The 57,433-nt window shown below is 64.0% G+C and carries 50 protein-coding genes, 5 tRNA genes and 1 riboswitch (2 of these 56 cut by a window edge); of the genes, 41 read left to right on the top strand and 14 right to left on the bottom strand.

Annotation, left to right across the window (positions count from 1 at the left end; genetic code table 11):
• The 4 genes from QMG52_RS09810 to QMG52_RS09795 form a co-directional block, all read right to left on the bottom strand.
• Positions 1-99 carry the 5' end (the start) of an antitoxin gene (locus QMG52_RS09810; RefSeq protein WP_283560221.1) on the bottom strand. It extends 135 nt beyond the left edge of the window, so the window shows 99 of its 234 coding nt (coding positions 1-99); its start codon is at positions 97-99; its stop codon lies off the left edge, out of view.
• 207 nt (positions 100-306) lie between these two features.
• A tRNA-Val gene (locus tag QMG52_RS09805) sits at positions 307-378 on the bottom strand.
• A 48-nt stretch (positions 379-426) separates the two neighbouring features.
• Positions 427-500, bottom strand: a tRNA-Cys gene (locus QMG52_RS09800).
• A 75-nt stretch (positions 501-575) separates the two neighbouring features.
• Positions 576-647: transfer RNA gene (locus QMG52_RS09795), tRNA-Gly, on the bottom strand.
• A gap of 457 nt (positions 648-1,104) precedes the next feature.
• Here QMG52_RS09795 and QMG52_RS09790 point away from each other — a divergent pair.
• Positions 1,105-1,179: transfer RNA gene (locus tag QMG52_RS09790), tRNA-Val, on the top strand.
• Positions 1,180-1,243: 64 nt separating this feature from the next.
• Here QMG52_RS09790 and QMG52_RS09785 read toward each other — a convergent pair.
• From QMG52_RS09785 to QMG52_RS09775, 3 genes are read right to left on the bottom strand one after another with little or no spacing between them, the layout of a single operon-like run.
• Entirely contained in the window at positions 1,244-1,810 is a 567-nt protein-coding gene (locus QMG52_RS09785; RefSeq protein ID WP_283560220.1) for a phosphatase PAP2 family protein, read from the bottom strand.
• A gap of 55 nt (positions 1,811-1,865) precedes the next feature.
• Positions 1,866-3,893 carry an acetate--CoA ligase gene (gene acs / locus QMG52_RS09780; protein ID WP_283560219.1) on the bottom strand — a complete coding sequence of 676 codons (2,028 nt, stop codon included), beginning with the start codon at positions 3,891-3,893 and terminating at the stop codon, positions 1,866-1,868.
• Between the two features lie 5 nt (positions 3,894-3,898).
• Positions 3,899-4,537, bottom strand: coding sequence for an acetate uptake transporter (locus tag QMG52_RS09775; protein WP_283560218.1), 639 nt, complete (start codon positions 4,535-4,537; stop codon positions 3,899-3,901).
• A gap of 239 nt (positions 4,538-4,776) precedes the next feature.
• Between QMG52_RS09775 and QMG52_RS09770 the strand changes: the two genes are divergently transcribed.
• The 14 genes from QMG52_RS09770 to hisF all read left to right on the top strand — a co-directional run bounded on the left by QMG52_RS09770 (position 4,777) and on the right by hisF (position 16,784).
• Positions 4,777-5,670 (top strand): cytochrome, encoded by an 894-nt coding sequence (locus QMG52_RS09770; RefSeq protein ID WP_283560217.1) that lies wholly within the window; start codon positions 4,777-4,779, stop codon positions 5,668-5,670.
• A gap of 167 nt (positions 5,671-5,837) precedes the next feature.
• Positions 5,838-6,470, top strand: a complete 633-nt coding sequence (gene def / locus QMG52_RS09765) for a peptide deformylase (protein ID WP_283560216.1) — start codon at positions 5,838-5,840, stop codon at positions 6,468-6,470.
• The gene (fmt, locus tag QMG52_RS09760) at positions 6,467-7,387 is read left to right on the top strand and encodes a methionyl-tRNA formyltransferase (protein WP_283560215.1); all 921 of its coding nucleotides are present in this window, start codon (positions 6,467-6,469) and stop codon (positions 7,385-7,387) included. Before def ends, fmt begins: the two co-directional genes overlap by 4 nt.
• On the top strand, positions 7,384-8,949 hold the full coding sequence (locus QMG52_RS09755) for an RsmB/NOP family class I SAM-dependent RNA methyltransferase (RefSeq protein ID WP_283560214.1): 1,566 nt from the start codon (positions 7,384-7,386) through the stop codon (positions 8,947-8,949). The genes fmt and QMG52_RS09755 overlap by 4 nt, the downstream gene beginning before the upstream one ends.
• A gap of 19 nt (positions 8,950-8,968) precedes the next feature.
• Entirely contained in the window at positions 8,969-9,664 is a 696-nt protein-coding gene (rpe, locus tag QMG52_RS09750) for a ribulose-phosphate 3-epimerase (RefSeq protein WP_283560213.1), read from the top strand.
• A 148-nt stretch (positions 9,665-9,812) separates the two neighbouring features.
• Positions 9,813-9,957: riboswitch (FMN riboswitch) on the top strand.
• 101 nt (positions 9,958-10,058) lie between these two features.
• A complete protein-coding gene (pnuC, locus tag QMG52_RS09745; protein ID WP_283560212.1) occupies positions 10,059-10,757 on the top strand; it encodes a nicotinamide riboside transporter PnuC in 699 nt (232 codons plus the stop codon).
• Positions 10,754-11,920 (top strand): bifunctional diaminohydroxyphosphoribosylaminopyrimidine deaminase/5-amino-6-(5-phosphoribosylamino)uracil reductase RibD, encoded by a 1,167-nt coding sequence (gene ribD, locus QMG52_RS09740; protein ID WP_502920487.1) that lies wholly within the window; start codon positions 10,754-10,756, stop codon positions 11,918-11,920. Before pnuC ends, ribD begins: the two co-directional genes overlap by 4 nt.
• Before the next feature lies 1 nt (position 11,921).
• Positions 11,922-12,557 (top strand): riboflavin synthase, encoded by a 636-nt coding sequence (locus QMG52_RS09735; RefSeq protein WP_283560211.1) that lies wholly within the window; start codon positions 11,922-11,924, stop codon positions 12,555-12,557.
• Positions 12,554-13,216, top strand: coding sequence for a 3,4-dihydroxy-2-butanone-4-phosphate synthase (gene ribB, locus QMG52_RS09730; protein WP_283560210.1), 663 nt, complete (start codon positions 12,554-12,556; stop codon positions 13,214-13,216). Before QMG52_RS09735 ends, ribB begins: the two co-directional genes overlap by 4 nt.
• The gene (locus tag QMG52_RS09725; protein ID WP_283560209.1) at positions 13,213-14,091 is read left to right on the top strand and encodes a GTP cyclohydrolase II; all 879 of its coding nucleotides are present in this window, start codon (positions 13,213-13,215) and stop codon (positions 14,089-14,091) included. Before ribB ends, QMG52_RS09725 begins: the two co-directional genes overlap by 4 nt.
• Positions 14,088-14,570: a 6,7-dimethyl-8-ribityllumazine synthase gene (gene ribH, locus QMG52_RS09720; protein ID WP_283560208.1), complete on the top strand. Its 483-nt coding sequence runs from the start codon at positions 14,088-14,090 to the stop codon at positions 14,568-14,570. Before QMG52_RS09725 ends, ribH begins: the two co-directional genes overlap by 4 nt.
• A 110-nt stretch (positions 14,571-14,680) precedes the next feature.
• Complete coding sequence (locus tag QMG52_RS09715) at positions 14,681-14,944, top strand: phosphoribosyl-ATP diphosphatase (RefSeq protein WP_283560207.1); 264 nt, start codon at positions 14,681-14,683, stop codon at positions 14,942-14,944.
• 145 nt (positions 14,945-15,089) lie between these two features.
• Positions 15,090-15,935, top strand: a complete 846-nt coding sequence (gene hisG / locus QMG52_RS09710) for an ATP phosphoribosyltransferase (protein ID WP_283560206.1) — start codon at positions 15,090-15,092, stop codon at positions 15,933-15,935.
• Positions 15,936-16,013: 78 nt separating this feature from the next.
• Entirely contained in the window at positions 16,014-16,784 is a 771-nt protein-coding gene (gene hisF / locus QMG52_RS09705; RefSeq protein ID WP_283560205.1) for an imidazole glycerol phosphate synthase subunit HisF, read from the top strand.
• A 112-nt stretch (positions 16,785-16,896) separates the two neighbouring features.
• On the opposite strand, the gene QMG52_RS09700 is transcribed toward hisF, so the two are convergent.
• Complete coding sequence (locus tag QMG52_RS09700) at positions 16,897-17,541, bottom strand: TIGR03085 family metal-binding protein (protein WP_283560237.1); 645 nt, start codon at positions 17,539-17,541, stop codon at positions 16,897-16,899.
• Between the two features lie 121 nt (positions 17,542-17,662).
• On the opposite strand from QMG52_RS09700, the gene hisI reads away from it, so the two are divergent.
• From hisI to pyk, 11 genes are all read left to right on the top strand, one after another.
• Positions 17,663-18,070, top strand: coding sequence for a phosphoribosyl-AMP cyclohydrolase (hisI, locus tag QMG52_RS09695; RefSeq protein ID WP_283560204.1), 408 nt, complete (start codon positions 17,663-17,665; stop codon positions 18,068-18,070).
• Positions 18,071-18,203: 133 nt separating this feature from the next.
• Complete coding sequence (locus tag QMG52_RS09690; RefSeq protein WP_283560236.1) at positions 18,204-19,787, top strand: anthranilate synthase component I; 1,584 nt, start codon at positions 18,204-18,206, stop codon at positions 19,785-19,787.
• On the top strand, positions 19,784-20,581 hold the full coding sequence (locus tag QMG52_RS09685; protein ID WP_283560203.1) for a Trp biosynthesis-associated membrane protein: 798 nt from the start codon (positions 19,784-19,786) through the stop codon (positions 20,579-20,581). Before QMG52_RS09690 ends, QMG52_RS09685 begins: the two co-directional genes overlap by 4 nt.
• Before the next feature lie 100 nt (positions 20,582-20,681).
• Positions 20,682-20,966, top strand: a complete 285-nt coding sequence (locus tag QMG52_RS09680; RefSeq protein WP_283560202.1) for an HGxxPAAW family protein — start codon at positions 20,682-20,684, stop codon at positions 20,964-20,966.
• A gap of 2 nt (positions 20,967-20,968) precedes the next feature.
• A complete protein-coding gene (gene trpC, locus QMG52_RS09675; RefSeq protein ID WP_283560201.1) occupies positions 20,969-21,814 on the top strand; it encodes an indole-3-glycerol phosphate synthase TrpC in 846 nt (281 codons plus the stop codon).
• 91 nt (positions 21,815-21,905) lie between these two features.
• Positions 21,906-23,321: a tryptophan synthase subunit beta gene (gene trpB / locus QMG52_RS09670; protein WP_283560200.1), complete on the top strand. Its 1,416-nt coding sequence runs from the start codon at positions 21,906-21,908 to the stop codon at positions 23,319-23,321.
• 2 nt (positions 23,322-23,323) lie between these two features.
• Positions 23,324-24,139 carry a tryptophan synthase subunit alpha gene (gene trpA / locus QMG52_RS09665; protein ID WP_283560235.1) on the top strand — a complete coding sequence of 272 codons (816 nt, stop codon included), beginning with the start codon at positions 23,324-23,326 and terminating at the stop codon, positions 24,137-24,139.
• A gap of 4 nt (positions 24,140-24,143) precedes the next feature.
• Entirely contained in the window at positions 24,144-25,355 is a 1,212-nt protein-coding gene (lgt, locus tag QMG52_RS09660) for a prolipoprotein diacylglyceryl transferase (protein WP_283560199.1), read from the top strand.
• Positions 25,356-25,702: 347 nt separating this feature from the next.
• Positions 25,703-30,310: a glutamate synthase large subunit gene (gene gltB, locus QMG52_RS09655; protein ID WP_283560234.1), complete on the top strand. Its 4,608-nt coding sequence runs from the start codon at positions 25,703-25,705 to the stop codon at positions 30,308-30,310.
• Entirely contained in the window at positions 30,303-31,760 is a 1,458-nt protein-coding gene (locus tag QMG52_RS09650) for a glutamate synthase subunit beta (protein WP_283560198.1), read from the top strand. Before gltB ends, QMG52_RS09650 begins: the two co-directional genes overlap by 8 nt.
• Before the next feature lie 106 nt (positions 31,761-31,866).
• A complete protein-coding gene (pyk, locus tag QMG52_RS09645) occupies positions 31,867-33,339 on the top strand; it encodes a pyruvate kinase (protein WP_283560197.1) in 1,473 nt (490 codons plus the stop codon).
• Positions 33,340-33,437: 98 nt separating this feature from the next.
• Here the strand turns inward: pyk and QMG52_RS09640 are convergent, their stop codons facing one another.
• Entirely contained in the window at positions 33,438-34,055 is a 618-nt protein-coding gene (locus tag QMG52_RS09640) for an ANTAR domain-containing response regulator (protein ID WP_283560196.1), read from the bottom strand.
• Positions 34,056-34,216: 161 nt separating this feature from the next.
• Here QMG52_RS09640 and QMG52_RS09635 point away from each other — a divergent pair.
• Together QMG52_RS09635 and QMG52_RS09630 are read left to right on the top strand one after the other, a co-directional pair.
• Positions 34,217-34,297, top strand: a tRNA-Leu gene (locus QMG52_RS09635).
• 88 nt (positions 34,298-34,385) lie between these two features.
• Positions 34,386-35,516 (top strand): tyrosine-type recombinase/integrase, encoded by a 1,131-nt coding sequence (locus QMG52_RS09630; protein ID WP_283560195.1) that lies wholly within the window; start codon positions 34,386-34,388, stop codon positions 35,514-35,516.
• Between the two features lie 19 nt (positions 35,517-35,535).
• Here the strand turns inward: QMG52_RS09630 and QMG52_RS09625 are convergent, their stop codons facing one another.
• Entirely contained in the window at positions 35,536-35,775 is a 240-nt protein-coding gene (locus tag QMG52_RS09625) for a hypothetical protein (protein ID WP_283560194.1), read from the bottom strand.
• Positions 35,776-35,779: 4 nt separating this feature from the next.
• Positions 35,780-36,034 carry a helix-turn-helix domain-containing protein gene (locus tag QMG52_RS09620; RefSeq protein WP_283560193.1) on the bottom strand — a complete coding sequence of 85 codons (255 nt, stop codon included), beginning with the start codon at positions 36,032-36,034 and terminating at the stop codon, positions 35,780-35,782.
• A 352-nt stretch (positions 36,035-36,386) separates the two neighbouring features.
• On the opposite strand from QMG52_RS09620, the gene QMG52_RS09615 reads away from it, so the two are divergent.
• The 5 genes from QMG52_RS09615 (at position 36,387) to QMG52_RS09595 (ending at position 40,445) form a co-directional block, all read left to right on the top strand.
• A complete protein-coding gene (locus QMG52_RS09615; RefSeq protein ID WP_283560192.1) occupies positions 36,387-36,725 on the top strand; it encodes a hypothetical protein in 339 nt (112 codons plus the stop codon).
• Positions 36,726-36,765: 40 nt separating this feature from the next.
• Positions 36,766-37,272, top strand: coding sequence for a helix-turn-helix domain-containing protein (locus tag QMG52_RS09610; protein WP_283560191.1), 507 nt, complete (start codon positions 36,766-36,768; stop codon positions 37,270-37,272).
• Positions 37,273-37,631: 359 nt separating this feature from the next.
• Positions 37,632-38,567: an RNA polymerase sigma factor gene (locus tag QMG52_RS09605; protein ID WP_283560190.1), complete on the top strand. Its 936-nt coding sequence runs from the start codon at positions 37,632-37,634 to the stop codon at positions 38,565-38,567.
• Positions 38,568-38,607: 40 nt separating this feature from the next.
• The gene (locus QMG52_RS09600; protein WP_283560189.1) at positions 38,608-39,327 is read left to right on the top strand and encodes a hypothetical protein; all 720 of its coding nucleotides are present in this window, start codon (positions 38,608-38,610) and stop codon (positions 39,325-39,327) included.
• Positions 39,327-40,445 carry a C40 family peptidase gene (locus tag QMG52_RS09595; protein ID WP_283560188.1) on the top strand — a complete coding sequence of 373 codons (1,119 nt, stop codon included), beginning with the start codon at positions 39,327-39,329 and terminating at the stop codon, positions 40,443-40,445. The genes QMG52_RS09600 and QMG52_RS09595 overlap by 1 nt, the downstream gene beginning before the upstream one ends.
• Positions 40,446-40,550: 105 nt before the next feature.
• Here the strand turns inward: QMG52_RS09595 and QMG52_RS09590 are convergent, their stop codons facing one another.
• Positions 40,551-41,789 carry an IS110 family RNA-guided transposase gene (locus QMG52_RS09590; RefSeq protein ID WP_283560187.1) on the bottom strand — a complete coding sequence of 413 codons (1,239 nt, stop codon included), beginning with the start codon at positions 41,787-41,789 and terminating at the stop codon, positions 40,551-40,553.
• A 737-nt stretch (positions 41,790-42,526) separates the two neighbouring features.
• Here QMG52_RS09590 and QMG52_RS09585 point away from each other — a divergent pair.
• Positions 42,527-43,360, top strand: coding sequence for a Hachiman antiphage defense system protein HamA (locus tag QMG52_RS09585; protein ID WP_283560186.1), 834 nt, complete (start codon positions 42,527-42,529; stop codon positions 43,358-43,360).
• On the top strand, positions 43,350-46,190 hold the full coding sequence (locus tag QMG52_RS09580; RefSeq protein ID WP_283560185.1) for a DEAD/DEAH box helicase: 2,841 nt from the start codon (positions 43,350-43,352) through the stop codon (positions 46,188-46,190). Before QMG52_RS09585 ends, QMG52_RS09580 begins: the two co-directional genes overlap by 11 nt.
• 1,387 nt (positions 46,191-47,577) lie before the next feature.
• Here the strand turns inward: QMG52_RS09580 and QMG52_RS09575 are convergent.
• Positions 47,578-47,877, bottom strand: a complete 300-nt coding sequence (locus QMG52_RS09575) for a hypothetical protein (RefSeq protein ID WP_283560184.1) — start codon at positions 47,875-47,877, stop codon at positions 47,578-47,580.
• A 427-nt stretch (positions 47,878-48,304) separates the two neighbouring features.
• Between QMG52_RS09575 and QMG52_RS09570 the strand changes: the two genes are divergently transcribed.
• Positions 48,305-49,689, top strand: a protein-coding gene (locus QMG52_RS09570) for an IS3 family transposase (protein ID WP_283560183.1) whose coding sequence is annotated in 2 segments (ribosomal slippage) — positions 48,305-48,623 and positions 48,623-49,689 — 1,386 coding nt in all. Because the reading frame shifts where the segments join, the coding sequence is not laid out codon by codon here.
• On the opposite strand, the gene QMG52_RS22225 is transcribed toward QMG52_RS09570, so the two are convergent.
• Positions 49,649-50,245, bottom strand: coding sequence for a DUF4062 domain-containing protein (locus QMG52_RS22225; RefSeq protein ID WP_502920485.1), 597 nt, complete (start codon positions 50,243-50,245; stop codon positions 49,649-49,651). The two genes, QMG52_RS09570 and QMG52_RS22225, sit on opposite strands and share 41 nt — an antisense overlap.
• Before the next feature lie 1,459 nt (positions 50,246-51,704).
• On the opposite strand from QMG52_RS22225, the gene QMG52_RS09565 reads away from it, so the two are divergent.
• The 5 genes from QMG52_RS09565 to QMG52_RS09545 all read left to right on the top strand — a co-directional run.
• Positions 51,705-51,995 (top strand): hypothetical protein, encoded by a 291-nt coding sequence (locus QMG52_RS09565; RefSeq protein ID WP_110502186.1) that lies wholly within the window; start codon positions 51,705-51,707, stop codon positions 51,993-51,995.
• 10 nt (positions 51,996-52,005) lie between these two features.
• Complete coding sequence (locus QMG52_RS09560; protein ID WP_283560182.1) at positions 52,006-53,487, top strand: type IV secretion system protein; 1,482 nt, start codon at positions 52,006-52,008, stop codon at positions 53,485-53,487.
• Positions 53,480-54,949, top strand: a complete 1,470-nt coding sequence (locus tag QMG52_RS09555) for an SCO6880 family protein (RefSeq protein WP_283560181.1) — start codon at positions 53,480-53,482, stop codon at positions 54,947-54,949. The genes QMG52_RS09560 and QMG52_RS09555 overlap by 8 nt, the downstream gene beginning before the upstream one ends.
• A 239-nt stretch (positions 54,950-55,188) precedes the next feature.
• Entirely contained in the window at positions 55,189-56,403 is a 1,215-nt protein-coding gene (locus QMG52_RS09550; RefSeq protein ID WP_283560180.1) for a putative type IV secretion/conjugal transfer ATPase, read from the top strand.
• On the top strand, positions 56,403-57,433 hold the 5' portion of the coding sequence (locus QMG52_RS09545) for a type IV secretory system conjugative DNA transfer family protein (RefSeq protein ID WP_283560179.1). The gene runs 781 nt beyond the window's last position; only the first 1,031 of its 1,812 coding nucleotides appear in the window; it begins with the start codon at positions 56,403-56,405; its stop codon lies off the right edge, out of view. The genes QMG52_RS09550 and QMG52_RS09545 overlap by 1 nt, the downstream gene beginning before the upstream one ends.

Raw genomic sequence — 57,433 nt, 5'->3', positions numbered from 1 at the left:
GATGAAGTTCGCGGCCTTTTCGATTCCGCCTCTGAGCGCTCCTTCGTTACCGTTAACCAGTCCCGCGGCCTTGCCCTTGATATCGTCAAATACTGACAACGGGCACCTCCCTTCACTCCTTGGAGCCATTTTGCTCCACTAAATCAATCCTAATCGCAGATTCTGACGCTGCCAAGGAGCAGCGGCCAAGGAGCTCTGGTCCTTGAACTCAATCCAGCGCTGGCAAGGGTGGCGGGAGTCCGTGCCCCGGCCAGGAATCCGGGCAACAAAAAAGCAGCTTCCTGAAGAAGCTGCTGACTGTTTGGGTGGGCGATACTGGGATCGAACCAGTGACCTCTTCCGTGTCAGGGAAGCGCGCTACCGCTGCGCCAATCGCCCAGATGAACACCAGAACATCTGCTGAAATCTGCTTATCTGCCGTCAAAGTGGAGGTGGGAACGGGATTCGAACCCGTGTACGCGGCTTTGCAGGCCGCTGCCTCGCCTCTCGGCCACCCCACCGTGTACCAGTTCGGAAACCAGCAACTCGACTAACTGATTCGAAATGCTCCGAACACTATCCGACAGTGTCCTGCGAGCGGATGACGAGATTCGAACTCGCGACCCTCACCTTGGCAAGGTGATGCTCTACCACTGAGCCACATCCGCATAAGGAACAACATCGATTTCTCAATATCTGAGGTCTCTTTGTTTCCGTCCCGCTTCGTTCCTTCTGAAGCGTTCGTGGCGTTCCTTGCTAGAAAAACTTTACAGAAGGTTCGCGGAATCGCCAAATTGAGGCACCGAAGGCTGCTTAGGACCGGGCCGCGCGCGGACGAGTGGCCCGGAAAGACGCGGAATTTCGGGATTACACCGCTGTAATTTACCGCTGTAATTTTCAGGCGCCGCACCACCTACGGACCAGTGCCACGGCCGAAGGCGGGGCTCACTCGCGAGGACGGTGCTGCGCAACAGCGTTATCACGGGGGAGCCCCTGCTTCGTTATCACGGGGGAGCCCCTGCTTCCTGGGCCGATGTGCGGCGTGATTATGAGCCAACGCCGGTATCCGTTAGGATTTTGAAGCAACGCAGTGCTTGAGCGGCCTTCCGGGTCGGCGGGCCATGCGGGCGATTGGCGCAGTGGTAGCGCGCTTCGTTCACACCGAAGAGGTCACTGGTTCGAACCCAGTATCGCCCACCAAAGAAAAGCTCCTCTGACCAGCACAAACGCCGGTCAGAGGGGCTTTTCCCTGTCCGGAAGGGCACTAAAGGAACCCGGCATATGCCATGGCGACTATGCACCCCGCCGGAATGCCCGCGAGGACTTGGGCCGTGGTGTGGTCGCCGAGTTTCACCCGGGACCAGCCGACCGCCGCCGGAATCACCAACGCGGGCAGGAAACCGGGTCCCAGGGTGAGAACCGAAGCGACGGCCGCGAACGTGACGACGGAGACGTGGACGGACAATTTCCAGAAGGTGTTCACCGCGCCGACAAGGACCATTCCGAAGATAACGCTCAGCAGGCCGACAATGCAGACGCGCGGGGCGCCGAGCAGGAGCAGGATGACCAGTCCCAGGACACCCGAGACCATGGCAGCCAAAAGTACTGGCAGCCGTTGCCGCCGGTTCCCGATGTGATGATCGGAGACCTTGCCCAGGCGGGTCGCGAGGAGAATGCCGGCAAAGGGTCCGACAGCGGTGAAGAGCGCTGCCAGCATGGCAAACCCGAAGCCGCGCCAACCATCGGACACCGCCCCGGTGGTCAGTAAAAATACGGACACCACCACTGTGGGAGAGAAGACTTCGGTCAGGGCCCTGGCTAGTCGTTGCATCCGTCAAGCTTAGGGAATCCCGCCGCCGCTGCAGACAACAGGCTCAGCCCGGCCGTTACTCGGACTCCGTTCGCGGCATGCTGGATCGGATCAGTTCCATGACGGTGGAATCCGCCAGTGTGGTCACGTCACCGATCTCGCGGTTCTCCGCCACGTCCTTCAATAGCCGCCGCATTATTTTCCCCGAGCGGGTTTTCGGCAGCTCGGCCACCACCATGATCTGCCGCGGTCGGGCCATTTTTCCAATTTCCTTGGTCACGTGCGCACGGAGCTGCTGCACGATGTCCGGGCCACCGTCGCCGGCTTCGCTGCGCAGGATGACGAAGGCGACTACGGCCTGCCCCGTCATGTCGTCGGTGGCACCTACGACGGCGGCTTCGGCCACCATCGGATGGGAGACCAGGGCGGACTCGATCTCGGTGGTGGAGAGCCGGTGGCCGGAGACGTTCATCACATCGTCCACCCGCCCCAATACCCAGATGTCGCCGTCGTCGTCCTTCTTGGCACCATCGCCGGCAAAGTAGAGCCCGGGGAAACGGGACCAGTAGGTCTTCACGTACCGATCGTCGTCGCCCCAGATGGTGCGCAGCATGGCAGGCCACGGCCGGGTAAGCACCAGGTACCCGCCGGAGCCGTTTGGCACCGGCTGCCCCTCGTCATCCACCACGTCGACCTGGAAACCCGGCAGCGCCTTCATGGCCGCCCCGGGCTTGCCGGCGGTGATTCCGGGCAGCGGGCTGACCACAATGCAGCCGGTCTCCGTCTGCCACCACGTGTCCACCACGGGAGTGCGGCCATGCCCTATCGTGTCGCGGTACCAGATGTAGGCGGCCGGATTGATCGGCTCGCCCACGGAACCGATCAGCCGCAGGCTCGCCAAGCTGTACTTGTCCGGGATCTGTGCTCCCCATTTCATGAAGGTCCGGATGGCGGTCGGGGCGCAGTACAGCAGCGAGACCTTGTATTTGTCGATGATTTCCCACCAGCGGCCCTGATGCGGGGTGTCCGGTGTGCCCTCGTACAGGACCGAGGTTGCGCCGTTGGCCAGCGGTCCGTAGACGATGTAGCTGTGCCCGGTGACCCAGCCAATATCCGCAGCCGTCCAGAAAACGTCCGTCTCCGCCTTGAGATCGAAGACCGCCCAGTGAGTGTACGCGGCGCCGGTCAGGTAGCCGCCGGTGGTGTGCAGGATGCCCTTGGGCTTTCCCGTGGTGCCGGAGGTGTACATGACGTAGAGCGGATGTTCGGCGTCGAAGGGCTCGGCGTCGTGGTGCGTGCTGGCCTGCTCCACCGAGTCGTGCCACCAGATGTCGCGCCCGTCCTGCCATGCGACGTCCTGGCCGGTGCGCCGGACCACCAGCACGCTGCGCACGTCGGGGCAGTCCAGCAGCGCTTCGTCGACGGCGGACTTCAGGCCCGCCGGCTGCCCGCGCCGGTAGCCGCCGTCGGCGGTAATCACAACGCGTGCGTCGCAGTCGTGGATGCGGGTGCGCAGGGCGTCCGCGGAGAATCCGCCGAAGACGACGGTGTGCGGCGCGCCGATCCGGGCACAGGCCAGCATCGCCACGACAGTCTCCGGGATCATCGGCATGTAGATGGCCACCCGGTCACCGGCTGTGACGCCGAGGCCGGTCAGGGTGTTCGCGGCCTGGCAGACCATGTCCGTCAGCTGCGCATAGGTGATGGTCCGGGTGTCCCCGCCTTCGCCCTCGAAGTAGTAGGCGACCTTGTCCCCGCGGCCGGCCTCGACATGCCGGTCCAAGCAGTTGTACGCGGCGTTGAGCTTGCCGCCGACAAACCATTTGGCAAACGGCGGGTTGGACCAGTCCAGTACGTTCGTCCATTCCTCCGCCCACGCCAGGCGTCCGGCCTGGCGTCCCCAGAACGCCTGATAATCGGCGTCCGCTTGGGCGTACGCCTCCGCTGTGACGTTGGCCTGCGCGGTGAAGTCCGACGACGGCGGGAACCGCCGCTGCTCGTGCAGCAGGTTCGCGAGAGTCTCGGTCCTGGAAGAGGTGTTTCCCGGCGTTGCGTCGCCGCCGCGATCCGGGTTATTCGGGGCCTTTCCTGAGGCGTCGGGCATCGGAATCACCGGGTCCCTACCGGTATTACTGACCGCTTAAACGTGGAGTTTGTCACCACGGCCAGTGAGGCGTACCAGGCGAGGAGGGCCGTGACGATGCCGAGCCATCCGCCCACAACGGTCAGCGAGTCGGAGCCGGTGAAGGCGCCAATGGCCAGGGCGATGAAGGTCAGAGTCAGGAAAATGAAGACGGCGAAGACCGCTGTGCTGACCCGGGAAGCGGCGACGGACATATAGGCGGTGAAAATGGCCCAGGCCAGTAGATACAGGCCAATGCCTTTGCCTGCATCCGCAGGCGGCAGCGCGGCGGCCCGGAACTGGACCAGGAACCAGAAGGAGAGCCAGAAGGCCCCGTACGAGCAAAACGCGGTTGCTCCGAAGGTATTCCGGTTCGCGAATTCCCAAATACCGGCCGCGAACTGGGCTGCCCCGCCATAAAACAGGGCCAAACCCAGCACCACGGGCTCGTCGAGTTTGGGGATTATGCCGGCGTTGACCACGCTGAGCACAAAAGTGGTCAGAGCGAAGGCACCCAGTCCCAGCGCGGCCGGATCGGCGAAGGGGAGGGTCGCAGCGGGCGCCCCTGCAGGCACTACCTGCGCAGGAGCAGCGTGGGAGGGGATGGGGCTGGGCACGGTGCTCATGGCTTGTTTCTCATGACATGACTCCTCGTTCCACACCAGCGCCATCGCTGGCTACTGCCTCACAGGCTACGCCCGAAAAGGCAAGGGTACTGCCGAATACTCTGTGGTTAACATCACACCAATGGCCGGGATCGTTTTGGCGGGTCTCTGTCGGTCGGCTGCCGGCTACCGGTGCCGGTGCACCTACCGGTGACTCTGCCGTCCGGGTTCGTGTCGGTGGCGGATGCAATAGTGGAAGTATGACTCAGCCAGCCTTAGCCCACGCCACCGAATTCGGCCGGATGTACGCCCGGTCCCTAGCGGAACCGCCCATCATGCCGTCCATCACTACGGTGATTTCCCAGCAGTCGGGGACGCTGGACGGTTGGTTCGGGTACATGGCTGCGAATTCACTGGCCCAGCATCCGGCCCTCCCGGGAGCGTTGACCAACCCCTCCCAACTGCGCGGGATGGTCAACGATGCTTCCAAGGCGGCGGAGAGATTTCGGGATGCGGCCGCAGCTCGGGGAGACCGTGTTCACTCATACTGCGAACAGGTGTCGCTGCGGGCGCTGGGCCGGGTGCATCGGATGCCGGAGGCGAGGGCCGCGCTGGCGGAAAACGGCGAGGAACAGTTTGCGGCGCGCTTTGATGAATGGTGGGACCTGTACAAGGTAGAACCTGTCGCGCCCGAGGTGACGGTCTGGAACCATTCCGTGGGCTACGCAGGGACGCTGGACCTGGTGGCGCGGATCGGCGGGAGGTTGTGTCTGATCGATTACAAGACCAAGGGAACGGACCGTAACGGCGGGGTGAAGCCGCTGGACGAGAAGGTGGTTATGCAACTGGTGGCAGGGATGAAGGCCGAAGAAGGCCTGGTCGACGCCGGTGCCGGGAGCTGGGAGCCATGGCTCTACGGTGAGGATCCCATCCTGCTGGGGGTGGCCATCGGGGAGACGGAGGTCCGTGCGCTGCGGGCCAACCCGGAGGTGCTCAAATATCATTGGTACAAGTTCGCCGCGCTGCGAACCGTGTGGAAAACGGCAGCGGACGCGCGGGCCGCCGGTGCGGCGCTGCTGCCGATTTCTCCGCCCCAGCCGGCTCCGGTCCAGTCCACTCCGCCGTCCGGGCCAGTGTCGGTGCCGGCCGGCTGAACAGACCAGCTATGGCGCTCGGGTTGGGCCGGCCGCCGCAGGCCAGTCGAAACTGCAGCCCGGCGAAACTGCAGCCCAACAAAACCGCAGCCCAACTAGACTGAGGAGGCAAAGCACTAAGAATTTCGTTCAACCACCGTCCCGCACTGAAGTGAGGCTCCTTCCGCATGGCCATCCTGAGTATCCGCATCATTGGCGACCCGGTGCTACGGACCGTGGCGGATCCGGTCACTGAGTTCGGCCCGGAGCTGGCGAAGCTGGTGCAGGACATGATGGACACCATGGACGACGTCGACGGCGCAGGGCTGGCGGCTCCCCAAGTGGGTGTGAGCAAACGCGTTTTCACCTACCGGATCGGTGCGGAACACGGCCATGTGATCAACCCGGTCCTGGAGAGCAGCATGGAGCTTCAGCCGGCGGGGCTGGAGGGATGTCTGTCCGTTCCGGGCCTGGGATTCGCCGCACCCCGTGCGCTGCGGACCCGTGTCACGGGGGTGGATTGCCACGGGGGCCACATCGAGATCGAGGGTGAGGGTCTGCTGGCGCGTTGTTTTCAGCATGAATCCGACCATTTAAACGGGACTCTGTTTGTCGACCGGCTGGACGGCGAGGACCGTAAAACGGCCCTGCGCGCCATCCGCGACGCGAGCTATGAGCAGGTGGCGGAAAAGACGACGGCGAAACGGGCCCGCAGCGTGGGGTCAAGTTTTGGCGGCTCGGGTTTCGGTGCTGGCATCCCGGGTCGTTCCGTGGACGCAGGCTCCTCCTCCTCCTCCTCCTCCTTTAGCGCCGGCGAATGAGGGTCCTATTTGCCGGTACCCCCGACGTCGCCATCCCTTCGCTGGAGGCCCTGCTGACTGCCGGGTTCGACGTCGTTGGGGTCCTGACTCGACCGGATGCCCCGATTGGACGCAAACGCGTGCTCACGCCGTCGCCTGTTGCACGACGGGCCGAGGAACTGGGCCTTCCGGTGATCCGGGCCGCGCGGATCGACGAGGCAGCCTCCGCCGCGATCGCCAGGCTGGCTCCGGACGTGGCGGCGATTGTAGCCTACGGTGCCTTGATCCCGGCCGACGCGCTATCGATTCCGCCGCTGGGCTGGATCAACCTGCATTTCTCGCTGCTGCCCGCCTGGCGCGGCGCCGCACCCGTTCAGCACGCCATCCTGCATGGCGACGACGTAAGCGGTGCGTCCACTTTCCAGCTGGAGGCGGGTCTGGACACCGGGCCGGTCTTCGGTACCCTGACGGAAACCATTAAGCCCGCAGACACCAGTTCCGAGCTGCTGGTACGGCTTTCGCGCAGCGGCGCTGTGCTGCTCGTCCAAACGCTCAGTGCCCTGAATTTTGGGCACGCCGGGGCACAACCGCAGCTCGGGGACATCACATTGGCACCGAAACTGACCATCGACGACGGTCGAATCGACTGGGCGCAGCCGGCACTGGCCATCGGACGGCGCATCCGCGCCGTGACCGACGAGCCCGGCGGCTGGACCACACTGGAGGGCGCGCGGTTCAAAATCGGGCCGGTGGAGCTGTGCGTCGGAACGCATGATCTGGCGCCGGGCCGGGTTGCCTTCGGGCCAACATCGATCCAGGTCGGGACGGGGTCGCACGCAGTGAAGCTGGTCCGCGTGCAGCCGGCGGGCAAAAAAACCATGCAGGCAATCGATTGGGCGCGAGGCCTGACGAATAAGGAAGACGTGGTGTTTGAGTGACGAACGACAATGCGGGGCGTCCGCGCGGCGGCGGGCATGGAAGCCGGGAGAACGATGGCCGCGGGAGCCAGGGCGCCGGCAGCCGGCGGAACGCGCAGGGGCGCGAACGCAACCGCAGCTCCACACCGTCTTTCACCGCCTCGACCCCATCGGAACGAACGCGCAAGGCTGATCCCGCCCGCCTGGTGGCCTTCGAAGTCCTCCGTGCTGTGTCCGGCGAGGACGCCTACGCCAACCTGGTCCTCCCGTCCCGGATCCGGCACCACCGGCTGGACAAGCGCGACGCGGGTTTTGCCACCGAACTCAGTTACGGCGCCCTGCGCGGGCAGGGCACGTACGACGCGATCCTGGCGCGCTGCGTTGACCGGCCGCTGGAGCAGCTGGATCCGGCCGTGCTCGACGCCCTGCGATTGGGGGTGCACCAGCTCCTCGCCATGCGGGTCCCGGCGCACGCCGCGCTGGACCAGACCGTGGGGCTGGCCCGGGCCGTCATCGGCGCCGGACCGTCCACGCTAATCAACGCGGTGCTCCGCCGGGTGTCCGCGAAGGACCTGGACGAGTGGATTGCGGCACTGACCGAGGGGGAGACCGAGTCGTCCGCGATCGCCGCGCTGACCTATTCGCACCCGGAATGGATTGTCCGGGCGCTGCGCCAGTCACTGGTGGCGCACGGTCGGGATGTCAGCGAAATCACCGCGCTGCTGGCGGCCGACAATGCCGCGCCCGTGGTGAACCTGGTGGCGCTGCCCGGGCTGGGGGACCTTTCCGAGGCTATGGAAGAGGGCTTTACCCCCGGTGGGCTGGCACCCGATTCGGCATTGTCGTCCGGCGGCGATCCGGGCCGGCTCTCCAGCGTCCGGGACGGCTCCAACCGCGTGCAGGATGTCGGCTCGCAGCTGGTGGCCCGGGCGCTGGCGGAAGCCGAGCTGCTCCCGCGTCAGGGCTCGGCTCTGGAGCCGGACGGCGAACGCTGGCTGGACCTGTGCGCCGGCCCGGGCGGCAAGGCCGCGTTGCTGGCAGCCATGGCGGGCCAGCGCGGGGCGACCCTGCTGGCTAACGAACCCGCCCCGCACCGGGCCAAGCTCGTGAAGCAGGCGCTGGCCGCGGTGCCGCGTGACGTTTGGACTGTGCGGATCGGTGACGGCCGCGAGGTGGGGGAGCAACGCCCCGAGGGCTTTGACCGCATTCTGGTGGATGCTCCCTGCACCGGTCTGGGTGCGCTGCGCCGGCGGCCGGAATCCCGCTGGCGCCGCAAACCCTCCGACGTCGGCGAGCTCGGGCCCTTACAGCGCGAACTGTTGGCTTCGGCCCTTAAAGCGGTGCGTCCCGGCGGCGTGGTGGCCTACGCAACCTGCTCCCCGCACCCGGCGGAGACCAATGCCGTCGTCGTCGATGCATTGCGCAAGCGTGAGGACCTGGAGCTGCTCGACGCCGGCGCCGTCCTGGACGGCGTCAGCCTCACCGGAAACCTGGGCTCTGGACACGAGAAAACGGCCCAGCTCTGGCCGCACATCCATGCCACGGATGCCATGTTCCTGGCCTTGATCCGCAAAAAGGCTTGATCCGCACGAAAGGCACCTCATGACCGCTAACCGTTCTGTTGCGCGCTGTTGTATCAGCCCCAGCATCCTTTCCGCCGATTTTGTGAATCTTCAGGCGGAGCTGGGCAGGATTGCCAACGCCGACGCTGTGCACGTTGATGTTATGGACAATCACTTTGTGCCGAATCTGACCATCGGGCTGCCCGTGGTTCAACGGATCCAGCAGATCAGCCCGGTGCCGCTGGACGCGCACCTGATGATTGCCGAGGTGGACCGCTGGGCGCCGGCGTACGCCGATGCGGGTCTGGCCTCCGTGACTTTCCACATAGAGGCGTCCAACGCACCGATCAAGCTGGCGCGGGAGCTGCGCGCCCGCGGAGCCAAGGCGGGCATGGCCTTGCGGCCGGCGACCCCGGTGGAGCCCTACCTGGACATGCTGGCGGAGCTGGACATGCTGCTCATCATGACGGTGGAGCCCGGCTTCGGCGGGCAGTCCTTTTTGGACGTGACCCTGCCGAAGATCCGTCGCGCGCAGCAGGCCATCGAGGGAGCCGGGGTGGACGTGGCGATCCAGGTGGATGGCGGGATCACCGAGGAGACCATCACCCGGGCCGCCGAGGCGGGGGCCACCATGTTCGTGGCAGGATCCGCCGTCTACGGCACCCCCGATCCCGCCAAAGCGATCGAGACGCTCAGGGCCAAAGGCCAGCTGGCCCTGGACGGAACACCGGGCTGAACGCCGGGTTGGGCGCCCGCGATCAGGGAACGGTGCAGCACGTGACCGCGCAGCCGGGAAGCGTCATCCGGGGCAGCAATCGGCCTGGGCGGACCAGTTGTCCCGAGCATGGCGTTGTCAGTGTCATAATGAAGATGTAGTAAGTATTTACGTGCTCCGGGGTCGGTGTAAGTCCGAACCGGCGGTTATAGTCCGCGACCCGCACGCTTTCGGCTGGCAGCAGCAGGAAGCAAACGGTTGAACCGGTGAAATTCCGGTACCGACAGTTAAAGTCTGGATGGGAGAAGCACGAACAGTTTTGGCCTGCCATAGCTGCACCACCACCGGTGCAGCTCGCGCTTAGGTCTTCTGTCGTTACCCCCGGAGCCATCGTGGTTTCGGAAAGGCAGTAACGATGGACATCCTCCGGTGGCTCTTTGAAGCGAAACTGGATTTTCCGCGCGGCGGCTTCCTGCTGTGGCGCGAGGTGTTGGGCAATCTCTTCGGTCTTGCCAGCGCGCTGGGTGGAATGCGCCGCAAGGTCTGGGCCTGGCCCGTCGGCATCGTCGGTAATCTGCTGCTTTTCACCGTCTTCATGGGTTCCGTCTTCGGCTCGCCCGTCTACGCCAACCTGCTGGGCCAGGCCGGCCGGCAGCTGATGTTCATCGCCGTCTCCATTTTTGGCTGGTACCGCTGGAAGCAAAGCCAGCGCGACCCCAACGGAGCCGCCGTCGAACCCAAATGGGCATCCAGCAGAGTCCGGCTGGCATTGGTCATTGCCATGATCGGCGGCACGGCGGTGCTGACGCCGATCTTCAGCACGTTGGGTTCCTACGCTCCCGTTTGGGCGGACGCCTGGATCTTCATGGGTTCCCTGCTGGCGACCTTCGGAATGGCCAAGGGCTGGGTCGAGTTCTGGCTGGTCTGGGTCGCGGTCGACGTTGTTGGCGTACCACTTCTGTTTGGTGCCGGCTACTACGCCTCCGCCTTCATGTACATCTTCTACGGAGCATTCACCCTCACCGGGTTCTTCATCTGGTGGCGGGTCCGCAACCGGAACGCCGAACGCGTCACGGTGGAAACGGCATTTCCTGACCCGAAGGTGTACCGATGAGCGATTCCCCCGATTCCCAGGTCAGCGGCGGCACGGTCGACAGGGGTGCGGGCAATGGCTGGACGCAGTCGGAATCGCTGGCGATGGACACCGCACTGGCCGGCGCTGCCCTGGGTGTTCGGGGTGCCAACCCGCTGGTGGGCGCGGTAGTGCTCGACGCCGCGGGCAAGATCCTCTCCGTGGGGCACCACCGCGGCGCCGGGACAGCCCATGCGGAGGTGGATGCGCTGGCGCGGGTTCCAGCGGAGCTGACCGGCAAACTGGCAGCTGCCACCATGGTCGTGACGCTGGAACCGTGTAACCACGTTGGTCGGACCGGGCCCTGCGCGCAGGCCATTATCGATGCGGGAATAGGCCGGGTGAGCTACGCCGTCGACGATCCGCACCAGCCCGCGGCGGGGGGAGCGCGCCGGCTGCGCGAGGCGGGAGTTAACGTCCACGGCGGGCTGCGGGCGGATGAAGCCTTCGCGCTTAACCGCCGCTGGTTCGCCTCCGTCCGGGACAGCAGGCCGTTTATCACCCTCCATCTGGCTCAGACGCTGGATGGCCGGATTGCGGCCGCCGATGGGACCAGCCAGTGGATCACCTCGACCGCCGCGCGAGCCGACAACCATGGGATCCGCCGCCTGATTGATGCGATTCTGGTCGGCACCGAAACGATCCTGGTGGACAACCCGCGGCTGACGGCCCGCGAACCGGACGGATCGGAGTCCATGCGGCAGCCGCTGCGGGTCGTGATGGGGCTGCGGGACATCCCGGCGGATGCCGCTGTCCGCGGGACGAATGGGGTGCATGGCTCGGATGCCGGCGACATCGCATCTAATGCCGGTTACCTGCAGCTGCGCACCCGTGATCCGCTGGCCGCTGCCGGCACCTTGTTCGCCGGCAATGTCCGGCACCTCATGGTGGAAGGCGGGTCGCGGATCAGCGGCGCCTTTCTCGCTGCCGGGCTGGTGGATGAGCTCATTATCTACCTGGCACCCACCCTGCTGGGCTCCGGCGTCCCCGCGCTCGGGGATCTGGGCATCGGCACCCTGGCGGACGCCCAGCAGTGGGCCTGGGACCCGGCAGGCGGAGGTCCCGTCACCGTGCTGGGACCGGATCTGAAACTTCGACTAACACCCGCGGCACCATTTGCCGCCGGAACCACAGGAGGAAACTGAAATGTTCACCGGAATCATCGCCGAGCAGGGCCGCGTCGAGTCGCTGGTCCATGCGCCTGACGGTGCCAGCGCCACCCTGGTCCTGAGCGCGGATTCATCCCTCGAGGGCCTCGGGCTGGGCGGTTCGATCGCGGTCAACGGGGTCTGTCTGACCGCAACGGCCATCGGCAGCGGGGAGATCAGTGTCGATGTAATGGGCGAGACGCTGGAGCGGACCACCACCGGACTGCTGGCGCCCGGGGACGGAGTCAATCTGGAACGCTGTGTGCCGGCGGGCGGCCGGCTTGACGGCCACGTTGTCCAAGGACATGTGGACGGCGTCGGCGAACTGCTCGAACGCGAAAACCTCGGCAACTGGGAGCGCCTGCGCTTTGCTGTTCCCGAGCCGCTGGCTCGGTACATCGCGGAAAAGGGTTCCATCGCCGTCGACGGCGTTTCCCTCACCGTGACGGCGGTCAGCGACGCTGCGCAGGCCAGCCCATGGTTCGAGGTGGGGCTGATCCCCACCACACTGACCGAAACGGGGCTGGGCGCCAAACGGCGGGGGTCCGCCGTCAATCTGGAGGTCGATGTGCTGGCGAAATACACCGCGCGGCTGCTCGCTTTTGCCCCCGTCACCGCGGAGCAGGGCAAATGACCGGGCAGGGCCAGGCCACTGTCCTGGACACGGTGCAGGACGCCGTCGCTGCCATCGCCGCGGGCAGGCCCGTGCTGGTGGTGGATGACGAGGACCGCGAGAACGAGGGTGACATCATTTTCGCCGCCCAGCACAGCACCCCCGCGCTGATGGGCTGGACCATCCGGCACAGCTCCGGCGTGATCTGCGTGCCGCTGGGCCACGACCGTGCGGACGCGCTGGCGCTCCCGCCGATGGTGGCGGTCAATCAGGACGCCAAGGGTACCGCCTATACGGTTTCCTGCGACGCCGCGGTGGGGATCACGACGGGCATCAGTGCCACCGACCGTTCGCGCACGGCTCGCGTGCTGTCCGACCCGGCCGCCGTCCCGGTCCAGTTGACCCGGCCCGGGCACATGTTTCCGCTGCGGGCGGTGGCCGGTGGTGTCCGGCAGCGTCCCGGGCATACGGAAGCCGCCGTCGAGCTGTGCCGTCTGGCCGGCTGCGAGCCCGTGGGGATCATTGCGGAGGTCGTGAACGACGACGGCGAAATGCTGCGGTTGGGCGGTCTGCGAACGTTCGCGGATGAACACGGTCTGCTGCTCATTTCCATCGAGGATCTGGTGACCTATCTGGGCCCACCGGCGGCCGATGCCCCCGCATCCCCGGGGGCGTCATGATGCCCGGTGCCGGGACCGGAATCGGACCGGAGTCCGGGACGGGAGCCGTGCCAGAGTCCGGGACGGGAGCCGTGCCGGAGCCCGGTACGGGCACGCGCCCGGTGAGTGCGGGGCCGTTGGTTCAGCTGCCGACCGTCTTCGGCGAATTCCTGGCACAGGCGTGGATCGATGGCACCACGGGCGCCGAACATCTCACCGTCAGCGCTGCCGCGCCGGGCGCTACACAACAGGCGGCCCGGACACCGCAGCCGGACGGGACACCGCAATCCGCTGTCAGGGCCGGGGCGGCACCGCTGGTCCGGCTCCACTCGGAATGCCTGACCGGGGATGTTTTTGGCTCCTACCGCTGTGACTGCGGGGAGCAGCTGGCCTACGCGCTGCAGATGATCCATGCCGGCGGCGGGACGTTGATCTACCTGCGCGGCCACGAGGGCCGCGGGATCGGTCTGGCCAACAAGCTTCGTGCCTACGCACTGCAGGAAGCCGGCGCCGACACCGTCGAGGCGAATGAACAGCTAGGATTGCCGGTCGATTCGCGGGACTATGCGGCCGCGGCGGCGATTCTGGCGGAACTGGGGCTGCATCGCATCCGGCTGATGAGCAACAACCCGCTCAAACAGAGCCAGCTGGCCGCCCTCGGCATCGAGGTCACGGAAATGGTGCCCACCGAGGTTCCGTCCCGGGAGCAGAATGTCCGCTATCTGGAAACGAAGCGGGACCGCATGAACCACATCCTCATTCTGCCGGACCACGCGGGTGCAGCCAGCACCGGCACGGCAGCAAAAACACCCACCATCACGGCAGCCAGCACGGCGGGACCAACATCGGCGAAGACCCCAACGACCACGCCGGCAACGAAAGGTAAACGACAATGAGCGGCCACGGAGCACCCACGATCGGGTTCAGCAAGCAGGACAAAGAGAGGGCCTCTGCATTGCGGCTTGCCATTGTGGCGGCCAGCTGGCATACGGAGGTCATGGACGGGCTGCTGGCGGGCGCGCTCCGGGCCGCGGCGGAGGCGGGCATCGACGCACCCACCGTGCTGCGTGTCCCCGGGAGCTTTGAACTGCCCGTCGCCGCCGCCCGGCTGGCAGCGGAGCATGACGCCGTCGTCGCCCTTGGTGTCGTGATCCGCGGCGGCACACCGCACTTTGACTACGTCTGTCAGGCCGCGACCCTTGGCCTGACAGACGTCAGTGTCCGCACGGGCGTCCCGATCGGCTTTGGCGTGCTCACTTGTGACAACGAGGAGCAGGCCCGGGCGCGCGCTGGTCTGCCCGGCTCCAGCGAGGATAAAGGACATGAGGCGACGACGGCGGCGTTAACCACGGCGCTGCTGTTTGCCGGACGCTGATGAGCGCGGCGGCCCGGTAGCGGAGCCGGCAAGGAATGCGGAGCGGTGACTTTGTTCATACTCCGGCGCCGAATCAGGGGCAGCCCGGCAAGACAAGTAGTCTAGAGGGTGTGAAGACTTTCGAAACGCTCTTTGTTGAGCTCAGCGACAAGGCGCTCCAGCGGCCGGCCGGCTCCCGCACCGTCACCGAACTCGAATCGGGTGTGCACGGCATCGGCAAGAAGGTTGTGGAAGAAGCTGCCGAGGTCTGGATGGCCGCCGAATACGAATCGGACAGTAATACTGCCCAGGAAATTTCCCAGCTGCTGTACCACCTGCAGGTGCTGATGATCGCCAAGGGTCTGACTCTGGACGACGTCTACAAGCATCTCTAGCCACCCGCCGCGCTCACGGGTTGCCGCCTCCGAACGACCGGAGCAGCCCATGCTGAGACAGCAGGCGCCGTGGCCGGACCGCTAGACCTCCCTGACCACCACACGTGCGCAGATCACGTGAACCAGATGCGAAAGATCTCTTGCCATGCTTAGAGTTGCCGTCCCCAATAAAGGCTCCCTGTCCGAAGCCGCCTCCGCCATGCTGGCCGAGGCCGGCTACCTACAGCGCCGTGACCCGCGGGAGCTGGTCATGGTTGACCCGGAAAACGACGTCGAATTCTTCTTCCTGCGTCCCCGGGACATTGCCGTCTACGTAGGCGCCGGAACACTCGACGTCGGAATTACCGGGCGCGATCTGCTGCTGGACGCGGAGGTGGATGCGGAGGAGCTGCTGCCGCTTGGTTTCGCGGTTTCCACCTTTCGCTTCGCGGGACCGGCGGGACAGTTTTCCCAGCTGGCCCAGCTGCAGGGCAAGCGGTTGGCCACCAGCTACGATGCATTGCTGCGCCGCTACCTTTCCGGGGAGGGCATCGCCGCCACGGTGGTCCGGCTCGATGGTGCGGTCGAATCATCCGTACGGCTGGGCGTGGCCGATGCCATTGCCGACGTCGTGGAAACCGGAAGCACGCTCAAGGCTGCGGGGATGGAAGTGTTCGGCGATCCCATCATGAAGTCCGAAGCCCTGCTGATCGGACGCGCCGACGTCCAGGCCCCGCCCGGGCTCGATGTCCTCATCCGCAGGCTGCAGGGCGTGCTGGTGGCCCGCCGCTACGTGCTGATGGACTATGACATCCGCAAGGATCTGGTGGAAACGTCAGCCGCGCTGACGCCGGGACTGGAATCCCCGACGATCTCCCCACTGCGTGACTCCGAATGGGTTGCGGTGCGTTCGATGGTGCCCAAGAAGGACACCAACCGGATCATGGACGAGCTGTACGAACTCGGTGCCAGAGCAATTCTGGTCAGCAGCATCCACGCTTGCCGAATCTGAGGTGCCTCTCGTGGGAGCTATTGGTGGGCGTTACTTGTGGGCGTTGAGGGCCAGTTTCATCAGCGTTAGGGATCAGTCATGAGTGTTGCAATCCGCGTTATCCCCTGTCTGGACGTCGATGCCGGACGCGTCGTCAAGGGCGTCAGATTTGAGGGCCTGCGCGATGCCGGCGATCCGGTGGAGCTGGCGCACCGTTACGACCGGGCAGGGGCCGACGAACTGACGTTCCTCGATGTGACCGCTTCCTCGGGCAACCGCGAGACGACCTATGACGTCGTTGCCCGGACTGCGGAGGAAGTCTTTATCCCGCTGACCGTGGGCGGGGGTGTCCGCGGCGTCGCCGAGGTGGACAAGCTGCTGCGCTTCGGTGCGGACAAAGCATCCATCAATACCGCAGCGGTTGCCCGGCCTGACGTCATCGATGAGATCACCCGGCAGTTTGGTTCGCAGGTGCTGGTGCTCTCGGTCGACGCCCGGCGCACCCGCGGAGCGTCGACGCCGTCGGGCTTTGAAGTGACCACCCATGGCGGCCGGCAGGGAACCGGCATCGATGCGGTGGCTTGGGCGCGGGAGGCGGCCGACCGGGGAGTCGGGGAAATTCTGCTCAATTCCATTGATGCCGACGGCACCAAGGAAGGCTTCGACTTGGAGCTCATCCGGCTGGTCCGGGCCGCGGTACGGGTCCCGATCATCGCTTCGGGCGGGGCCGGCAAACCGGAGCATTTCCCGCCGGCGGTCGCCGCAGGAGCGGACGCCGTGCTGGCGGCCTCGATTTTCCATTTCGGTCCCGACGACGCCATCGCCCAGGTAAAAACCGCCATCCGTGCCGCGGGCTACGAGGTCCGCTAGCCCCGCCGGCCCGCTGTTGCCCTCCCAACTGGGTAGCATTTATGGCACTCAAAACGCGATTTGAGTGCCATAAATGCTACCCAGTTGGGAGGGGCGGGGCGAGGCGTGTGGGTTAGAGACCGACTTCGGCCGTCTGCAGCAGGGCGACGGCGTCGGGCTGTCCTTCGAAGGTGACCAAGGCATGCCCGGTCCGGCCGTGGGCGTGCATCAGCAGCTCACCGGGCTCGCCCAGGATCGCAACCGACACCGGAGCCCGCTTGGCCACGTGCCGCGGTCCGGACGGCCGTACCAGCACAATGCCCAGGTCCACGCCGCGGTATAGGATGGCCGCGCGCTTGATCAGATCGTCCCAAAGCGCATCCGAATATTCGTCATCCAGAGCGCGCGGGGCCCAGCGGTCTGTGGCCCGCCGGACGTCCTCGGTGTGGACGAAGTACTCGATCAGGTTGGAGCTTTCATCCAGGGCCTTGATCCTGAGCGGGGAGAGCGGAGGAGGTCCGGCGCGGAAATCAGCCACCAGTTTGGCGTACGCCTCCGGCGTGCCGGATTTCCCGGCAAGGGCAGCCGTCGCCTTGTCTGAGGCCTTGCTGAAGGCCTTAATCAGCAATCCCAGCCCCACCCTGGCGTTGCGTTCGCGCAGGTACAGGTGCGCGGCCAGGTCTTGGGTGCGCCAGCCCGCGCACAGTGTGGCGGCGTCGGGCCCGGCTGCGAGCAGGGTTTCGGCCAGGACTTCGCGGGAAGGATCTACAAAATGCATCACTTGTGAAATTAGCACGCAATCCCTCCCAGATGGACTTTGAACCGCCGGATTTCGTCATCGAATCGACGGCACCTGCCTCGTGACGCCAGCTTACGCCAGCGGCACTAGAATTGGGGTGATGTCTGAGCAGCCGAACCCCCCGTCCTCTTCCACCACTATTACCGGGTCAGCCCGGGAATCCGCCCTCCCCGCCCCTATCGCATCCCGGCTTAAGCGTGACCCGGCCGGCCTGGTGGCCGCTGTCATCCAGCAGTTCGACACCCGTGAGGTCCTGATGTTGGGCTGGATGGACGACGAGGCCCTGCACCGGACCCTGACGTCCGGTCGGGTGACGTTCTACTCCCGGTCCCGGCAGGAGTACTGGCGCAAGGGCGATACGTCCGGCCACCTGCAGCAGGTCAAGTCGGTCGCGCTCGACTGCGACGGCGACGCACTGCTGATCGCTGTGGATCAGGTCGGTGCGGCCTGCCACACCGGAACCCGGAGCTGCTTCGACGGCCGGGACCTGGGCGCCGTCACCGGCTGACCCGGCGGACGCGCACCAGCGTGCGCCCGCCGTCAAACGCTTCCGGTGTGCGGCAGCTCCGGCCGGCACCTCTGAGCCGGCGTCAGGTCCTTTTTTTAGCGTCAACCCTACTCACGGAAAGTCAATGAACTCCATGCAGGATCTAGGCGTGATCAGCCCGACCCTTGACGAATTCCGCCTGCTGGCGCAGACGCGGCGGGTGATCCCGGTGCGGCTGAAGGTCCTGGCCGACGCCGAGACGCCCATCGGGCTGTACCGCAAGCTGGCGGACGGGGAGCCCGGCACCTTCCTGATGGAGTCGGCAGCCGCGGGCGGTGTCTGGTCGCGCTATTCGTTTATCGGCGTCCGCTCGCGCGCAACCTTGACGACGGACGACGGCGCCGCCTGCTGGCTGGGGGACGCTCCCGTGGGCGTCCCGCTGGATGGCAACCCGGTGGAAGCCGTGCGGGCGACCATCGAGGAATTGCGCACCGAGCGGTTTGAGGGGCTGCCGCCGTTCACCTCCGGGCTGGTGGGGTTTGTGGGCTGGGAATCCGTCCGGCACTGGGAGAAACTGGTCTCGCCGCCGGACGATGACCTTCACCTGCCCGAGCTGGCCCTGAATCTGGTCGCGGACATGGCGGTGCACGACAACGCCGAGGGCACCGTGATGCTGATTGCGAATGCGATCAACTACGACGGCACCACCGACCGGGTGGACGAGGCCTGGCACGACGCCGTGGCCCGGGTGAACGTGTTGCTCCAGCGGATCAGCACCCCGGTGCTGCAGCCCGTCTCGGTGATGAACACGCAGGATGCGGTCCCGTTCGCGGACGGGGTCCAGCAGAGCTGGGCCGAGACGGACTACCTGGCCGCCATTGACCGCGGCAAGGAGGCCATCGTGGAGGGCGAGGTCTTCCAGGTGGTCATCTCGCGCCGCTTCGAGATGGCATGCGGCGCCTCCGCGCTGGATGTGTACCGGGTGCTGCGCAACACCAATCCGAGCCCGTATATGTACCTCTTCAGCTTCGAGGATGCCAAGGGCCGGGCCTTCTCCATCGTCGGCTCGTCGCCGGAATCACTGGTCACGGTGACCGGGGACGAGGTCATTACGCACCCGATCGCCGGTTCACGGCCGCGTGGCAGGACGGTCGAGGCGGACAAGGTTATGGCCGAAGAACTTCTGGCGGATGCCAAGGAGCGTGCCGAGCATCTGATGCTGGTGGATCTGGCCCGGAACGACATTTCCAAGGTCTGCGTGCCCGGCACCGTGGACGTCACGCAGTTCATGGAGGTGGAGAAATTCAGCCACATCATGCACCTGGTCTCCACCGTCGTCGGCCGTCTCGACCCGGAACGGACGGCCTACGACGTGCTGGCCGCGACCTTCCCGGCCGGAACGCTCTCCGGGGCGCCCAAGCCGCGGGCGCTGCGGTTGCTCGATGAACTGGAGCCGCACCGCCGCGGCATTTACGGCGGAGTGGTGGGGTACTTGGACTTCGCCGGCGACATGGACATGGCGATCGCCATCCGTTCCGCCCTGCTGCGTGACGGACGGGCGTATGTCCAATCCGGTGGCGGAATCGTGGCGGATTCGGACAATGCCACCGAGGCGCAGGAATCGGTGAACAAGGCCGCGGCGCCGCTGCGCGCAGTGCACGCCGCCTCCTCGCTGCAGACCATCGCCGCGGACTTCAGCCACGCCGCGTTCAACACCGCGCACGGACTCCGCTCATGAGTGAAACAGCTGGGAATAACCCCGTCCACTTCGGGCCCGAAAGCGGCATGCGGCCCAACCGTAGGCCGCCCAACCGCAAGCGGCCCGGAAACCAAGGCAGCGGGCGGTTCAGACGCAAGTCCACCCTGATTATGCTCGCAGTGGTCGGCGCGCTGGTGGTGTTTGGCAGCACGACGCAGACCTGGGTGCAGGTGAAACTTGGCGAAGGCGTGGTGCAGCAGGCAGACCTGAACGTTCCCGGCAGTAAGGCGGCGACGGCGGTGACCGCCTTGGCGCTTGTGGCCTTGGCAGGTGCACTGGCGGCATCCATCGCCGGGCGGATTTCCCGGGTGGTGGCCGCCATCATCATCTTCCTTGGTGCCGCCGGCATCGTGGTCTCCGCGCTCGCCGTCGTGCTCAACCCGCAGGCAGCGGCGGCCGGCCCGGTCGGCACGGCCACCGGCGTTACCGGCCAAAATTCCGACGTCACGACGACGGTGTTCCCGCTGATAGCCGTCGCGGCCGCCGTCGTTCTCGGTTTTGCCGCCGTGCTGATCGCCTGGCTGGGCCGGTCCTGGAACCAGCGGACCAAATACGACGCCGCCGCCGGCCGGGCAGCAGCGGGAACCGGAACCGGCGCAGCCGCAGCGAATACCGCCGGCGGAACGGCAGGTGGCCTGGAAACGTCCCACGGGACGGCAGGGGGCAGCCTGGAAACGGACGGCAGGACAGCTGCCGGCCCGGAGCATGCCGAGCCGCTGGATGACATCGACAGCTGGGATCAGCTCAGCCGCGGCGACGACCCCACATCCTGAGATGACGCGGGGGCCGCGGCCTGGGAACCGGGCGGGGGAACTAATGGCAGAATGTAGGCAGTATCCATTTCGGGGAGATTCAGCGTGAGGGAGATTTAGCATGAGCAACAACAGCGCCAGCACGGGCGAGACCGCCGCAGCGACGCAGGACGTGGATCATTCCATTGAAGTGGGCCACGGCAACAGCCCCGCAGCGTGGACCACGGTTGCCGTCATGCTGGTGGGCGCCGCCATCAGCTGTGTTGGCTTCGTCCTGGGCAAGGAAGCCACCGTGCTGTTCATTGTCGGCGTTGTGATCATGGTGCTCGGACTGGGCGTCGGATACGGCATGCGTGCTGCCGGCTATGGTGTCGGAGGCAGCAAGCTCAAGAACGACGGCCACTAGGCATGAGCGTTCTCGACGACATCATCGCCGGAGTCCGGGAGGATCTCCAGGCGCGCCGGCAGGTGGTCGGTCTGGGACGGCTGCAGGAGCTGATTGCGTCCCGGCCGCCGGCGCTGGACGCGTGGGCCGCACTGGGCGGAGACGATTCCCCGCGCGCCGCCCTGAAAATCATCGCCGAGGTCAAGCGCCGCAGCCCGTCCAAGGGGGCGCTGGCCGAGATTGCGGATCCGGCGTCCTTGGCGCGCAGCTATGCCGACGGCGGCGCCGCGGTGATCAGCGTGCTCACCGAACAGCGCCGGTTCGGTGGCTCGCTGGCGGATCTCGATGCGGTGCGTGCCGCCGTCAACATCCCACTGCTGCGCAAGGATTTCACCTGCGACCCGTACCAGATCTGGGAAGCGCGGGCGCACGGGGCGGATCTGATCCTGCTGATCGTCGCTGCCCTGACCGACGGTGAACTGAGCGAATTCCTGGCGCTGGGCCATGAGCTGGGCATGAACGTGCTGGTGGAAACCCATACCAGCGAGGAAGTCCGGCGCGCCGTGGCCGCCGGGGCGCGGATCATCGGCGTGAATGTCCGCAACCTCAAAACGCTGGACGTGGACCGCTCCGTGTTCGGCGCGCTGGCCGGGCTCATTCCGGCCGGCGCCATCATCGTGGCGGAATCGGGTGTCCGTAATACCGACGACGTCCGCCACTATGCGTCGCATGGGGCCAACGCCGTGCTGGTCGGCGAGGCGCTGGTCAGCGATGCCGCCCCGCGGGAACGGATCGGCGCGTTCACCGCGGCCGGTGCCGCGGCCGTCAGCGCCGCGGGCCTGGCCAGCGCCGACGAGGCCGTCCGCTAGCCGGCCGGTACCCCCCCATGCCCGGCCTCCTCGCACCTCCGGACCGATGACATTCACACGCACTTACTTTTAGAACAGGATGGTGGGAACGATGGCCACTACGCCGGCAGCTTCGGCCCAGGACGGGCCAGCCGATGCGTTTCTCAGCGGAGCAAAGGGAACGGGTCCCGGACACGAGAGCCTGCGCCATGCGCCCGGGCCTTACTTCGGCAGCTACGGCGGCCGCTGGATGCCCGAATCCCTGATCGCCGCCCTCGATGAGCTGGAAGACACCTTCGAGAAGGCCAAGATCGACCCCGATTTTCTGGCCCGGATCGCGGACCTGAACAAGAACTATTCCGGCCGGCCCTCGCTGCTGACCGAGGCGAAGCGCTTCGCCGCCCATGCCGGCGGGGCCCGGGTCTTCCTCAAGCGTGAAGACCTGAACCACACCGGCTCGCACAAGATCAACAATGTGATCGGGCAGGCGCTGTTGGCCCAGCGGATGGGCAAGACGCGGGTGATCGCGGAAACCGGCGCCGGCCAGCACGGCGTGGCCAGTGCGACGGCGGCGGCCCTGTTGGGGCTCGAATGCGTCGTCTACATGGGGGCGGAGGACTGCCGCCGGCAGGCGCTGAACGTGGCGAGGATGCGATTGCTCGGAGCCACCGTCGTCCCGGTGACCAACGGTTCCCAGACTTTGAAGGACGCCATCAACGATGCGCTCCGCGACTGGGTTGCCAACGTCGACACCACGCACTACCTGCTCGGCACGGCAGCCGGTGCGCACCCGTTCCCCGCCATGGTCAGGTTCTTCCACGAGGTGATCGGCGAGGAGGCCCGCGGGCAGATCCTGGAGCAGACCGGCCGGTTGCCCGACGCCGTCTGCGCCTGCATCGGCGGCGGCTCCAACGCGATCGGCATATTCCACGGCTTCCTCGACGACCCTGACGTGAAGATCTACGGCTTTGAGGCCGGCGGCGAGGGCGTTGAATCGGGACGCCACGCCGCCACCATTACCCTCGGCCGGCCCGGCGTGCTGCACGGCGCGCGCTCGTACCTGATGCAGGACGACGACGGTCAGACCATCGAATCGCACTCCATCTCCGCCGGCCTGGACTATCCGGGCGTGGGTCCCGAACATGCCTATCTCGCCGACATCGGCCGGGTCAGCTACGAACCGATCACCGACGCCGAGGCGATGGAGGCCTTCCGGCTGCTGTGCCGCACCGAGGGGATCATTCCCGCGATCGAATCCGCCCATGCCCTGGCTGGGGCCATGAAGGTCGGCCAGCGGCTGACGGCCGGCACAAATAATGCGGAGGAGACCATCATCGTGGTCAACCTGTCCGGGCGGGGGGACAAGGACGTGGAGACAGCTGCGGCCTGGTTCGACCTGCTGGATGCCTCCACCGCGGCGGAGGCCGCGGTGGAAGCGGTCAACCGGGCAACCGATGCCGGGCCCGACGCCGGATCGCCCCGTAATGACGCCGGCGAGGACGAAGCCCACGGATGGACTGGAGAATGAGCATGGATCTGAGGGCCGGAAGCAAGAGCGCCGCCGCCATTGACCGCGCCAGGGCACAGGGCCGCGCCGCGCTGATCTGCTACATCCCCGCAGGCTACCCGGACGTGCAGAGCACCATCGATGCCGGCATCGCGCTGGCACGCAACGGTGCGGACCTTATCGAAATCGGCATCCCGTACTCCGATCCGGTGATGGACGGTGCCGTGATCCAGGCGGCGACCACCGAGGCCATCGCCAACGGTTTCCGCGTTTCCAGTGTCTTTGACATCGTCGCGGCCATTACGGCGGCCACCGACGCCGCCGTGCTGGTGATGACCTACTGGAACCCCGTCCTGCGCCTGGGCGTGGACGAGTTTGCCCGCCGGCTGGCCGATGCCGGGGGAGCGGGTCTGATTACGCCCGACCTCATACCGGACGAGGCCGCCGAATGGCTGGCCGCCTCGGACAAGTACGGGCTGGACCGCGTCTTCCTGGTGGCACCGTCCTCCACACCCGAACGGCTAACCCGCACCGTCGCGGCAAGCCGCGGCTTTGTCTACGCCGTCTCAATCATGGGCGTCACCGGCACCCGGACGGCCGTGAGCAGCAGCGCGGAGAAACTGGTGGCGAACACCCTCGCGGCGGGAGCGGACCGGGTCTGCGTCGGCCTGGGCGTGAGCACCGCGGACCAGGTCCGTGAAATCGCAGCCTATGCCGACGGTGTCATCGTCGGCACCGCACTCGTGGCCGCCCTGCGTGACGGCGGCGTTCCCGCCCTGGCTGACCTGACCAAAGAACTGAGTTCCGGGCTGCGGCCCGCCGGCACGGAAGCTGACTGACCCGATGAGAAATGCGTTTGAGACCGCTCTGACGGCGCTGCCGGCCAGCATTCCGGCCCCGGGCTGGTCCGGATTCGATATTCCGCTCCCGATGGGAACCCTCCGGATCCACGCCTACGCGCTGTGCATCCTGGTCGGCATCATCGCGGCGACGGTCCTGACGCACATCCGCTGGACCCGACGGCACGCGCCGGTAGGGTCCATTTGGGACATCGCCATCTGGGCCATCCCCTTCGGCATCATCGGCGGCCGGCTCTATCACGTCTTTTCCTCCCCGGACGCATACTTCGGCCCGCACTTCGACGGCACAGGAAACCTCTGGCTGATTCCGCAGATCTGGCTCGGCGGCCTCGGAATCTGGGGCGCCGTCGTCCTCGGTGTACTGGGCGCCTGGATCGGTTGCCGGCGCTCCGGGGTCAAGCTGACCGCGTTCGTCGACGCCGCGGCACCAGGCCTGCTGCTGGCGCAGGCACTGGGACGCTGGGGAAACTACTTCAACCAGGAACTCTTCGGCGCCCCCACCACGTTGCCCTGGGGGTTGCAGGTCGACCCGTCCAACGCTAACTTCCCGGCCGGATATGCCGCCGATACGCTGTTCCACCCGACATTTCTGTATGAGTCCATCTGGAACCTGGTCGGGGTGGCGCTCCTGCTCCTGCTGGACCGCCGCTTCCATTTCCGCCGCGGACGGCTGTTCTGGCTTTATGCGATGTACTACACCCTGGGCCGGGTCTGGATCGAGCTGCTGCGCATCGACGACGCGGAGCAGATCACTTTCTTCGGGATCACCACACGGCTGAATGTGTGGACCAGCATCCTGGTCCTCGTGGTATCCACGGTGATCTTCCTGGCCCTGACATTTGCCAAGGCCAAGCCGGATAATGACTCGGTGCTGCTCGCGGGCAGTAAACGCTCCAGGACCGGGGAAGACGGCGGCGGGCCCGGTACCGAGGACGACGGCGGCGGGCCCGGTACCGAGGACGACGGCAGGTCCGGTACAGCGGACGACGACGCCGGGACCGGGGCCGCCGCCGGCAGGGCCGGTACCGACGGTGCCGCACCTGTCCAGAATGCGGACAACTTGTCCAGCAGCGGCGAAGAGACCCCAGCGCGTGATAATCTCGCGGGTACCGGCGGGGAGAAAATCGCCGGTACCAAAGTGCCGGGACAGGGCGGATCATCCAGCTGGCCTGCCGGTACTGAGGGAAAGCGCTGACAGCACCGGGTTATCGCCCGGAATGGTCCGTACCACGATGACGTGGGAACAACTGGCGCGGCCGATGGAATCAAGAGCATCCGCCGTCGCTCCAGCGGTGTCAGCTGGCACTTGGTGTCCGTTAGAACATCTGTGAATGCTGTCATATAATTTCCACAAGTAAATCTGCGGGCGGTTCTGTGCCGTCCGTTGCTCAGGGCCAATGTTGTCCCCTCCGTACGCTCAATCAGGGGGAAGGACAGATCGCAATGATTCGTATCCCAAACGGAACCGATCCGGCAGCGGCAACCGAACCGGCGTCCGCGCCGCTGGCAGCTGTGCAGTCACCTTTCCGGCGTTTCGCCACCATGCCGCCCGCTCAGGGCCTTTACCATCCGGAGCAGGAAAAGGACGCCTGCGGACTGGCCATCGTGGCCACGCTGCGCGGCGAACCGGACCACGACATCGTGGACGCCGCCCTGACCGCCCTGCGCAACCTGGAACACCGTGGGGCCGTCGGGGCCGACGAAGGCACCGGCGACGGTGCGGGACTGCTGACGCAGATCCCGGACGAGTTCTTCCGCGCCGTCACCACCTTCACCCTCCCGCCCGCCGGACATTACGCCGTCGGCATCGCGTTTCTGCCGCCGGAAGCGGCCGAAGCCAGACTCGCCCGGAGTGGCCTCGAAGCGCTGGCTACCGACGAGGGGCTGACCGTGCTCGGCTGGCGCGACGTGCCCATTGTGGAGGGTCTGGTCGGTTCCATGGCCAAGGCCTGCATGCCCCGGTTTGTCCAGCTTTTCCTGGCGCTGCCGGAGCATGCCGCCGCCCCGGCGGATCACCAAGAGCATAATTCCCCGAAGCCGAGTCACCATGAGCCGAGTCACCCGGAGCCCAGGCACCCGGACGACAGGACGCTGGACGCCAAGGCGTTCCGGCTGCGCAAGCGCGCGCAGAACAAATTCGGTGTATACTTCCCGTCGCTGTCCTCGCGCACCATTGTTTACAAGGGCATGCTGACCACCGCGCAGCTCGAGCCGTTTTACCCGGACCTCTCGGACAGCCGGTTTAAGACCAGGCTCGGGATTGTGCACTCGCGCTTTTCCACCAACACCTTCCCGTCCTGGCCGCTGGCGCAGCCGTTCCGCACCATCGCGCACAATGGCGAGATCAACACCGTCAAGGGCAACCGGAACTGGATGCGCGCGCGCCAGTCCACGCTGAGCCACCCGCTGCTGGGTGACAATCCCGAAGACCTGTTCCCTATCTGCACGCCGGGCGCTTCGGACTCGGCATCCTTCGACGAGGTCGCGGAGCTGCTTTGGCTGGCCGGGCGTCCCATCACTCAGGCCATCATGATGATGCTTCCGGAGGCCTGGGAAAACCACGCCACCATGGATCCCGCGCGCCGGGCTTTCTACGAATACCACTCGATGCTGATGGAGCCGTGGGACGGGCCGGCCGCAGTGTCCTTCACGGACGGAACCGTGGTCGGGGCCACGCTGGACCGCAACGGTCTGCGCCCGGGCCGGTACTGGATCACCGAGGACGGGTTGGTCATTTTTGCCTCCGAGGTGGGTGTGATCGACATCGAGCCCGCCAAGGTGGTCAAGAAGGGCCGCGTCTCACCCGGGAAGATGTTCCTGGTGGACACGGATGCCGGGCGCGTCATCTCTGATTCGGAAATCAAGAGCGAACTCGCCGCCGCCAACCCGTGGGGTGACTGGGTGCGGGAGAACGTCATCAAGCTGGCGGACCTGCCGGAGCGTGAGCACGTGGTCCACACGCCTGCCTCGGTCAACCACCGCCAGCGCACCTTCGGCTACACGCAGGAGGAACTGCGCATCCTGATCGGCCCGATGGCCCGCACCGGCGCCGAACCGCTGGGCGCGATGGGGTCCGATACCCCGATCGCCGTGCTGTCCAAGCGGCCCCGGCTGCTCTTCGATTACTTTGTCCAGTCCTTTGCCCAGGTCACCAACCCGCCGCTGGACGCGATCCGCGAAGAGCTGGTCACCTCGCTGAATTCGACGATTGGTCCGCAGGGCAACCTGCTCTCGCTTGCCGAGGTGCGCCAGCCGCAGCTGGCCCTGCCGTTCCCGGTGATCAACAACGACGAGCTGGCCAAGATCGCCAATATTGAAAACGCCGCAGGGGACCGGGTGGCCGTGAAGGTCCGCGGTCTGTACAAGCCCGACGGCGGCGAGGCCGCGCTGCGTGCCCGGCTGGCGGAAATCTGTGAGCAGGTCTCCGGCGCGATCAACCGCGGCGTGCAGTACGTCGTGCTCTCGGACCGCGATTCCAGCGCGCAGTGGGCTCCCATCCCGTCGCTGCTGCTGCTCAGCGCGGTGCACCATCACCTGCTGCGCAGTGCCAACCGCACCAAAACCGCTCTGGTGGTGGAGGCCGGTGACGTCCGCGAGGTGCATCACGTGGCGGTCCTGGTCGGCTACGGCGCCGCCGCGGTGAACCCGTACCTGGCGATGGAAAGCGTCGAGGAGCTGATCCGCAACGGCGACATCACCGGGGTGAGCGCCGAGGCGGGCGTCTACAACCTGATCAAGGGTCTCGGCAAGGGCGTGCTGAAGATCATGTCAAAGATGGGCATCTCCACGGTGGCCTCCTACTGCGGGGCGCAGACCTTCGAGGCGCTCGGCGTATCCCAGGACCTCGTGGACGAGTTCTTCGCCGGCACAACCTCCCAGCTTGGCGGGATCGGGCTGGGTGTGATCGCCGCGGAGGTGGCCGCACGCCATGCCATGGCCTACCCGGCGGACGGCGTCGAAGACCCGCACCGCCCCCTGCTCAACGGCGGCGAATACCAGTGGCGCCGCGAGGGCGAGCCGCACCTGTTCAACCCCGACACCGTGTTCCGGCTGCAGCACGCCACCCGCGAACGCCGCTACGACATTTTCAAGCAGTACACCGCCGGCATCGACGACCAGTCCAAGAACCTGATGACCCTGCGCGGACTGCTGAAGTTCAAGGAAGGAGTGCGCCCGGCGGTCCCGATCGACGAGGTGGAATCCGTCGCCAGCATCGTCAAGCGCTTCTCCACCGGAGCGATGAGCTACGGCTCCATTTCGCAGGAGGCGCACGAGACGCTGGCCATCGCGATGAACCGGCTCGGCGCCAAGTCCAACACCGGCGAGGGCGGCGAGGACGTTGACCGGCTGCTGGATCCGGAACGCCGCTCGGCCATCAAGCAGGTTGCCTCGGGGCGCTTCGGCGTCACCAGCCTGTACCTGACCAACGCCACGGACATCCAGATCAAAATGGCGCAGGGAGCCAAGCCCGGTGAGGGCGGCCAGCTGATGGCGCAAAAGGTCTACCCGTGGGTGGCCAGCACCCGGCACTCCACGCCCGGCGTCGGGCTGATTTCGCCGCCGCCGCACCACGACATTTACTCGATCGAAGACCTGGCGCAGCTGATCTACGACTGCAAACGCGCCAACCCCGCCGCCCGCGTGCACGTCAAGCTGGTCTCCGAGATCGGGATCGGCACGGTGGCCGCCGGTGTGACCAAGGCCAAGGCCGACGTCGTCCTGGTTTCCGGGCATGACGGCGGCACCGGCGCCAGCCCGCTGAACTCGCTCAAGCACGCCGGGGTTCCGTGGGAACTGGGCCTGGCGGAGACGCAGCAGACGCTGATGCTCAATGGGCTGCGCGACCGCGTGGTGGTGCAGGTGGACGGCCAGCTCAAGACCGGCCGGGATGTGGTGATCGCGGCGCTGCTCGGTGCCGAGGAATACGGTTTCGCCACCGCTCCGCTGGTGGTCTCCGGCTGCGTCATGATGCGCGTCTGCCATCTGGATACCTGTCCGGTGGGCGTGGCCACGCAAAATCCTGAGCTGCGCCGCCGGTTCACCGGCAAGCCAGAATTTGTGGTCAACTTCTTCGAGTTCCTGGCCCAGGAGGTCCGCGAAATCCTCGCCGGACTGGGCTTCCGCAGCCTGCAGGAGGCGATCGGCCACGCCGACACGCTGAACGCCCAGGAAGCCATCAGCCACTGGAAGGCGTCGGGGCTGGACTTGGATCCGATCCTGGCGGGCATGGACTTCGACTCCGACGCGCCGCTGCGCAATCTGGTGCCGCAGAACCACGAACTGGACAAGCACTTTGACCAGCAGCTGATCACCATGAGCGCCGAGGCGCTCAGCGACCGGATCCCGGTGAAAATCTCAGTCAAGGTGGTCAACACGGACCGCTCCGTAGGCACCATGCTCGGTCATGAGGTGACGAAAAGATTCGGCATCGACGTGCTGGGCCAGGACACCATTGACGTCACATTGACCGGCCAGGCCGGCCAGTCGCTGGGCGCCTTCCTGCCCGCCGGCGTCACCCTGCGGCTCTTTGGCGACTCCAACGACTACGTCGGCAAGGGGCTATCCGGTGGCCGGATCACGGTTCGACCGGACCGCACGAACGTCTTCCCCGCCGAGGACAACGTCATTGCCGGCAACGTGATCGGCTACGGCGCCACCAGCGGGGAAATGTTCCTGCGCGGCCAGGTCGGGGAGCGGTTCCTGGTGCGCAACTCCGGTGCCACCGCCGTCGTCGAAGGCGTGGGCGATCACGGCTGTGAATACATGACCGGCGGCCAGGCCCTGATCCTGGGACGGACCGGACGCAATTTTGGCGCCGGCATGTCCGGGGGGACGGCGTACGTGCTGGATCTGCAGCCGGCCAAGGTGAACAAACAAAGCCTGGACTCGGGGGAGCTGACGCTGCTTGAACTGGACGCCGAGGACCGCACCCTGGTCCATGCCCTGCTGGTGCGGCACCGCGAAGAAACGGATTCCGCCGTCGCGGCGCGGCTGCTGGAGGATTTTGCCGCCACCGCCGCCCGGATCACCAAGGTACTTCCGCGGGACTACGCCGCCGTACTGCAAACGCGCCTGGACGCCGCCAACGAGGGTCTTGACCCCGACGGGGACGCCGTCTGGCAGAGAATTCTGGAGGTTACCGGTGGCTGATCCACGGGGATTTTTGAAGGTCCGCGAACGCGTCACACAACCGCGCCGGCCGGTGCCGGTGCGCATCATGGACTGGAAGGAAGTCTATGAGGCACAGGAGAAGGGCGTGCTGCGCAGCCAGGCCGGCCGCTGCATGGACTGCGGCGTGCCGTTCTGCCATCAGGGCTGCCCGCTGGGCAACCTGATTCCGGAATGGAACGACCTGATCCGGCGGGACAAGGGCGAGGAGGCCGTCGAGCGGCTGCACGCGACCAACAACTTCCCGGAGTTCACCGGCCGGCTCTGCCCCGCGCCGTGCGAGTCCTCCTGCGTGCTGGGCATCAATCAGCCCGCCGTGACCATCAAGCAGGTCGAAGTATCGATCATCGAGCAGGCCTTTGACCACGACTGGGTCAAGCCGCTGCCGCCGGCACGGCTGACCGGCAAAACCGTGGCCGTGATCGGCTCCGGGCCGGCCGGGCTGGCCGCGGCACAGCAGTTGACCCGCGCCGGGCACACCGTGGCGGTCTACGAACGCGACGACCGGATCGGCGGCCTGCTGCGCTATGGCATTCCCGATTTCAAGATGGAAAAGCACTATCTGGACCGCCGGATCGAGCAGATGACGGCAGAGGGCACGCGCTTCCGTCCCGGCGTCGAGGTGGGCACTGACGTTTCCTGGGAACAGCTGCGCCGCCGTTACGACGCCGTCGTCATCGCCACCGGCTCCACCGTGCCGCGGGACCTGGACATCCCGGGCCGGGAGCTGACCGGCGTGCACTTCGCGATGGACTACCTGGTCCAGGCAAACCGCGTGGTGGCCGGGGACGCCGTGGCGGACCAGATCGACGCCGTCGGCAAACACGTGGTGATTCTGGGCGGCGGCGATACCGGCGCAGACTGCCTCGGGACCGCGCACCGCCAGCAGGCGGCCTCCATCACCACCTTGGCCATCGGGCAGCAGCCTCCGCTGGAGCGCGCCGCGCACCAGCCCTGGCCCACCTTTCCCACCCTGTTCGAGGTGGCCGCCGCGCACGAGGAAGGCGGCGAGCGGACCTACCTTGCCTCCACGGTGGAATTTGAGGGCACGGACGGCGTGCTGACGGCCATCAAGATCGCGGAGACCGAGTTCGTCAACGGCCGCCGAGTACCCAAGGCCGGCACCGAGCGCGAAATTCCCGCCGACCTGGTCTTCCTCTCGCTCGGTTACACCGGTCCGGAACCGGCAGGCATCACCGAGCAGATCAAGGCCGAATTTGACCGCCGCGGCAACGTGGTCCGCGACGGGTACTACATGACCGGTACCGAGGGAGTCTTCGTCGCCGGCGACGCCGGACGCGGACAGTCCCTGATTGTCTGGGCGATCGCCGAAGGCAGATCCTGTGCGGCCGCGGTGGATCAGTTCCTGTGCGGCCAGACACTGCTCCCCGCGCCGGTCGCGCCGACCGACGTCGCGGTCAGCGTCCTGTAGCGGGGCCGGCGCCGCCGCCACGAGGTGGCTGCTGCAATGGGGGCGAATTCACCAACTGTTAATTTTGACAAGATTGTTAGCCGAAGAACTCCATTAGGGTAGGTACATGAGACGCGCGAAAATTGTTGCAACGTTCGGACCGGCGATCGCCAGTTATGAAAACACGCTGGCCGTGCTGGAGGCGGGGGTGGACGTGGCACGGATGAACATGAGCCACGGCGACTACGGAGTGCACGACACGACTTACGAAAACGTCCGCAAGGCCGCGGCCTCCCTCGGCAAACCGGTGGGCATCATGGCCGACCTGCAGGGCCCGAAAATCCGGCTGGGCCGCTTCCTGGACGGACCCCATGCGCTGGCCGTCGGCGATATCTTCACCATCACCACCGAAGACGTCCCGGGCACCCAGGACATCTGCTCCACCACGCTCAAGAGCCTGCCCGAAGACGTCAATGTCGGGGACACCCTGCTCATTGACGACGGCAAGGTCTCGCTGGTCGCCACCGCGGTCGACGACGTCAAGGTCACCACCGTGGTCACCGTTCCCGGCGTCGTCTCCAACAACAAGGGCATCAACCTGCCCGGCGTAGCCGTCAACGTCCCCGCGCTGAGCGAAAAGGACGAGGACGATCTTCGCTGGGCGCTGGCGCGCGGCGTGGATCTGGTTGCGCTCTCCTTCGTCCGCGACGCCGCCGACATCGACCGCGTGCACCAGATCATGGACGAAGAAGGCCGCCGCGTACCGGTGATCGCCAAGATCGAAAAGCCGCAGGCCGTGGAACACCTGCCGGCCATCATCGACGCATTCGACGCCATCATGGTGGCCCGCGGAGACCTCGGCGTGGAACTGCCGCTCGAAGAGGTTCCGATCGTGCAAAAACGCGCCATCGAACTGGCCCGCCGCTGGGCCAAGCCCGTCATCGTCGCCACCCAGGTGCTCGAATCCATGATCGAAAGCCCGCGCCCCACCCGCGCCGAGGCCTCCGACTGTGCCAACGCCGTCCTGGACGGCGCGGACGCCGTCATGCTCTCCGGCGAAACAAGCGTCGGCAAGTTCCCCATCGAAACCGTCAAGGTGATGGCCCGGATCATTGAATCCACCGAGGTCCACGGACTGGAACGTGTCCCGCCACTGGGCACCCAGCCGAGGACCCGCGGCGGCGCCATCACCCGTGCAGCTGTCACCATCGCCGATCAGCTGGACGCGAAGTACATCTGTACCTTCACCCAGTCCGGCGACTCCGCGCGCAGGCTGTCGCGGCTGCGCCCGGTCAAGCCCGTCTTCGCGTTCACCCCGGATCAGCACGTCTGGAACCAGCTGGCGATGGCCTGGGGCATCCGGCCCATCCTGGTACCGATGGTGCACCACACGGACGAAATGACCGAACAGGTGGACAAGATCCTGCTGGAGAAAAAACTGGTCGACGACGGCGACCTGGTGGTCATCGCGGCCGGCTCCCCTCCCGGCCAGGCCGGTTCCACGAACTCGCTGAAGGTCCACAAGGTGGGCGACCTGGCCGACTTCAGCGCGACCGGAACCTCGAACCGGGAAAAGGTCGGCCCCTGGCCCACCCACTAAAGTTCCGGCAGCGCTGCTGTCCCAACCGGCAGCGCTGCTCTCCCAACTGAGTCGCACTTATGGCACCCAAACGACCGTTTGAGTGCCATAAGTGCGACTTAGTTGACCTGATTGATGATCGTCTCCGCGACCTCGCGCATGCCGAGCCGCCGGTCCATCGATGTCTTCTGGATCCAGCGGAACGCCTCCGGCTCTGAAAGCCCCATCTTCGTCGTCAGCAGACTCTTGGCTCGCTCCACCAGCTTCCGCGTCGCGAACTGCTCCTGCAGATCGCTGACCTCCGCCTCCAGCGCCTTGATCTCCTCATGGCGGGACAACGCGATCTCGATGGCAGGGATCAGATCCGCCGGCGTGAACGGCTTGACCACATACGCCATCGCGCCCGCGTCCCGCGCCCGCTCCACCAGCTCCCGCTGGCTGAACGCCGTCAACAGCACCACCGGGGCAATCCGGGCCTTCACAATCTTCTCCGCGGCCGTAATGCCGTCCATCACCGGCATCTTCACGTCCATCAGCACCAGATCCGGCCGCAGCTCCTCGGCCAGCTGCACCGCCTTCTCACCGTTGTCCGCCTCGCCGACCACGTCGTAGCCCTCGCCGCGGAGAATCTCCATAATGTCCAGGCGGATCAGCGTTTCATCTTCGGCGACCACCACGCGGCGAGCCGGAACGGGCGTGGACGGAGTGGTCGGCGCGGGTTCCGTTTGTTCTAACACGAGGGCTCCTTGAAAGCGGTATTGTTGGGCAACGGGACTCCGGGGGCGTTCAACAGTCCACGCCTCTGGCTGGAGGTTGCAGTTCTACGATTTAGCCTATCGGCATGTAGAGTAGTTTCTCGCATGGGTGAGGGTTTTTTGCTCTTTATCTCACGTTGAAGGCCCGAGTGGCGGAATGGCAGACGCGCTGCACTCAAAATGCAGTATCGAGAGGTGTGTGGGTTCGAGTCCCACCTCGGGCACCGTAAAACCGCAGGTCAGAGGCGCATTGAACGGCGTAGTGTTCCCAAAACCTTATAAAGTGTTCCCAAACGGCGTAGCATTGAGGCTATGGCCAGCATCGTAGTGCGCCCATCTCGAACCGGACCCAAGGCCTACCAAGTCCGGTGGAGAGACCCGGAGGTAGGGTCCCAGCAGAGCATCACCTTTGCTTCCGAGACGGAAGCAGTCACACTGAAGAAGCTCCTTGACGCCAACGGTCAGTCGTTCAAGGTTGCGCAAGGCGCCATCCTCGACGCCCGGCGGAACGTTCCTTCCGTCGCCGAAGTCGTCCAGGAGCACATCGACTTGCTGGTACGGCCGTCGGTCGGCACCGTCCGGACGTATCAAACCATGCTGGACCTGCACATCGTTCCCGGCCTTGGTTCTATTGCCGTGGACAGAGTCGACATCCGGCACCTGACGGCGTGGATTAAGTCCATGCAGAAAAAGGGTCGAAGTGCCAAGACGATCAAGAACGTGCATGCCCTTCTTTACTCGGCTATGGAAACGGCTATCGCGCTGAAGTACCGCAGCGACAATCCCTGCCGGCGGGTCCAGCTGCCCACGGGGGAGAAGCCCGAAGACGAGGCCAGATTCCTGACGCACCGCGAATTCGGACTGATCATGGACGGAATGAAGCAGGCATATAAGGTCTTCACCGAGTTCCTCGTCATGACAGGGACGCGCTTCGGGGAAGCGACAGCTGTTACCGTCGCCGACGTGGACCTGTTGGCCAAGCCCGCGACGGTGCGGATCAACAAGGCATGGAAGCGCGGCGCTAACAGCGAGTTCTACCTCGGCGCAACGAAGACCGGCGCCGGCAAGCGTACAGTCGCACTGAACCCGCAGCTGGTGGAAAGATTGATTCCGCTGGTGGCGAGTCGGGCAGGAAAAGAGCTGTTGTTCCCTGCGCCTCGTGGCGGGCAGTTGCGGCACCGGGTGTTTTGGGCAATTTATTGGCTCCCCGCCGTAAAGGCGGCGCAGGCGAAGGGATTGATGAAGGAGCCGCGCATCCACGATCTTCGGCATACTCATGCTTCGTGGCTTATCCAGGATGGCGTCTCGCTGTTCACGATTTCGCGGCGCCTTGGCCATGCTTCCACGTCGACAACAGAGCAAATCTACGGACACCTCATGCCGCAGGCACTTCAAGACGCAGCAGACGCGGTCGAGCGATCGTCGAGGGCCTGGCAGGAGTAGGGCGCTTCTCGCGGCTCGCTTATTTGAGCCTGCGTTCGGCTCGTGTGCCGATGACGCGGCGGGCGTCCGCATCGAGAATGTGGGGTTTGACTTCACGGAGGTGGGCGATCTCCTCGAGATGTTCGTCAGTGAAAATGATCTTGCCCTTGCCCCAGGTGAGGTGGGGGAATTCGCAGTTCGCAGCTCCGGCCCGCAGCCAGGCTTCAGAGCAGCGGAGCAGTGCAGCGGCCTCATCGGGCTCATAGAATTCGAGGCGCATGTTGCTACCGTCCGTTTTCCGCGACTTCACTCGATGTCGAGGTGCTTGGTTCGGCATGCCCGGCGAGCCAAGCACTGAAGTCGTCGCGGTCAATCCGGATCAGCTTGCCGAAGCGGTAAGCGGGCGGCCCCATGTGCTTGGCTCGCCATTGGTAGAAGGTTTGCCGGGGAATCTGCAGTTGGTCGCAGACGTCTTGGGGCGACATCCACTGTCCCGCCTGGGTCGAGGCATGAGCGGCCGGGTCCTGATTGATCCTCATTGCAAGTCCCTTTCGGTGCGGACAGTGGCGAACTGTGGCCCGAGATTGTGAAATTTGAGCCTTGCACTGTTCATAGTGGTAAGTGCGGCAAGCGACGTGACCTCCCTGCACTCCTCTGGCCAGCTCCGAATCCATCAGGGCGGCAGTAATACTTTCTTTCAGATCCGTGATCTCGCGTGTATCCGCCAGGCTGCCCGTCCGGCCAGGAACTTGCAGGAGGGTGGCTGAGACACCCAGGGCCCGAGTTTTGTACCGGTTTGGTCATGTCGAAAGAGTCTCGGGAAACGATGAACAGGCAACGGACTAGGGCGTCCGGATCCGGTTGGTTCGCCATTGTCAGAAGGAGGATGCCATGGCTGAGCATCCGCAAGCCAACGCATTCCATCAAGCCGCGGAGCTCATGAGAAACGAACGGTATTGGCATCGGAACGGTGATGAAGACGCGGAGTTTCTTCGTGCGCTGATGGATGTCCTGAAGGAGGTTTCGTACCATCTCGATGCCATCCAGGTCTTGGATCCCGCAGGACTCTCCGCCTACGGTGCCGCAGCGGGGATTACCACGTATCCCGTCGCCGGCAAGGTAGACGCCGAACTGATCCTGATGACCGCAGCCGACAACGTGCTCGAGCGGCTTATTGCGACGGGAACAACCGCACGGAATACTGGGCTCAGTAAGGGCGCACCGGGCTAAAAGCCCTTGGCGCCGCGATGTCCAGCACCGGGAGCGCGAAGTGGCAGCCGAGGAAAGCGAGGCAGACGTCACTCCGTCAGCCCAACTTATCCTCGCGCGCCGCCTGAACTTGCTGCTCGACGTCGTTATGGCGGAAAGGGGAAGTCCACTGACGTTCCCCGAGTTGCAGAAGGAGCTGGCCGACCGCGGTGTGAGCCTTTCTCGCGCTCGCTGGTCATACATGAAAGACGGCACTAGCCGCCTGGTATCGGACCCCCAACTGTTGACGGCCATCAGCGACGTTTTCGACGTAGATCCGGCTTACTTGCTAGGGGACGACGAATCGGAGTTGCCGGAGCGTATAGATTCCCGGCTTGAGTTTGTAAGGTCCTTGAGGGCCGCGAGGGTGAAAACATTTGCCGCCCGAGCGTTGGGCGATGTATCCCCTGAAACCCTCAAGGCGATCACCGATTACCTCAACAAAGACATCAAACGTCACTCAACCGGTGAGCGCCTAGCCGCGAATTATCCAGAAGATACCGCCGATGGGCAGCCGTCCGCTCCCTAATACGGGCCTTGTTTGTCGAGTACCGCGGCGCCCTTCGCTGCCTGTGAACAAGTTCGACGCCAACCCTCCGGACGACCACTCTCCGTCCGTCGGTAGCGTCCTGTAGGGCATGGGGGTCACTCCGCCCCAGGGCTGTCCACAAGCGGGCAGAACGCTCTTGACAATGTTTTAGACATGTCTAACACTGAAATGGTAACTTCATGCGGAGGCGCCCACGGGAACCACGAGGGCTCGCTTCACAGCTGGGAAATCCAGCGTGCTTTCGTCAACACACCTATCTGCGCGGACGTGAGCCATAGCGGTGGCGCCAGTCGCGACGCCGCTCGTCGATAGTCACCATACGCACGAAAACGGTGAAGATGATGGGCCTCAACTCCAGAGAATCAAGTACCGCCTTCCTCCACAGCAGCATCGACCCGTCGTTGGTACGCCCGCCGGAGTTGGACATTCCCATCGATCAGTTGATGATCGCCGTCGAAAGTGTTCGTCCGTACGTGCGCGCCAGACTGCTTCGCATTGGCCGCGTCGACGACCTCGACGATGTCATGCAGGAGGTCCGCGTTGCTGCGTGGGATGGACTGGTCAAGCGGCGCTATCGCCAATTGCCCGACGCTTCGTTTGGGGGATGGGTTCAAGGGATAGCGGTCCACTTGTGCGCCGATCATGTCAGGCGGACTCTGGCCCATCCGTGGATGTCACTTACCGCTGACCCGGAGGTATCGCAGGCATCACCGGTCGACTTTGCAACCACGGAGAGCGTCGAGCAGATTGCCGAACGCGAATGGGTGGCCGAGGTCCTGACCGAAGTGCGCCAGCACGTCCCAGCCGAAACGTGGGAGAGGGCGGTGAAGTGCCTGACTACGCCCCGGCAACGGCATGAAGCACACACGCCCGAATGGGAAGAACGCAAGCGCTGGCATGCGGTTACCGTGGTCCGCCAAACAGCCGTGACCGTGAAGGCAGCGCTGGAAGTCGATGCACGAACGCTCGACGATTCACCGACGATCATCGCGACGGCGGTGTGCTGCATACCAACGGTGCTCCTCCAAGTTGTTGCCGAACGTTTGGTCTTGACGGGCATTCGCGGCGCCGAGAGAACGGCGGGTATCGCCGATTTATCGGCTGAGACCGGCGTCAGTAAAAAGTACCTTGAGGGCAGGATTGGTTACGCGCGCAACCTGTATCTCGCTGCACTCGACGTTCTCGAGCGTGCTGTAGCGGCGCGCCAACGTTCCGAGGCTGCCTTCAATGACGCCAACGACTTCACGCACGACGTTCGCGTGGTCATGTCGTAAACCGCCACAGCGACCATGAGCCCAGTGAAAGGGGTCCACCATGCATGCCATTGCCGAATTGATGCCCTACGTAGCCAGGCGCCGGCGGTTGTGGCTGTCGTTGCTGGTGACCGTGGTTCTGGTTGCTGCCATCGCGGTCGTCTTCGCCGCACGGACTCCCTCACCGGCTAAGTCCGCGCTGCCCGCCCCAACGGCAACCACAGCGAGCCCGAAGATGCCCGCAAGCGGGCCTTCCTTCGTCGCCGTCGTTCCGTCCCAAAAACCGGAACTCCCACTCGCAACTAACGAGCCAAACACGACGAATTACCGAATGTTGGCTCAGGCCGCAGCGGAGGCGATCTATACGTGGGACGCCCGATCTTCGACGTATTCGGAAGTCTATGAACGACTGCGCTCATGGTGGGACGTGCTGCCCGACGGGTCGAACCCATTGACAGTCATGGCTCAGGAATTCCAAGCCACGGGAGTCACGCCGGCGTCATTCGCCGCTTTGTCAGGCATGCACGCGTACCGAACGGCCTCGGTATCAACCTCCTCCTGCGACGAGCAACTCACCCAGGTGCAGCAACAGCCGGCACCATGGGCGGGCCTACACGCGTGTACTTTTACGCTCAAAGTCGAGGAGCACCAAACTGGTGGGAAAAATGCTTACACCGTGCCAGTGAGCGTCATGGTCAACTGCCCGCCGGCGTCGACGGCGCCCGCCGACCGCTGTGCCATGGTCGCCTTCTACGCATCGGCTGACAGGATCGTCTACTGATGGCTGTGCCGGCGCTGGTGCTGGCAGCGATCAAGCGCCGTGCACTACTTCGCCTTGTCGCCTATGTTGCCGGCGTTATGGTTCCGGTGCTTGCCGTGGCGATGTGCGGCGGGCTGGCGCTAGTGGCCTCCGCGGCACAAGGAAGTACGACGGCGTGCCTCACCACCGCGTCAACCGCGGCGAAACCCGGGACCGGTTCCGGGCTGTCGATCCCGACGACTTCTGGCCCACCCACTGTCCTCAGTACTGCCCAGGTGACGGTGGCGCGGGACTACATCGGTGTCGGCAATTCCCTAGGCGTCCCGGATGCGGGGCAGGAGATCGCCATCATGATGTCGCTGCAGGAATCAGGGCTCCGGATACTTGCCAACACGTCCGTCCCAGACTCGATGGCCTATCCGCACGATGGGGTTGGGACGGATCATGATTCGCTAGGCACCGCCCAGCAACGTCCATCAACCGGTTGGGGGAGTGAGGCCGAGCTGATGAACCCCGTCTACGACGCGCAGGCGTTCTTCGACGGTCCAAACGGACCAAATCACGGCTCACCACGCGGACTGCTCGACATCCCCGGCTGGGAATCAATGTCCAAGGGCAGCGCCGCTCAAGCCATTCAGGCTTCTGCCTTTCCCGAGTTGTACGCCCAATGGGAAGGCGAGGCGCACGCAATTGTGGCTGCGCTCAAGTCAGGCGCCGACGTAAAGAACTGTGACGCCGACAAAGGTAATGCCAGCATTCCGCCTCTACCCGGCAACCTGAGCAAGCTGCGCCGGGACGTCATCCAATATGCACAAGAAGGCGTCGGCGGTACATATGTATGGGGCGGGACGGCATTCAAAGCCTGGGACTGCTCCGGGTACGTCCAATGGGTCTACAGCCAGGCCGGCATCCAGCTCCCGCGAACGGAACAGTGGCTCACAGGAACTCCGACGACAACGCCCCAGCCAGGCGACCTCGTGGTGCAAAATCCTGACGGGCCAAACCATTGGGGACACGTGGGGATCTACGCCGGCAACGGCATGATGTTCAGCGCGCTCAACCCCGCGGTGGGAACACTGCTGCATCCAGTGGCGTGGAACTCTGGCACGCAGTATTTTGTCCTGATCACGAAAATATAGTCGACACATCGGACCTTGGTTGTGCGTCCTTGTTTTATCTCGGAGCCTGCAAGATCGTCGACGGTCCGTGGGCATCCATGTGTCTACCAAGAAAACGAAGGTGACCTATCCTGCGGAAAGTGGGATGAGGTTGGGTTCGAAGCCGAGGGAGACCATTCGGCGTTGGAGCCGTTTCCTGGCTCGTTCGGGGTTGGTTTTATCGTAGTGATCGATGCCGAGTTCTTCATATGCGACCCCGTCATGGAGCATGTTCCAGACGATGACGAGCAGCGTATGTTGCAGAGCGACGACGGCACGCAGGGCGCCGGCATGCGATTGGATACGCCGATACTTCACTGCAAGATAGGTCGTTTTTGATCGTGACACGGAAAGTGCTGCAATTCCCAGTGCGGCCTTCAGATAGTGATCGCCGGGACGGGTTTGCGTGGACTTGACTCTCCCGGCGGATTCGTTCTGGCTCGGACACACTCCCGCCCACGATGCTAAATGTCCGGCGGTTTCGAAAACGGTCATGTCGACACCGGCCTCGGCGATGACGACGTTAGCGACATTCTTCGAGATCCCCGGGATTGTCATCAGCAGCTCCCGGGCGAGGGAAAAAGGCTTCATCACCGTATCGATGCGGGCGTCGAGCGCTGTGAGGGTCGCCTCGATTTGATCAATGCGGTCCAGGTGCAGCTTGACCATGAAGGCGTGGTGGTCGGTGAAGCGGCCCGTGAGGGCTTCGACCAGCGCAGCGGATTTGTGGACCATCGAGGCATGCGCCAACGAAGCCAAGGCCTGCGGGTCGCGTTCCCCGGACACGAGGCCGTCCAGGATGCGACGGGCCGACTGGGTGCCCAGTCTGCTGGCGACCGAGGATAATTTGATGTTGGAGTCCTCCAACCCTTTCTCCAGACGCGCGTATTCGCGGGTGCGCTCATGAGTCAGATTCGACCGGGTGCGCGTCAAATCCCGCAGCTGACGAATCGGCTCTGGGGGAACGAAACTGGCCCGCAACAGGTTGTGGGCGGCGAGTTCCGCTAACCATGTCGCGTCGGAAACATCGGTTTTGCGTCCTGGGATATTACGGGCCGCTTTCGCATTGACCAATTCCACGTTCAGCGACTCCGCCAGCAGGAAATAGAACGGTTTCCAGTAGTCGCCGGTGGCCTCCATCACGACCACCGTCACCGCAGCCGCCTCCAGATCACGGCGCAACCGTACGACTGCATTCGTCGTCGCTCCGTACGTGGTCACGGTCTTGCTGAATGTTCCAAGTCGCGCCCCTGGTATCCGGATACAGACCTTTGCGTCGCGTTTGGAGATATCCATTCCCGCAGCGCGTTCGTGCACGATGTCCATCATCGTCTCCTGCCCTTGATTCCGACGGCACCACCAGCTGGTGGTGCCGGGTGCCGCGGGAAGGGCGGGGAAAATGATTCAGGAATCTACTAAACGGGCTCATCACGCCTGATGACGCTGGGCATGCGGCACCAATCCACGGTTCCCGTGGAAGCCCTCCACACCACGCTCGTAAACAGGCTCAAAGCACTAAGACACACCGGCGTCGACCGCGGCACCACCATCATCCACCGCTGCCCAACCCAGCCACAAGCCCGTTTCCTCACACCACAACGCCGCGAAGCGGCTCCACCGCTCGTAACTAACGGTGATTACACCGATCCAGTCAGAAGGTTGCGAGACATAGTTACGGAAATCGCCGGCCGTGGACGAAACTCCACCATTCCGCGAAAATTTGAACAGTGCCGCCGCAGCGGTCGCGGGGTCGACCGGACGCCTCTTATCCCTAGGGTTCCCAGACGCCTACTATGTCGCCAATAAAGGTGAACCCGGGGACAAGTCTAACGGGCACCTTATACGAGCGGCAGGATGCTGACACATCGTGCCACGCCTTGATCAGGAGACCGGTAGCGCGATGATCGACCGACTTACGTACTTCCTCCAGTAACCGGCATGCGACCTATTCGCTGACACACCTCAGGAACGCGGCCCAGCGGCCGGTTTTGGAAGAGAATAGGATACCTATAGATTGACGGAGCCCAGTATGGGCGCCCGTCCCTGAGACGGATCATGTATCAATGAAGAGGTTGTTGAGTGCGGTCTTCGAGCCTGCGCGGTTTTGGGGGATAAGCGTCGTGACCATGTTTGATAGTTGGTGCTCGAGCAGCGCGCTGACCTTAATTGCCTGCCAAGCAGTTGCCAAAGTTGTTGGAAACATCGACTCTCACGACGACGCCGCAGGAGTTGAGCTCCTGGCTGTCAAGCTTCCCGACGCCTACGCCGACACGACGGCTCTTACGTTGATTGCGGCGCGGTATGGAAAGCCAGGGTTGGCGGCTTTTCTCCGCGACCGGTTGCCAACAAAGAGAAGCGCTCGATCCGGCGACATGGGTGAGATCCTGGCGACGACATACCTCGCTGATGAGCTTGGTTATGTCGTCGGACCTAGTCGGCTCATCGACCGTGACCACCAAGAGTGGGCGATGAGGGGTGACGACGTGCTCGCTGCCAGGATTGGTGGCGGATCAGAGTTGTATTTAGTCAAAGGCGAAGCCAAGAGTCGCGTCAGCATCGGTGGGGCAACAGTCCGGGAAGCCAGAGAGGGGCTCTCCCGAAACGACGAAATGCCCTCCCCACAGTCACTGTCCCAGTTTGCTTCGCGCCTTCTAAAGACATCTGATAGCGAGGTTGGCGAGGCGGTGATCGATGTGCAGTTGACCAAGGGGGTGAGGTCGGATCACGTAAGTCATTTGATGTTTCTGCTGACGGGAAGCGACCCAAGCTCCCACGTCAGCGCGGACCTCCAGGCGTACGCTGGCACGATCCCCCAGCTGACCGTTACGCTGCGAGTCCAGCATCACCAGAAGTTCATTAACGACCCCTATGACGAGGTAGTCACCAATGTCCCGTGACGCACGAGCGCTGCTGAATGACCTCGACGCCGCCACAGACGCGGGCTTCCGTAGTCGCCTACTGGCCCGCGGGCAGGCCCAGTCGATGATTCGCCGGGAGGGCGTGCTTCCGCACGGCTCGCCGGAGTTCAGCCCCTTTCTCGACGCCGACCTCCTCAACTATGGCTACGCGCTTCTCGCCGACGGACTGGACCTACTGGAGCAGCTAGAAGTAGACGGCAATGACGAAACGACCAGCCAAATCGAGGTCGCCCGGCTAGCGTTCATTCAGGGCTCATACGCCTTAGAAGCGGCCACTCGCAACGCTGCGGATGCTCCCGACAAAATGTTTCATCGACTCATCGCGGGCGCGGCCAGCCATCTCGGTGGTTACGCCGCCCGCGCCTTCTCGCTGATGGAAGGGAGTCGAGAATCCAGCCAGATGACGCCAATGGAGCTCACCCTGGCTGACCTGATACTGCGTAATCTCGATGCTATCGAGGAACGAACACGACTACTGCGCTCTTCTGTAGAAGTATCGGACGGCTCCCTGCTCACTTCCCTCTCCGATGACGACCCCCATGAGGATGACGCACTCGGACCGATCGCCTTGTTGCTCAGCGAGAACTACCTCTCCTCCGTGTCCTCAGGTCTCTTTGCAATTGAGGTCGGTGACCGCGAACTACTAGCTAGCGCGATGGAGAATGTGGCCCTAGGGGAGCGTGCCTCAATGGACGTGAGTGCTCCCGGGCCTTGGTGGGTTTACCGGCTCACCCGTCGGATGCTCGGTGACTTGTTCGATACCAGCATCAACTCAAACGTTCCGGTCGACCCGCCAATCGGCGGCGAGGGTGAAGTCACCCGTTGGCGTTACCTACGCCGCACTTTCATAGAAAATCTCCTTGCACGAGGGCGGTCCGAGATCGACTTGTGGCCGTCACAGATCCATGTCGTGGGCCGAGTTTTTGCCGACGCGCGCGACCTAGTCGTCGCCCTTCCAACCAGCGCTGGTAAGACTCGCATTGCCGAACTAGCCATACTGGCGTGCTTGGCACAGGGGCGGCGTACCGTCTACGTCACCCCACTTAGGGCCCTCTCTGCCCAAACCGAGCAGGTCCTGACAAAAACGTTCAGCCCTCTCGGAGTACGAGTGTCCTCCCTTTACGGTAGCGCGGGGATCAGCGACGTAGACGACGACGCGTTGCGCTCGAGCGAGATCGTCGTCGCCACCCCGGAAAAGCTTGACTTCGCGCTTCGGTCCGACCCCTCTGTATTGGACGACGTCGGGCTGGTTGTTCTCGATGAGGGGCACATGATCGGCGCGTCAGAGCGCGAGGTGCGTTATGAGGCCCAAATTCAGAGGCTCTTACGCCGTCCCGACGCTTCAACACGTCGAATCGTCTGCCTGTCCGCCGTGTTCCCTTCCGGTACAGACTTAGAGGACTTCGTTGCTTGGATCACCGACGACGATCCCCAGGGCCTGCATCAGGAGACTTGGCGTCCCACCCTGCAGCGGTTCGGCCTCGTTGAGTGGATTGGTGACCACGCGCGACTGGCAATTACCCTCGGGTCTGACCAGCCATTTATCCCCCGCTACCTCGAGGCGATCCGGCCGGCGGGAAGGCGCAGAAGGCAGTTCCCCGCGGACCAGCGTGAGTTGGTGATCGCTACAGCGTGGCGCTTGGTCGAGGAGGGCCAAACCGTTCTCGTCTTTTGTCCGCAGCGCAACTCGGTTGAGCCTTATGCGCGCGAAATCATCGGATTACACAGGCAAGGCCTCATCGCCACTGTCTTACCTGATCTTGTCGATCTGAGTGGGGCGCTCGTTGTGGGAGCCGAGTGGTTCGGTGCCGATCATCCGATTCTAAAGTGCCTCGAGCTCGGCGTCGCCATCCACCACGGAGCCCTTCCGGGACCGTTCCGCAGGGAAGTGGAGAAGCTCCTCCACGATGGCAAGTTGAAGGTCACTATTGCGTCGCCTACCCTTGCCCAAGGGCTCAATCTGTCGGCGTCGGCAGTGCTGTTCCACGGTCTCAAACGTGGCCGCGAACTGCTGAAGGGATCCGACTTCTCCAACGTTATCGGTCGTGCCGGGCGCGCGTTCGTCGATACCGAAGGGCTGGTGCTATACCCGATTTTCGAGCCACGGCCGTATCAGCGTGAGCAGTTACGACGGGACTGGCTGCAGTTAACCCAAGGTGACGGAGGCAAGGCGCTCGACTCCGGACTCATCCAGGTCGGCCTTTCGCTGCTCGCGCGCATGCACACCTCCCGCGGGTCCGGGCCCATCGAGCCCTTCCTGAATTACCTGACGGGTGGGCCGGATTGGAACCTTCCAGTCCTGCAGCAAGAGTCGGCTGCAGACCATGCGACCGCCGCGGCCAGGTGGAAATCCGACCTCTCTTTGCTCGATATCGGCATTCTCAGCATCATTGGAGATGGCGCTTACGACGCCGACCCGGACGCTGCCACGCAGGTACTTTCTGATGCTCTCGTTGACTCGCTATGGGAACGCCAACTAAACCGCCGAGCAAGCGACATCGCCACGGCTGTTCGCCAATTGGTGACGGGTAGGGTCCGACATTTATGGCGTACATCCACGCCTTCTCAACGTCGCGGCTGGTATCTCGCTGGCTTGGGAGCCGCCGCTGGGACAAGTTTGTCTGCGATCTCAGGGCATGTGATCGATCTGATGAACCAAGTCGAACTCGACCTCGACAATGATGATCACGTCGGCGCATCCGATCGGCTCGTCGAGATCGCTGATGCTGTCTTTAGCCTGGACATATTTCCCCTGAAGTCTCGGTCGACGACAGGAGCAACGTGCTTCGTCATTGGGTCCAAGGACTGAGCCTTGCGGACCTCCCAGGGGATCGTGTCGCAATCGCCCAATTCGTCGAATCGGGGCTGGCCTATCGATTGGTCTGGGGTATGGAGGCTGCCCGGGTCTTTGGGGCAGCCCAAGGCAATGCCCTGGCCGAGATGTTGAATGGTGCAGCCGTGACCGCAATCGAGACCGGAACTTTCAACCGGTCGGCATCGGTTCTCATCCGCTCCGGATTCGACCACCGACTTGCCGCTGTGAACGCAGTCGTCAGCACTGGTGCCGATTTCAACTCAGCAACAGACATGCGCCAATGGATCGACGACCTCGACCCCTGGTACGCATCGAACGAAAGCTGGCCAAGCCCGGAATCTCGGTCGGCATGGGAGGAGTTTGCGTCACACGTCCGCCGCCCACGCCTCCGCCGATGGACGCGCAGTAATGAAGATATTGAAGATGTTATGTGGCATGGACATGCGCCCGCCCAAAATACATGGCTCCGGGTGACCGTCCGTGATGAAAACACTGTCCAAATCTGGACGCCTGGCTTTGACCTCCTAGGCGAAGCCAGTGTCCAGATAAACCCCCAGCGACTCGGGATTCTTCGCGCGCAACGTATGCCTGACTCTCAGGGGATCCGCTTGTTGTATCGCGGACCCCGGGACCTCTTCCCTCCCACAGGCTCAAAGAATGCGGCCCAGCCCCAGTAGCACGCTCATGCGAGCTACTTCGCTGGAATGCCTCGCGAGTTGGCCTTAGCTGCTGGTATCAGAAGAGGGATGGGGCCTCGGGATCGATGCCGGTCAGCAGGGGACGGACGATCATTTCGTTCCACCCGTGCTCAAGTAGTGCGGTATACAGTTCAACGGAGTGGGCGTGGAACTGCGCTCGTCCGGCGCCGCGCCACCGGAAGGATGACGTGTTGGCCTGGCGACCTTTTTTTGAGACCTGTCTAGAAATGTTCGATGCTTGGGTGCCGCGCCCGCCCAATCAGGGCGGGCATGTGGGCATTCGAGCCGGAATCAATCGTGGCAGCCGCATCCTTCCGCCAGTCGACTCGGTGTCTCGAAACCTAGGTGTCTCGAATCCCACCATAGACGCAGCAACATCCTTAGTATGAATCCGTTCGATTCGGCGGTCTTGCAAGCGGTTCGACTGGCGGGTCTCAGCGTCACCATCGGCCGCATCCTTGGATAGCGGCCCCATCTCGGAAAGCATGTCCATTGGCGCATTCACTGCAACCCTCCGGCGAGGCTTCACCGCTGCCCCCTACAGCCGGACCAACAAGCTCGAGCCCGATAGCGGCCAGATCCCATTGACACCAGTATGACGGGCACTAGATGCTTCCCTTGCCCGCCAGTGCCAGGACAACGGAGGACGGCTTCGAACCCTTGGTTTACTGATACTGCAGGCCCTACGCAGTATTCTGGAATGCGCGAATAAGGGACTGGGCCAGCAACATGGCCGCTTCGTTTGCTCCTTGATCGAGCGCTGCAAAACTCATGGTTTCGTCAGGCTCGACACGTACTGGGGCGTTGTTCATTCTCAGGCTGACGCTGTTGCGCGGTTGGTTGTTGAGGGCAGCTAGCGAGACCATCGAGCCAGTGGTGAGCCCCACTCCTACGGCGAATCTGGTTGCCCCCGCCACACCGACTTGTCCAACTAGATGCAGTGCGGCAGCTATTCGCTGCGCCGCATCATCCACGTTCAGCATCACACCCATCGTGTCCCCGGGGAGTCGGGACGTAACTGTCGTTCTGCCGTCTTTGAAGACCATCACGGAAGCGAAAGAACCTTCGTACGCATCGTGCAATCCTCCCGTTCGTAAGGGCGGGGGTGCGCTCACTCCGACGCATTCTTGAAGGTCTCTCGACTCCAGCGCCTGGCTCTCTGAGGCGAGGCCAGCGTATCTAACGTGGGAAGGTAGGCCCAACCGCACCTGCTCAAGAACGCGACTTGATATGGGAGTCCCTCCATAAGGGATTACATGGACTTCAAGCAGGCAGCGCTCGGACCCTATGTGTCAGGCTGGAACGGTACCACTGGGTCATAGCAAGTCCGCTTGATCGCGTGGGGCGAGAACCAGGAATCTAATCATTATGTCTAGTCTAGTTTTGAGTGCCGTAGGCCAAGATGGTCCCATGGACAGTCCGGGACCGCGTGCTGGTGGACCGACCCCTCGCCGGTCGTTTACCCCGGCGCAGAAGCTTGAATATTTGGCCGCGTATGAGGCCGCCTGCCAAGGAAATGAGGGTGGGGCGTTCCTGCGCCGTGAGGGCCTGTATTCCTCGCAGATGACTGAATGGCGCCGGCTGCGCGACGCCGGCGTCCTGGCGGGCAAGAAGCCCGGGGAAACAATCGGAAAACTCTCCAAGGACCAGGCCGAGATCGCGCGTCTGCGCCGCCAGTTGGAGGTGAGTGAGAGCCGGTTGAAACGATCCGAGGCAGCTTTGGGAATCATGGAAAAACTCTCGGCGTTCTTAGAGAACGCCATTCAGGAATCACCGGACGAGCCGAAGTCCAAGAAGAATTGATGGCCGCCTATCAGGGCCTGCGCGAACAACTGGTCCCCACCCGGCAAGCGGCGGCCCTGGCTGGGGTTTCCCGCACCACGGTGTACCGCAAGCCGGCCCCGCCCCGGGAGACGGCGGCGGTAACACCACCGAACAAACTGTCCCCGGTCGAGCGGGCAGCAATCCTGGCCGCGTTGAATGCCCCTGAGTTCGTGGACCTGGCACCGATGCAGGTCTATGCGAAGCTGCTCGATGCGGGCGTCTATCTGGGCTCGTTGTCAACGTTCTACCGGGTCTTGGAGGAGAACAAGCAGGTCAAAGAACGCCGCCGCCTGGCCAAGCATCCGCCCCGGACCGTGCCCGAGCTCGTCGCTACAGCCCCGGGCCAGGTCCTGACGTGGGATATCACGAAGCTGGCCGGGCCGGTGAAGGGCAAATACTTCGACTGCTACATGATGGTCGACATCCACTCCCGCTTCATTGTCGGCGCGCACGTGCATGCCAGCGAATCTGCGGTTCTGGCGGTGGAGATGATGAAGGAAATCTTCGGCATCCACGGCATCCCGGACGTGGTGCACGCGGACAGAGGTACCTCCATGACGTCAAAAACCGTCGCCGCGCTGCTCTCGGACCTGGAGGTCACCCGGTCCCACTCCCGACCCCGGGTGAGCAACGATAATCCCTACTCAGAAAGCCTTTTCAAGACCATGAAATACGGGCCGATGTTTCCCGAACGCTTCGCCTCACTCGGCGATGCCAGGGCGTTTATCAGTGAGTTTGTGGACTGGTATAACCATGACCACCAGCATTCCGGGATCGACTTCCACACCGCCGCCAACGTCCACTACGGGCTAGCCGACGGTGTCGCCAAGCAACGCTCCGAAACCCTCGCCGCGGCACGGGCAAGTCACCCCAACCGCTTCACCAAAACCACCGACCCCAAAATACTGGCCCTACCCGGGCCTGCATGGATCAACCAACCCAAGGAAAACACCGAAAAACTAACAGCCTAACTCCCACTGGTACCGACCGACTTGAAAAATTCCGGGACGAAGAAAACTGATTGTTGGCTAGTCCCTCAGGCAGCCAACGAATTGCGATGGGGGCTTGCACCGGTTCGAAATCCAGAGTCGTCGGCGCGGCTTCTAATTCGTGCAGGGCGGCCACCACCGCTTGCTGAAGGTCCGCTACGTCAGCAAAGGTCTTGTAGAACCGACCGGCTCCATAGCTACCCAGATGCTGTTCGAAGGTCTGCTGCTCTGCGTCGAAGTCCACTCCGTCCTTACGGAATACATATCTGGGCTTACCTGCCCGTTGTGCGGTCATCCACTCGTCATGGGTGGCCGACTGCCCGGTCTCAGGGAAGACATGACCGTAGTGAGGTCCCAGCAGAAGTAGATATGCGTCGCTGGACTCAACCCCGCGTATACAAGCTTCCCTGCTTGGGGCCGATTGTGCCGTGAAGTCCTCGAACCGCACAGGCTCGTGCCCCAGTGCTCTGATCAGTCCGGGGAGCGCGTCGCGTTCCTGCTCTAGCCCGCGCCTGACGCTGCTTATAAAAATCCTCATTTGATCATTCTCCTGTACTCGCGCGCCATCTCCTCGTAGAACTTCAGGCGGACGACAGCCCGTGCGAGTCGTTGCTGGTGCTTTGCAAACCAACGTAATATCAGGCGGGCTCCCACTAAGAGGAGGCACCCATGGCCATCGACGCTGCTGGAACCGCGATGGCGACCGACAGGTAGAGCCACGGAAGGCTTACGCACCAAAGACGGCATTCAGATAGGCGCCGGTGAGAGCCCCGAAACTTCCACCCTCCAGATGGGCTGATGACATGCGCACCTGAAACAGTTCCTCGAGCCGCTGATCTTCCTGAAGAGTGAGAAACCTACCGATGTCAGTATTCATAACCGGGGCCGTGTGTCGCCAGAGTGTCGGGCGCCGCGAGTACGAGTTCACCCTCGACCCGCAAACCGGCTTGCCCTTGAAACCAGTGGGTCAATCATGAATCAACACGACGTCATTACGTTTGCTCTCCTGAAGAGAATCCCGAAGTTCTCGTTCTACCAGCTCCTGTAGATTAGGGGGCGTCGCGCAGCCACTGCCCCCACTCGGGCCGTACCCCTGTCCCTCTTCCGGGGAGCAGCGAAGCTCAGGCGGCACCTGTCGATGGACCGGCACGCACAATCTGTGTTCATGCCCCTTTCTACATTGAAAGACGACACTCACTCGATGCTCAGCTCCGTTCATCTGGACCTCTCTTGATTCTTCACTGCGACGGACATTCATGCTCAAGACGCTGACTGAATCCTAGCGCCCGCCACTGACATCAAACCGGCGGTGCGTTTCCGGGAGTCAAGGCATAAGCCCTCGGTGTTAGTACCTGGGTCGAGGAGGCCGAGCCTCGTAATCTAAGCCTTATGGCTGCCAGCAACGGATTGCGTTCGGCTGGGCCTCGAAGGCGGAAGTCAAGGTTGTTGGGTGGCTACGCGTCAGCGGAACAGGGCGGCCACACGCACGGGACCTGACTCGAAATCTGATCCCGCGGTTCTCTGGATTGGGGAAAACGGCACTGCAATCCATTTCGATTGGGGACGACATCCACACCTAATCTCCCGTAGTCTCATACACGGTTCCCTTTACGGACAATGATGCGCTGTGACGACTTCGGAGATTTTGTGCAGCTGACTTCGAAAACAGCATCATCGACGGTCTTCGGCCCACATCTACTGCACAAAAAACTGACGTATTCCACTTGGCCGCGTCAAGGTCCCCTGTACCCCAAGGCCGACTGAGTAGCCTCCGGACACAGAAACTGATTAGCTCGCAGTGGTAGTCCGAGACGTCGGTCAGATGTTTCAAAAGTGGCCGGTCGATCGTTGGAACAACCATGGCTTCGAGGCGGAAACGGATGTCGATCGTATCGGGTTCCACCTCAAGTCATTTCCTCATGTCGTTTAGCTCTATGCCAACCATGAACTCGTGAATCCTCCCCACAAATGTGGGAAGGCAATGATAGGAGTTCACGATGTTCCTCGCCGCGCCGGTGGATCCCGGAATCACACCGAACACAAGTTTTCCTTTTCTTGAGTCGCTGAAGGAGATCGGCGGCGGCATCCTGGTCGGTGCCTTCATCATCATCGCGATCGTGGCCATTCTGGGTGCCGCGATGCTTCTGGCCGGCAAGTTGAGTCAATCGTCGCGGTTGGCCTCCGGGGGCGGGATGATCCTGCTGTGGACAGGGCCTGTGGCGGCCATCCTCGGCGGCATCAACGGCTACATTTTATGGTCGCAAACCGCATTTCATCTCGGGTTCTAGGCAATCAAAAATGCTGCCGATGGTGGAGTGCCAGGCGGGCGGGTGGTGGCCGCCTGGCTGCGGCCTGCTCTCGCAGACTCAGGACGCTGCGACCAACACCATCACGCAAATGTTCGCTGGCGTTTTGGCGAGCATGGCCTCGTGGATGTGGTCGTTCATCTCAGGTGCGTTTGGCGTTTCGGCCATCGGATCTTCGGACTGGACCATCGTCAGTGGCCTGACGAATTGGTGGATCGTCGTCATGATGACACCGCTGGTCGTCGCGATGATCCTCCAGGTCCTCGGCGGGCTGGTCAGCCAACAGCCGCGACGGATCGGGCGCGCCTTGATCGCCGGAGGCATTGCCGTCCCGGTCGTGATCGGGGCGGTAAGTCTGATGCAGCAGCTCACTGCGTTCACAGACTCGGCCTCGACCGCTGTGCTGGCCACGCTAGGCTCGGACCCTTACGTCGTTTTCATGCGGCTCTTCGGATTTGAACGTGCTTCTGCCGGGTCAGCGCAACAGTGGAATCTGATCTCGCTGTCCACTCCGGGCACCAATGATGGTCCCATCGGTTCAGTCATCACCACGGTGGTTGCCGTTGCGATCGTTTGGATACTTTCGTTCGTCCTGATGTGCTCGATGATATTCCGGTCATTTGCACTCCTGGTGCTGGCGGCCACGGCGCCCGTTGCGATCATGCTGATGCCGTGGGAACGCACGAAGTCGTGGACGCGTCGCTGGTGCGAGACTGTTGTTGCCCTTCTGATTGCGAAGCCGTTGGCTGCCACCGTCCTTGCTGTTGCCGTCAAGCTCTTCGCCAACTCCACCTCGTTCGCCGGGTTGGCATCGGGTGCGGTGGGCATGTTGCTGGCCTGTGCCGCGCCGTTGATGGCGCTGCGTCTGGTGAGCTTTGCCGGCGGTGAGCTGGCCGCGGCCGCCCAAGTGGCTGGCGGCGGCCACATCCTGACGCGGAGCAGTGGAATCGCGGCGAGGCAGGTCGGTCGGCAGCTGGGCGGCAAGTTGACCCTGGCGAACCTTGGTTCGCGGAAGCCGGCTTTGGTCCAGTCGAGCCCGCAACCAAAGTTAGCGGCCCCTGTCTTTGCCCGGACGCAAAATCCTCAGCAAAACGTGAAGTACGACGGCGGCCAGCTGGCTTCCAGCGGCCCGCACCCGATGCCGGGGTCGGAAAACAAGACGTACGGACAGCCAAGCAGCAAGCACACCGGGCCAGCCCATCGGAACCACGGCGCATCTTCCACGAGCGCACCTCCAACGAGTGCGCGAAGCAGCAACGGGGGACTGGATATCTCCACGCCGGCGGATTCATCAGTTCCTCGGCCGCTGGGGCACCAAATCAGTGGCGGCGCAACGCGAGGACAGCAAGCCCCGCCACAGGCGCAGCAACCGGTTCTCGCACCCCGGCGTGCCCCAGCTCCGCCACCGCCACCGCCACCGCCGGCGTTGCCGCGCCCGAACACCATCGATCCGGAAAGGGACAAAGATGTCTGACAATACGCGCACGTTGCAGTCGGTGAAGTTTCCCCGCTATGAGCGGCACGGACTGTTCATGGGCTTGCAGTGGTACCAGCTGATGCTGATTGCCGCTGGGGTGCTGGTAGCCAGCGTGGCCTCAGCAACAGGAGGACCGCCGGCCCTGATCATTACGACACCCGTGTGGCTGGTACTGGTCCTTTTCGGCGTCGTGCAATACCAGAGGATTCCTTATCCGGTGTGGGCATTCGCCGCTACGGTTTTCCTCTGGCGTCAACAGATCGGACAGACCAAATTCCTGGCCAAACCCGAGCAAACCAGATCAGCGGGTCAGCTCGCGCTCCCGGGAGGGTTGGGGACGCTTGAGTTGCGGCAGACCGCTGATGGTGCGGCTTTCGTCGTCGACCGTCAGGGGCATGAAGCGGTGGCGATCCTGCGTTGCAGCACAACGTCGTTCGCTCTGCTGGACGATGATGACAAGGCCTACGCCGTGCAGGCCTGGTCGCGGGTGCAGACTGCGATGGCGCAACGGCCTGCCGTGGCCCGAATTGCGGTGCAGGACTACACGGTCCCGTACCCGTCCACGGCTCTTCGTGAGTTCTATGACCGCGCGAAGGCGCCGACGCGGATTGACGAGGTGCGGTGGGGCGACAAGTCGTACCTGGATTTGATTGCCGCGGCCGGCTCGGCAATGAGTCATGAGCTGCTTGTCTGCCTGGTCATCGATACGTCGAAGGCGCGGCGGCGAATCCGGGACGCCGGCGGTGACCTGATCGGGACCGAGCATGTGGTTCGTTCGGAGGTCGAGGCGCTTACCACCGGCTTGAAGTCCCACGGTGTCACGGTGCAGGAGTGGTTGCCTGAGAACAAGGTGACAGCCATGATGCGCGGAGCCTTTGATCCGCAGGCCGTGACCCGGCTGGCCGCAGCAGTGCAGGGGAACCAATCCGAGACCATGAGGGTTGGTGCCGGGCCGATGGCTGTGGAGGAGCATTGGTCCTATCTGCGCACGGACTCGGGCTTCCATCAGACATTTTGGATCGCTGAATGGCCGCGGCAACAAGTGTTCCCCGGTTTCATGCACCCGCTGGTGTACGTGGGTGACTTCCGGCACACGGTCACCGAAGTCATCCGTGCCATCCCGACCGAGCAGGCGTTGAGGGACATCCGCTCCGCCCACGAGGCCCACGACACGCGGCGGCGCGTCAACGCACGCTTCGATAGACCACTGACCCGTGAGCAGCGCGCCGAGGAAGAGGAAGTCGCTCAGCGTGAGGAGGAGATTGTCGCCGGCCATGGCGACGTTCGCCCAGCTGCCTATGTCACTATCACCGCCGAGACGCTCGATGACTTGGCTCGGTATCGGCAGGAACTGGAATCGGCGGCGGCCGGCGCGTTCGTCGAGCTGCGGGTACTGGCCGGGCAGCAGTGGCCCGCGTTCGTTGCGGGCGCGCTGCCGCTGGGGAGGGGATTGAAATGAGCAAGCATGCACAGCATGTCAGTTTCATTCCATCGGGAGAGTCACGCTTTGATCGGAAGGCACGACGACGGCGCGAGAGCCCGCCGTCCGACTCACCGGGCGAGTCGATGTGGGACCGACTGGTACATACCGATGAGGGCGGATCAACTTCACGCTCGAAGGGAGATTGGGGGAGCAGAGAAGCGGCATCACTGCGGGGCCCGCATCGCCTGCGACCGGCTCCGCACCGGGCCTCGACTATGACGTTTGCCGCGGCATATCCATTCCTGACCGAATCGGGATTGGGACATGAGGGAACGTACATTGGCACGGACGTGTTCGGCTCCGGCGCGTTCTCCTACGATCCGTGGATCCTGTACGACAAGGGCGTGATCAGCGGGCCCTCCATCGTGGTCATCGGCACCGTCGGGACCGGAAAGTCCATGTGCGGCAAATCGCTCGTCGCTCGGTCGGTAACGCTTGGACGGAAGGCGGCCGTGGCATCGGACCCGAAAGGGGAGTGGGTGCCGGTCGCTGAGGCGCTGGGCGGGAAAGTCATCTCCGTCGGACCCGGCAAACCCGCCAGAGTAAACCCCCTCGATGCCGGGCCCAGGTCCAACTTGTTGTCCGATGACCAATGGCAGGCCGTGGTGCGGCAACGCCGTCGGCACCTTCTGGTTGCACTGGTGTCGTTGATGCGCCAGGGCCAACCCATGAGCCCGGTGGAACACACAGCCCTCGACATGGCCCTGACCGATGCCGTAGCGGCGAACGGCACGCCCACGTTGCCCATGGTGCTGGAGTACCTGCTCAACCCCACCCCGGCGACAGTGGCGCTGGTTGGGCGCGAGGGAGGAACCGGCGTCGGCCATTCACTGCGGCGGACCGTTGCCGGTGATCTGGAGGGCATGTTTGACGCCCCATCCACAGTGGCGTTCGATGCGGATGCACCCATCATGGTCATGGATACCTCCGCCCTGATCGGGGCCTCCGAGCAGGCGCTCTCCCTAGCCGCGGCGTGCGGCGCGACCTGGCTGGAAGCGGCGGTGACGAACCCCGACGGCGCCAAAAGGATCGTGGTCTACGACGAGGGCTGGCGAATGCTTGCGGACCCCTACATGCTGGCGAAAATGAGCGAACAATGGCGCCTGGCACGCACCTACGGAATCGCGAACCTGCTCATCATGCACAAAGTCGCCGACCTCAATGAAATCGGCGACGGCACCAGCGGGCTGAGGCAGAAAGCGCTCGGACTGCTCACCGAGGCCGACACCCGCATCATCTACCGGCAAAAACACGACGCGATGCGCCTGACCAAGGAAGCACTCGGTCTGACAGAGGCTGAGTGCGAGCACGTCGAGAACCTGCCCAAAGGCATGGGGCTCTGGAAGGTCGGCAACAGATCATTCATCGTGGCCAACCGAATCACCACGGACGAGCTGGCCGTCTTCGGCACAGACCAAGGGATGCTCTAATGCACCGCCGACTCGATGACGGCAACCCGCTGCTGAACGCCGCCTTGATCGCAGCAGCCGTTTACCTGGGATTCTCGTTCATCGTTCAACTGGCCGCTGCAACCGTGGTGGGGTGGGGATGCCAGTCCTCGGTTGCTTGGACCTTTAGCCCCGCCGCGGGCGTCGGACTATTCATCGGCCGCATGAGCTGGATCGTAGAGACCCCTGCCGGATGTACCGTCGGTACTCCAAACGTGTGGTTCGTCATCGCCCCCGCGCTCGCAATGTTGGCACTGCTGGCGCTGGGTGGGTATTTCCTGTGGCGGAGCTGGCGTCAATCCGGGTCCTGGCTGCGGCGGGACATCCTCAGCCGTGAGGGCGTTGCCCGGCGTGCGGAGATCGTCCGTGACTTCGGCGCCCGCGCCGTCGTCAAACACGGCCGGTTCACCCGCCCTGGACTTGAAAAGCCACGGGTGGAGGAAGTCTCCTGGACGGTTGGCCGGTCCCGCGGTGTCACCGTGCACGTCTCCACGGAGGAGTCGATGGTCATTCAAGGCGCGCCCAGGTCGGGCAAGGGGTTGTACGTCATCATCAACGCCATCCTCGATGCACCGGGCGCCGTCGTAACAACGTCGACCAGGGCCGACAACTTGGTGGTGACGATGCGCGCCCGAGCCTCCGGCAGTCGGCCAGTCACCGTGTTCGATCCACAAGGCATGTCGGGGTTGCCAACGACTCTACGATGGTCGCCGGTCAGGGGCTGCGAGGACCCGGACATGGCCACGCGTCGGGCCTTGGTTATCACCGCGGACACCGAATTCAAGGGCGAGAACGCTGCATGGCAGAAACGATCGGTCATTGTGCTGCAATGCCTGCTCCATGCGGCAGCACTCTCCGGCGACGGGGTGAGGTCATTTCGGCGCTGGTCCTCCAGCCCGGTCCTGGCGAAAGAAGCACTGGAGATTCTGGGCCGGCCGGAAGCGGCACTTGGCTGGCAGGCGGACTTGATGGGAATCATTGAAGATGACCCGCGCAACACCTCAAACTCGTG

Origin of the sequence: Paenarthrobacter sp. PH39-S1 (genome assembly GCF_030063245.1) — a bacterium.
Lineage (GTDB): Bacteria > Actinomycetota > Actinomycetes > Actinomycetales > Micrococcaceae > Arthrobacter_M.
The sequence above is the reverse complement of the archived record's forward strand: the minus strand, read 5'-3'. Positions and strand labels throughout refer to the sequence as shown.

Bases quoted from the DNA above. Each gene is read 5' to 3' on its own strand.
- QMG52_RS09785 (WP_283560220.1), bottom strand. From the start codon at position 1,810: ATGCAACGACTAGCCAGGGCCCTGACCGAAGTCTTCTCTCCCACAGTG.
- acs (WP_283560219.1), bottom strand. From the start codon at position 3,893: ATGCCCGACGCCTCAGGAAAGGCCCCGAATAACCCGGATCGCGGCGGC.
- QMG52_RS09775 (WP_283560218.1), bottom strand. From the start codon at position 4,537: ATGAGCACCGTGCCCAGCCCCATCCCCTCCCACGCTGCTCCTGCGCAG.
- QMG52_RS09770 (WP_283560217.1), top strand. From the start codon at position 4,777: ATGACTCAGCCAGCCTTAGCCCACGCCACCGAATTCGGCCGGATGTAC.
- def (WP_283560216.1), top strand. From the start codon at position 5,838: ATGGCCATCCTGAGTATCCGCATCATTGGCGACCCGGTGCTACGGACC.
- fmt (WP_283560215.1), top strand. From the start codon at position 6,467: ATGAGGGTCCTATTTGCCGGTACCCCCGACGTCGCCATCCCTTCGCTG.
- rpe (WP_283560213.1), top strand. From the start codon at position 8,969: ATGACCGCTAACCGTTCTGTTGCGCGCTGTTGTATCAGCCCCAGCATC.
- pnuC (WP_283560212.1), top strand. From the start codon at position 10,059: ATGGACATCCTCCGGTGGCTCTTTGAAGCGAAACTGGATTTTCCGCGC.
- ribD (WP_502920487.1), top strand. From the start codon at position 10,754: ATGAGCGATTCCCCCGATTCCCAGGTCAGCGGCGGCACGGTCGACAGG.
- QMG52_RS09735 (WP_283560211.1), top strand. From the start codon at position 11,922: ATGTTCACCGGAATCATCGCCGAGCAGGGCCGCGTCGAGTCGCTGGTC.
- ribB (WP_283560210.1), top strand. From the start codon at position 12,554: ATGACCGGGCAGGGCCAGGCCACTGTCCTGGACACGGTGCAGGACGCC.
- QMG52_RS09725 (WP_283560209.1), top strand. From the start codon at position 13,213: ATGATGCCCGGTGCCGGGACCGGAATCGGACCGGAGTCCGGGACGGGA.
- ribH (WP_283560208.1), top strand. From the start codon at position 14,088: ATGAGCGGCCACGGAGCACCCACGATCGGGTTCAGCAAGCAGGACAAA.
- hisG (WP_283560206.1), top strand. From the start codon at position 15,090: ATGCTTAGAGTTGCCGTCCCCAATAAAGGCTCCCTGTCCGAAGCCGCC.
- hisF (WP_283560205.1), top strand. From the start codon at position 16,014: ATGAGTGTTGCAATCCGCGTTATCCCCTGTCTGGACGTCGATGCCGGA.
- QMG52_RS09700 (WP_283560237.1), bottom strand. From the start codon at position 17,541: ATGCATTTTGTAGATCCTTCCCGCGAAGTCCTGGCCGAAACCCTGCTC.
- hisI (WP_283560204.1), top strand. From the start codon at position 17,663: ATGTCTGAGCAGCCGAACCCCCCGTCCTCTTCCACCACTATTACCGGG.
- QMG52_RS09690 (WP_283560236.1), top strand. From the start codon at position 18,204: ATGCAGGATCTAGGCGTGATCAGCCCGACCCTTGACGAATTCCGCCTG.
- QMG52_RS09685 (WP_283560203.1), top strand. From the start codon at position 19,784: ATGAGTGAAACAGCTGGGAATAACCCCGTCCACTTCGGGCCCGAAAGC.
- QMG52_RS09680 (WP_283560202.1), top strand. From the start codon at position 20,682: ATGAGCAACAACAGCGCCAGCACGGGCGAGACCGCCGCAGCGACGCAG.
- trpC (WP_283560201.1), top strand. From the start codon at position 20,969: ATGAGCGTTCTCGACGACATCATCGCCGGAGTCCGGGAGGATCTCCAG.
- trpB (WP_283560200.1), top strand. From the start codon at position 21,906: ATGGCCACTACGCCGGCAGCTTCGGCCCAGGACGGGCCAGCCGATGCG.
- trpA (WP_283560235.1), top strand. From the start codon at position 23,324: ATGGATCTGAGGGCCGGAAGCAAGAGCGCCGCCGCCATTGACCGCGCC.
- lgt (WP_283560199.1), top strand. From the start codon at position 24,144: ATGAGAAATGCGTTTGAGACCGCTCTGACGGCGCTGCCGGCCAGCATT.
- gltB (WP_283560234.1), top strand. From the start codon at position 25,703: ATGCCGCCCGCTCAGGGCCTTTACCATCCGGAGCAGGAAAAGGACGCC.
- pyk (WP_283560197.1), top strand. From the start codon at position 31,867: ATGAGACGCGCGAAAATTGTTGCAACGTTCGGACCGGCGATCGCCAGT.
- QMG52_RS09630 (WP_283560195.1), top strand. From the start codon at position 34,386: ATGGCCAGCATCGTAGTGCGCCCATCTCGAACCGGACCCAAGGCCTAC.
- QMG52_RS09625 (WP_283560194.1), bottom strand. From the start codon at position 35,775: ATGCGCCTCGAATTCTATGAGCCCGATGAGGCCGCTGCACTGCTCCGC.
- QMG52_RS09620 (WP_283560193.1), bottom strand. From the start codon at position 36,034: ATGAGGATCAATCAGGACCCGGCCGCTCATGCCTCGACCCAGGCGGGA.
- QMG52_RS09615 (WP_283560192.1), top strand. From the start codon at position 36,387: ATGGCTGAGCATCCGCAAGCCAACGCATTCCATCAAGCCGCGGAGCTC.
- QMG52_RS09605 (WP_283560190.1), top strand. From the start codon at position 37,632: ATGATGGGCCTCAACTCCAGAGAATCAAGTACCGCCTTCCTCCACAGC.
- QMG52_RS09600 (WP_283560189.1), top strand. From the start codon at position 38,608: ATGCATGCCATTGCCGAATTGATGCCCTACGTAGCCAGGCGCCGGCGG.
- QMG52_RS09595 (WP_283560188.1), top strand. From the start codon at position 39,327: ATGGCTGTGCCGGCGCTGGTGCTGGCAGCGATCAAGCGCCGTGCACTA.
- QMG52_RS09590 (WP_283560187.1), bottom strand. From the start codon at position 41,789: ATGGACATCGTGCACGAACGCGCTGCGGGAATGGATATCTCCAAACGC.
- QMG52_RS09585 (WP_283560186.1), top strand. From the start codon at position 42,527: ATGAAGAGGTTGTTGAGTGCGGTCTTCGAGCCTGCGCGGTTTTGGGGG.
- QMG52_RS09580 (WP_283560185.1), top strand. From the start codon at position 43,350: ATGTCCCGTGACGCACGAGCGCTGCTGAATGACCTCGACGCCGCCACA.
- QMG52_RS09575 (WP_283560184.1), bottom strand. From the start codon at position 47,877: ATGCTGAACGTGGATGATGCGGCGCAGCGAATAGCTGCCGCACTGCAT.
- QMG52_RS22225 (WP_502920485.1), bottom strand. From the start codon at position 50,245: ATGAGGATTTTTATAAGCAGCGTCAGGCGCGGGCTAGAGCAGGAACGC.
- QMG52_RS09565 (WP_110502186.1), top strand. From the start codon at position 51,705: ATGTTCCTCGCCGCGCCGGTGGATCCCGGAATCACACCGAACACAAGT.
- QMG52_RS09560 (WP_283560182.1), top strand. From the start codon at position 52,006: ATGCTGCCGATGGTGGAGTGCCAGGCGGGCGGGTGGTGGCCGCCTGGC.
- QMG52_RS09555 (WP_283560181.1), top strand. From the start codon at position 53,480: ATGTCTGACAATACGCGCACGTTGCAGTCGGTGAAGTTTCCCCGCTAT.
- QMG52_RS09550 (WP_283560180.1), top strand. From the start codon at position 55,189: ATGACGTTTGCCGCGGCATATCCATTCCTGACCGAATCGGGATTGGGA.